Here is a 57,671-nt window from a genome sequence, read left to right on the forward strand (position 1 = left end):
CTGGTCGCCCGGGGAGTGTCGCTCGCCTGAACAAAGAGCTGCAGGGAAAACAGAAGCGCTGATCCGCAGCCAGACGGGATCCCCGTTCCTACCGCAAAGGGAGCCACTATGGCTCCCTCTTTCTATGGCTGACCAGATAGCCACCTCACACCATCATTGCCATCGCGTTGCAGTCTCCCAGAGATACCATTTACTGTGGGTAAACAGCTGGGCAACGCAGCCCTAAATTCGTAAACATTAAATTACACAAAAACCATTAACCCTCCGAAAACCTCTCTGTATTATTCCTGTTCGCGCTATATAGCAGCTCCTTTATCTGACTTTTTAGCGGTAAACCCGCTAGTTTCACTTGATTGTTTGTTTTTCCTTGGTAAGGTGAGGGCGGTTGCGTAACAAAGCAGGTACCAACGTAAACATATCGGTACAATCGCTTTTAGCTTAATACAGTAGAGAGAATGAAATCATGCAAAGAGACCCCCTGAACAACATCCATATCCAGTCCGAACAAGTGATGATCACGCCTGCCCAGCTCAAGGAGAAGTTACCCATCTCCGACAAGGCGCTGGCATTCGTGCAAGGGGCCCGTAATACCATCGCCGATATCATTCACCGCCGCGATCACCGGCTGCTGGTGATCTGTGGTCCCTGCTCCATCCACGATATGGACGCCGCCAAAGAGTACGCAACCAGACTCAAAGCGCTGCATGATGCCTATCAGGACTCTCTCTACATTGTCATGCGGGTCTACTTTGAGAAGCCGCGCACCACGGTCGGCTGGAAAGGCTTTATCAACGACCCCAATCTGGATGGCACCTTCGATGTGGAGCTGGGGCTGCATCGTGCCCGCGAGCTGCTCTGCTGGCTGGCGGAGCTGGAGTTGCCGCTGGCCACCGAAGCGCTCGACCCCATCAGCCCGCAATACCTGGCCGAGCTCTTCTCCTGGTCAGCCATCGGCGCACGCACCACCGAATCCCAGACCCACAGGGAGATGGCATCCGGCCTCTCCATGCCGGTCGGCTTCGAGAACGGCACCGACGGCAACCTGGGGACTGCCATCAATGCGTTGCAGGCGGCTTCCTCCCCTCACGCCTTTATGGGGATCAACCAGCAGGGCCAGGTTGCGCTGCTGCAGACCCAGGGCAACCCGGATGGCCACGTGATCCTGCGCGGCGGCAAACATCCCAACTATGACTCGGTCAACGTGTCGCTGGCGGAAGAGGCGCTGGAGAAAGCGGGCCTGCTGCCGAGCCTGGTGGTGGATTGCAGCCACGGCAACTCCAGCAAGGATCACCGTTTGCAGCCCAAGGTGGCCGACAACGTCATCCACCAGATCCAGGAGGGCAACCGCTCCATCATCGGGGTGATGCTCGAATCCAACCTGTTTGAGGGTAACCAGTCCAGCGAGCAGCCCAAGCAGCAGATGCGCTACGGGGTCTCCATCACAGATGCCTGCATCGACTGGGACACCACCGCCACCCTGCTGGCCCGCTGCCACAACCAGCTGGCTGACCCCCTCAAGGGCAGAACTGCGCGGTAACCCGTGGTATCTTGTCGTAACCTATTGAACAATCGAGGTATCACTAGTGGTGGCATCAAACCGCTCATGCCGTGATACCTTGTTGCATCTTGATTTTCAGGGCGCCGCTGCGGCGCCAGCAGGGACTGGATATGGCTGAAGAGTTGAATGTACTCAGGGACAAGATAGATGCGGTGGACAAGCAGCTGATCGATCTGCTGGCCGCCCGTCTGGCCCTGGTGGGAGAAGTGGGTGAAGTAAAGAGCCGCCACGGCCTGCCCATCTATGCACCGGATCGGGAAGCGAGCATGCTGGCCCGCCGCCGCGCCGAGGCCGAGCAGTTGGGGGTGCCCGGCGATCTCATCGAAGACGTGCTGCGCCGGGTGATGCGTGAATCTTATGCCAGCGAGAAAGATACCGGCTTCAAATGCATAAAGCCGGATCTTGGCAAGGTGGTCATCATCGGCGGTCAGGGCCAGCTTGGCCGCTTGTTCGGCCATATGTTCAGCCTCTCAGGCTATCGCGTCGAGACGCTGGAACAAGCCGACTGGCCGCGCGCTGACGAGATCCTCGCCGGAGCCGGTCTGGTGATGGTGGCGGTGCCCATCGATATCACCTGCCAGATCATCGACCGCCTCGGCAACCTGTCCGCCCACTGCCTGCTGGTCGATGTCACCAGCGTGAAAGCGGTGCCGCTCGAACATATGCTGGCGGCGCACCAAGGGCCGGTACTGGGACTGCACCCCATGTTCGGGCCTGATGTGGCGAGTCTCGCCAAGCAGGTGATCGTCTGCTGCCAGGGTCGTGACCCCGCCGCCAGCCAATGGCTGCTGGATCAGATGACCATCTGGGGCGCCCGCTTGCAACAGGTGGAAGCCAAGGCCCACGATGAGGCGATGACCCTCATTCAGGCACTGCGTCACTTCGCCACCTTTGCCTATGGCTGGCACCTCTCCCGGGAGCAGGCCAATCTGGATCGCCTGCTGAGTTTGAGCTCCCCCATCTACCGGCTGGAGCTCGCCATGGTGGGGCGGCTGTTCGCCCAGGATCCCCACCTCTATGCCGACATCATTTTGTCGTCACCGCAGAATCTGGCGATGATCCGTCGCTACTACCAAAACTTCGGCGAAGCGCTGGGGCTGCTGGAGCGGGGGGACAGAGCCGGATTTATCGACGCCTTCTCGCAGGTCTCCGGTTTCTTCGGCGAACATGCCGACCAGTTCCTGCGTGAAAGCCGCATGCTACTGGCCCAGGCCAACGACCGCCGCCAACACGGCTGATCCTGCAAAAGCCGCTAACTCATATCGCCAGAATGGGAAGATGCCTGGGCATCTTCCCATTTTATTTGTTACCGATTTAAACACTGACGTCAGTCACGTTCGGCCTTACGTCGCCCCCCCTGACTGGCCTCAATATCCTACTCTGGCGCGGCCTCACATCCAGCAAGTATGCCTCCTCAATATCCACGCAATCCGCGCAAATAGCACCGACCCTTGCAAGGGCTGCCAGATACTCACGGTCAAACCAAGCTGCTGCGAGCAAGGCTGTACGAGGCAAAAGAAAACAAGTGCCTCCCATCAAAGAGATAAGCAGGAAGCAGGAAGCAGGAAGCAGGAAGCAGGAAGCAGGAAGCAGGAAGCAGGAAGCAGGAAGCAGGAGAGATTAATCGAGACAGATGGTTTGCCAAATATCACGTAACACAGCAATCCGGCGATTCATCATGGCGCCAGTACGTAGTCGCCAAAAAAGAAAATGGCCGAGATATCATCTCGGCCATTCGTAGCTTGGTCAAAGACTCAAGCCTGGATATTACTCATGTGCAACTTATTAGAAGTTGTACTGCAGAGCAACAGTCCACTCGTCGTCTTGCTTGTCGATGCCCTGGATCTTGTACTCGGTGTAAGCTTTCAGCTTCGGAGTGAAGGCATACTGAACACCCAGCAGGGTCTCGTCAACCAGATCCTTGTAAGTAGAACCGGCAGCTTGAGCGTTAGCCTTGCCTTCTTTGAAGTTGTAGCCAGCCAGGAAGGTCCAAGCGTCTACGTTGTAAGAAGCAGCCAGCTCGTAACCACGGCCGTCATCTTTCATGCCCAAGCTCTTGTTCTTCACTTCGCCTTCAGTGTAAACACCAGCGAAGTAGAAACCATTGATAGCGTAGTGCGCGCCCACAGCCCACTCGTCTTTCTTACCAGTATGGCCATTAACTTTGTTTTGCAGGTCAGAGTAGGCATAACCGGCATTGAAGCCCAGACCGAAGTCAAAGTCATAACCAGCAGCTACGCCGTAAGCTTTCTTACGCTTAACGTCGGAACCAAAGATGGCATCTTCTTTGACCTTCTGACCAACGTCAGTGATCTTGACCGCTACGTCATCGTTGGTTTGGTAGGAAACTTTACCTTTGAAACCACCGAAGGTGTTGGAGTAGATGATTTGACCTTCTTGACGACCGTCATAGAAGTTACCGGCATCGCCCCACTCGTTGAAAATATCGGTCGGCTCGAGTACGTCGTAGAAAGCGGTGTCGGTCTGACCGAAGATGATTTTACCGTACTGGGAACCATCAAAACCGGCATAGATGTGACGCGGATCGATGTCGCTGGTATTGCTACCAGAGTTTTCAGCAGCTACTTGCCACTCGGTTTTAGCAATGGCAGACCAAGTGTTGTTCAGAGCTACTTTACCAGACCAGCCCAGACGGGTTGCACCAACCAGTTCTGCTGATTTGTCGTTAGCTTCGCCGTAGTAGTTAGCCTGTACACGGCCGTACACGTCGAAAGTGGTACCGTCTTTGTCATAGATCACTGCGGCGTTAGCGGCGGATGCAAACAGAGCCGGAATAGCAATAGCCAGAATTGTCTTTTTCATAGTTTCCAATGCCTACTGTAATTAAACACTAAGTTGTTGTTATTCCCTGTGTTAGCGATGTTCTTTGCATCACTATGCCGCCGAGACTAGCACCGGATTTTTTGAACCGCAATGAAAAAACTTGGAACTTTTTACGCAAACCATAGTCACGGAGGCAAAAATGTGAGCCAAGTCTCACCTGACGGCAAGGCAAAAGGAAAACGTTTACAATGAATCCTGCTGATTATTTGGACTCAAATAGTCTATTTTGCATGCAAATGACGCTAACTACCTGATAAACAACCAAAGTGGTCTGATCAGCGTAAAACTGCCGTGATAATGGCTGTTGCCTCGACCTCACCGAGGGGTTGCGGGTATCCTTGTTTTTCGATTAACCCCTAACTGGCCTTCTCTTCATGCTCTCTACTCGCCTTAAAACCACCATTCGTCAAACCTATCGCCAGATTTCGGATGGATTACCCGGTTTTGTGCCGCGCAAAGAGCAGAACTTTCTGGTGGCTGAGATAGCAAAAACCCTGACCGGCGAGTACGACAAACAGCGCCGTATTCTGGTGGCCGAAGCGGGCACCGGTATCGGCAAATCTCTTTCTTATGCGCAAGGAGCCATCCCGGTGGCGCGGCTCACCCAGAAGAAGCTGGTGATCTCCACCGCCACCGTGGCCCTGCAAGAGCAGCTGATCCACAAAGACCTCCCTTTTTACCATCGCCACAGCGAGCTGCCGTTTCGTTTTATGCTGGTCAAGGGGCGTCAGCGTTACTGCTGCGAACATCTGCTGGAACAGGCAGCCAGTGGCGCCGAGATGGCCAACTTCGAGCTCGACTTTGGCAGTCTGAGCAAAACCAAACCATCTGACAGCGACAAAGCTCGCTACCAGGCCATGTGGCAGGCCTACACCAATGGCAAATGGGACGGGGATCGGGACAACTGGCCGGAGCCCATTCCCGACACTTGCTGGGATCGCATCGCCGCCGACCGTCACACCTGCAACAAGGCGCTGAGCCATCACCAGCACTGCCCCTTTCATCGCGCCCGCAACGATATGGAAAGCGCCGATGTGCTGGTGGTGAACCATGCGCTACTGCTCTCCGATCTCACCATGGGCGGTGGCATCATTCTGCCTCCCCCCGATGAGTGCATCTATGTGCTGGATGAGGCCCATCACCTGCCCACCATCGCCCGGGATCACGGCGCGGCGTCGGCCAGCGTCAAAGGCTCACGTCGCTGGCTGGAGAAGCTGGTACAAAGTGCAGGCAAGCTGGCGCGGACTCTTAATAAGGAGAGCCTGCTCGACCCCCAACTCAAACTGCAGGATGCGCTGGCCTCCATCCAGCCCGACCTGAAGGCGGTCGAGCAGTGGCTCAGCGCCAACGATCGGCTGTTTGGCGCGGAACCCCACTACCGCTTCGCCGAAGGGGTATTGCCTGATCCCCTGCCCATGCTGGCGGAGAATCTCAAGGAGTCGAGCAAGAAGGCGCTGCGAGCGCTGGATCGGATGCAAGGGGCCATAGGTGAAGCGCTGAAAGATGGCGAGATCCGCCGCAAGGAGGCCGAACCCCTGCTGGCAGAGAGCGGTTTTCATCTGCAACGGCTGGAGAGTTTCTGCGCCCTCTGGGAGATGCTGGGGCGCCATGTGCCGACCGGTAAAACCCCGCTCGCCCGCTGGATGGCCAAGAGCGATGACGGCGATATCTGGCTGCACGCCTCACCGATTGAGGTAGGCTATCTGCTGGAGGAGTGGCTCTGGTCGAAATGTCTGGGAGCCGTTCTGGTCTCTGCGACCCTCACCGCCCTCTCTTCCTTTAGTTATTTTCGCCATCAGGTGGGGCTCAAGGAGCACGACGGTACCCGCTATCTGCGCCTGCGCTCCCCCTTTGATTATCAGAAAGCCGAGCTCTATCTGCCCAAGATGGAGCACGAACCCAACTCGCCGGCCTTTACCAACGAACTCATCAGCGTGCTACCACGTATTCTTGCGGGCAAGGAGGCGAGTCTGGTGCTCTTCTCCTCCTACCGCCAGATGAATGAGGTGGCTGTTGGCTTGCGAGCCAAGGGACTGTCACTGCTGGTGCAGGGGGAAGCCTCCCGCAATGCCCTGCTCACCCTGCACAAACAAAAATGCGATGGCGGTCAGGCCAGCATCCTGTTTGGTACCGGCAGCTTCTCGGAGGGGCTGGATCTGCCGGGTCACTACCTTACCAATCTGGTCATCACCAAGCTCCCCTTTGCGGTGCCCAACTCGCCGGTCGAGGAGGCTACTGCCGAGTGGGTGGAGCAACGAGGCGGCAACCCCTTCCTGCAACTGACGGTCCCGGAGGCATCGCGCAAGCTTATCCAGGCCTGTGGCCGCCTCATCCGCAAAGAGGCTGATCGGGGACGGGTCACCATTCTCGACCGCCGCCTGCTGACCAAACGTTATGGCAAGGGGTTGCTCGACGCCCTCCCCCCGTTTACACGGCGGATCGAATAAATAAGTCGGTCGCTATTGATAAACAAACTGACAGCAGCGCGAACATCGACCACCAGAAAGAGCCATTGCCGCAGTAGGCCAAACCTGTAAAAATGAGCCCCTGTTTTCAGTGGGCAATCGCCTGACTGTTCAAGGAGATGAAATGAAACTGACTGTTCTGGTACCGGCGCTGGCTGGTCTGTTGTGGGCCGGTAGCGCTCTGGCTGATGCCCAATTGGAAGTGACCACCCCTTATGTCGTCCAGCTGATCGATGGTCAATCCATCAACCCCAAGCTGCTCGACAAAACCAGCACCTTCCCCCTCTCTGCCGGCAAACACCAGTTGGTCGTCGCCTTTGAAGGCAACTACTCCAGCCGTAACGAAATCAAGCTGGTGACCGCCGAGCCGCTGGTGCTGAACTTCACCGCCGCCGACAATCAGCAGCTGGTGCTGGACTATAAAAAGCCCCGCAACGAAGCCGAAGCCAAGCAGTTTGTCAAAGATCAAAAAGTGGCGCTGAAAGACAAGGTCAGTGGTCAGCAAGTGAGCAGCGAACAGTTCGTGATGCCGAAAGTAGAGGGCTTCCAGCTGACCCGTGACTATCAGCAAGAGCTGATCAACATGGGGAAAGCCTTCAACCAGCCCAAAGCAGTGGCCGTCTCTTCTGCTGCCGTGATGGCTGCCGCCAGCGCACCGGTTCAGGTTGCCCCCAGCAAGGCTCAAAGCAATCCGGAAGCGCTGACCCAGTTGCAAAACTGGTACAACAAGGCCGATGCGGAAACCCGCAAAGCCTTCCAGATCTGGGTTATCCAGCAGCAATAAGCCGGGCTGGGATATTGACTGAAAGGGGAGCCAAGCTCCCCTTTTCCACATCTTGCGGTCTTACTCACGACGCGTCTTGATTTATGCGCTGCCACTTCCCCTTTATATAGGGAGTACATATATGGATTCATCTGCTGATTTCATATATAGAAAGCGCCACCTTGCCAGGGAGAATGGCACCATGTCGTTGCGCATTTTCTATCACCCTCTCTACTCCTCCCTGACGCTACCCGAGCGCCATCGCTTCCCGCTGGCCAAGTATCAGGGGCTGTTTGAGCGCCTGCAGGTGCAGGGTTACCCCCTTGGCGAAGCGCCATCGGCCACCCGGGAGCAAATCTGTCGCATTCACGATGCCGATTATGTCGCGGCGGCCCTGAGCGGCCAGCTTGAAGAGCGCGCCATCCGCAAGATCGGTTTTCCCTGGTCACCCATGCTGATGGAGCGCACCTTGCGCTCAGTCGGAGCCACTATTGCTGCCAGCCGCTATGCACTTGAGCAGGGCTGCGGCTTGCAGATCTCCGGCGGCTATCACCACGCCCATCGCGATCACGGCAGCGGTTTTTGCCTGTTCAACGATCTGGTGATTGCGGCGCAGGCTTGCCTCGACGAAAAGCATTGTGAACAGGTGCTGATCATCGATCTCGATGTGCATCAGGGAGATGGCAGTGCGACCCTGTGCGCCGGACGGCGCGATATCATCACCCTCTCCCTCCATGAGGAGCACAACTTTCCCCATCACAAAGCCGCCTCTCACCTCGACTTTCCACTGCCAAGCGGCATGACGGACGATGCCTATCTCACCACACTGCAACAGGCACTATCGCTGGCGCTGCGGCTCTATTCGCCAGATCTCATCCTCTATCAGGCGGGGGTCGATGTGCATCATGCCGACGAGCTTGGCTATCTCTCCCTGAGCGATGAAGGGGTTCGCCTGCGCGATGCCATGGTATTTGACTGTGCAATCAAGCATGGGTTACCCATCGCGGCGGTGCCCGGTGGCGGCTATCGCCGCGACTGGCGACAGCTGATCCCGCTTCATATGTCGCTGTTTGAGACGGCGCGCCACCGTTTTGGCTGATGGCATGGCTTTATATGGCGCGGACACGCCATCAGAGTGGGAGGAGATTTCTCTAGATAAAACAGAAGAGGCGACCCCTGGGGCCGCCTCTTCATGTTTCGTCATCTGGGTCACACAAGCTCGCTCGTTGTCAGGCAAGCTCGGGACGCCTGAGGATAACTATTTCTGACGCTTGCGGGCGTACTTGCGACGGGCGCGGGCCTGACGCTCCTCTTCCCGCTCGGCCTTCTCTTTGGCTTTTTGCTCGGCTTCTGCGGCGGCTTCGACAATCTCGACGCTCACCATCTCCGGCGTCTCCAGCGAGATGCGGCCAAGCAAACCGGAGCGGAACTCGTTAATCAGGATCTCGGACGCCTTGTGCAAGTCGGCCAGCCCCCCTTTGCGCATAAACGCTCGCTGGCGGGCGATCATCTCCAGCAGCTCGATCTCGGTCTCGGGCAGCTCGTCAATCTGGTAGCGCGCCTTGATCCGCTCCGGATAGGCCTTGATGAAGTAGTCAGCGGCAAACATGGCGATATCGGCATAGTCGAACACAGTGTCTTTAATGGCTGCTGTGATGGCCAGACGATAACCACAGGAGGGCGGGTTGAGCTTGGGCCAGAGAAAACCCGGGGTATCGGTCAGGATAACGTTGTTATCCAGCTTGATCCGCTGCTGGGACTTGGTCACCCCCGCCTCGTTGCCGGTACGGGCGATGATGCGCCCCGCCAGAGTATTGATCAGAGTGGACTTGCCCACGTTGGGGATCCCCATGATCATGGCGCGCACGCCGCGCAGCTCCAGATTGCGCTCCGGCAGCATCTCGTGGCAGAGGGTCAGCAGTTGCTTGATCTTCTCGGGCTCCTGCTGGGTCAGGGGCAGCGCCTTGATCCCCTTCTCTTTTTCCATGTGCGCCACCCACAGATCGGTGATCGCCGGATCGGCCAGGTCCGCCTTGTTCAGCACCTTGATCACCGGGGTATCACCACGCAGCTCGGGCACCAGCGGGTTTTCGCTGGAGAAGGGGATGCGGGCATCGAGCATCTCGATGATCACATCGACCTGGGGCATGACCTCGGCAATCTCTTTGCGGGCCTTGTGCATGTGACCGGGGAACCAGTTGATGGACATATCCGTTACTCTCTGTGGGGGCTGCGGGCGCGCGCATGGAACAACAGGCGCTCTGCCGCGGGCATCGAACGAAGGGGGCGCATTTTACCTGCTGCGGGCCTCTTTTGACAGGTCATTCTAACCATCACCTCATCAAATCAGCAAACCGCCGAGGCGGAGCAACCTTGCCGGAAGCGACCGGACCAACTGGCTCAATTGATAGATAACATATTGATATAGTGTAACATTTTTATCACTTTTTCACACAACCGTCACCGATAGTCAGTAAAAGTGTCATCTGCCCCCTCTAGGCTGCGCTCAGGTTTTACAAGGAGCGAACCCCAATGAGAAAAATGGCAGGACTTGCAGTGATGATCGGCGCCGCCCTGGCTGCTGGCTGCAAATCAGACAATGACACGGTGGCGACCAAGCCCGCAGCCCAACCCACCAACGTCATCTTCTTCCTCGGTGACGGCATGGGCCTCAACACCCTGACGGCCGCCCGCATCTACGGTGTCGGCGAAGAGGGTGATCTCACCATCGATACCCTGCCAGAGACGGCCTTTATCAAGACCTTCTCCCACGATGCCCAGGTCACTGACTCGGCCCCCTCCATGGCGGCCTACATGACCGGGGTCAAGAGCAACAACGGCGTCATCAGCATGGACGGCGACGCCACCTATGAGAGCGACTGCAGCAAGAGCGCCGGCAAGCCGGTGACTACCCTGCTGGAGCTGGCCAAAGCCGATGGCCGCGGTACCGGCGTGGTAACCAGTACCCGGGTGACCCACGCCACCCCGGCGGCTACCTATGCCCATATCTGCAACCGGGATCTGGAAGCGGATATCGCCGTCCAGCTGGTACCGGACGGCAAAGGCTACAACAGCGCCCTCAAGGAGGGACTGGATGTGGTGCTCGGTGGCGGCAGCAGCTTCTTCCTGCCCAAAGCCGACAAGGGCAAGCGGGAGGATGGCCGCAACCTCATCAGCGAAATGCAGGCCAAGGGCTACCAGTTTGCCAGCAATCTGGATGAGCTGAACAAGGCCGATGCGGGCAAGCCGCTGCTGGGTCTGTTTGGTTCCAGCCATATGAAATATGACCTGGACCGCCCCGCCAGCGAGCCGTCACTGGCCCAGATGACCCTGGCCGCCATCAAGCAGCTCAAGGGCAAGGAGAAGGGTTACTTCCTGATGGTGGAAGGGGGCCGCATCGACCACGCACTGCACGACACCAACGCCAAGCGTGCGCTGCAAGACACCATCGCCTTCGACAACGCCATCAAGGCCGCCATCGACGAGGTGAAAAAGAGCGACCCCGAGCTGAAAAACACCCTGATCGTGGTCACCGCCGACCACGACCACACGCTCGTGCTCAACGGCTATGCCAAGCGCACCGGCAAGACCACTGCCGACAACCCCGGCGTACTCGGGCTGGTGAAGAACTACGAGACTGGCGAGCCAAGCAAGGATAGCGAGGGCATGCCCTACACCATCATAGGTTTTGGCAACGGCTACAACCGGGTGGATGGCCCGCGCAGCAGCGTCGCCCCGCTCGACGATGCCACCGTCTCCGCCAATGACTACCACCAGGAAGTAGTGGTCAAGGTAGGCGAGATCGGCAACGAGACCCACGGCGGCACCGATGTCTTCCTCGGCGCCATCGGCAAGGGGGCTGACAGCTTCCATGGCTCACTCGATAACACCGCCGTGTTCGGCAAGATCAAGGCTGCGGCCAAGCTGTAAGGAGCACTTTCATGAGCAAACAGATGAACACATCCATCAAGCACACGCTGGTCTGCGCAGCCCTGTTCAGTGCGCTGGGCGCAACCTCCCAGGCACAGGCCGCTGATGCCAAAAACGTCATTCTCTTTATCGGTGATGGCATGGGGCCCACCGTGCTCACCGCCACCCGCCTGTTCAAGGTGGGAGAAGAGGGCAATCTGGAGATGATGAAACTGCCGCGCAGTGCCCGCATCAAGACCTTCTCCAACGATGCCCAGACCACCGACTCGGCCCCCTCCATGGCGGCCTACACCACCGGGGTCAAGATGAACAACGAGGTGATCGCAATGAGCAGTGACACCAAAGCCGTCGCCCCCGGCAAAGACGTCAATGGCAACAAAACCGTCAACAATTGCAGCAGCGATAACGGCAAGCCGGTGCCCACCATCCTGGAGCTGGCCAAGGCGGCAGGCAAATCGGTCGGAGCCGTCACCACCACCGAGCTGACCCACGCCACCCCGGCGGCCACCTACGCCCACATCTGCCATCGGGATGCTGCCTATGACATCGCCGCACAGGCCGTCCCGGGGGGCGCTGGTTTCAACCAGGCGCTGGGGGATGGGGTCGATGTGCTGATGGGCGGTGGTGCCAACCACTGGACCCCCTACAGCGCCAGCAACAAGGGCGGTCGCAATGACAACCGCGACCTGACCGCCGAGATGAAGGCGCAGGGATACAGCTATGTCACCACCCAAAGTGAACTGGCCAAGGTCACCAGCGGCAAGGTGCTCGGTCTGTTCAGCAGCAAATCCCACCTGGACTACGAGCTGGATCGGGTCGCCAAGGGGGCTGCCAATACCCAGCCGTCCCTCTCCGAAATGACCGCCAAGGCGATCGACCTGCTGAGCAAGAACAGTCAGGGTTACTTCCTGATGGTAGAGGGTGGCCGTATCGATCACGCCCTGCACGGCACCAATGCCAAGCGCTCGCTCACCGACGCAGTGGCTCTGGATGAGGCGGTCAAGACGGCGCTGGGTAAAGTGGATCTCAACAATACCCTGATCGTGGTCACCGCCGACCATGACCACACCATGACCATTAACGGCTACTCCGCCAAGGGCAATCCGGTGCTGGATCTGGTGAAAAATGGCGATGGCTCGACCCAGAACGACGTGGATGGCAAGCCCTTCACCACCCTGGTGTTCGGTAACGGCCCCAACCGCCCCGATGTGCGTCCCGTCCTCACCAGCGATCAGGTGATGGCCAATGACTATCTGCAGGAGACCGGCGTCAAACTGACATCGGAAACCCACGGCGGCGGCGATGTGATGCTGTTTGCCGATGGCGCCGGCAGCAACCGCTTCAAAGGCACGCTGGATAACACCAAGGTGTTTGGCAAACTGCGGGAGGCGCTCGGCCTGTAAGCAGCAGGGGCCCGGGTGCATCTGAGCAATGGACTCAGCGGCCCGGGCCCCGGCTCTTTCGAGCGACAGATGATGATGCGACTTTTGCTTTCGTTATGGCTGCTTGGCAGCACCCTCGCCTTCCCCCTGCATGCTGACGACACGCCCCCGGATCTCGCCGCCCGGATCAGCTATCACGACCGGAACACCGGCAGCGATGGCATCGCCAGAGAGAGTGTCTGGCAAGAGAAGTGGCTGCGGGTGGGCAATCAGGTGTGGAGCCAGCGGCTCATTCCCCTCCCCCTTGCCCGTGCCTATCACGCCACTCACGATGCCACCCCCGGCCACAAGCACTTTACCCACCAGATGGCAGCCCGCTGGGTCAGTCGCAGTGATGAAGGTGAGTTGCAACTGCGTTATGCCGACAGCTGGCACAACCAGCTGGTTGAGGTGCCGGTGGAAGAGTATGGCCAGGTGGCCTTCAAACCCGACTGGCCACGGATCCGCCATCTCGTCAACCCGGCGCTGATCGAGGGGATGACCCCGCTGGATGAGGCCGCCCCCGAGCAGGCCCGCTGGTATGAGAAGCGCGAAGGGCAGCAACGAACCCGCATTCTCTGGTCGAGTCAGTGGCAGCTCCCGCTGGTGGTCGAATCGGCCAGTCTCGACGGCTATCGCAGCTACCGGATGGAGGTGACCCTGCGCAAGCTGCCTGCTCAGCTCCCCTGGCAGCAACTCGCTGATTACGAAGTGCGCGATCTGCGCGATTTCTTCGACTGAGATCCCAACCCCTCAGCGAGCCCAACGACAACGCAGGCAGGAATGTTACACTCTGCATATTCGACTCTGGCTCACGACCTTGATGCGCGCTCTCTGCCTGCCCTTTTTTGCACTGCTGTTGTTGCTGGTACACACCGGTGCCCAGGCTATTGTGCTGGTGGCGGCCGAGCTGCCCCCTTACGTCATTCGCTCCTCTCACGGCAAACCAAGCGGTGTCGCCATCGAGATCATGGAAGAGGCCGCGCGACGCCTTAAAGAACCGCTCACCATCGAGTTGATGCCGCTGGCCCGAGCCCTCACCCAAACCGCCCATCGCAAGGATGTACTGCTGATACCGCCAGTACGCAGCTCTCAACGGGAGCATCTCTACTACTGGGTTTCCCCCATCCTTGATGAAGAGTTCCTCATTGTCAGCAATCGCCACAAGCATACCACCCCGCTCATGATAAACGCGCTTCCTTCACTCAAGGTGGGCACCTTGCGTCACTCCTTCGGCCAGTATCTGCTCAAGCAGAGGCTGAATCTCGCCAGCCAAACCGTCGCCACCGAAGACCTCAATGCCCTCAAACTGCAACGAGGACGCATCGATGCCTGGGTCGCAGCCTGGAACGTCATCCTCTACAACCAGCAGACGGGCGGATTTTCCATCGATGAGATAGTAAAAGGCGAATCCTTGATGCGTACCCAGTTATTTATCGCGGCCAGCAAGGATTTTCCCTTCACCGAAGGGCGTCGCTGGCAAGCCGTGATTGACGAGATGCGCCATGATGGCACACTGGCGCGGATCATCCGTCAGTACAACTATCAGGTTCCTGAGTAGTCACTCAATCACGGTTGCCAAGGCCGGCCAGAATGGTTATGGTAGCCCCATGAAAATACTCGCTATTTCCTCGCATTTGCTCACACCCTGCTGAGCCCCCGCCTCGCTCCTTCGGCCGCGAGTCGCTTGGGGGCATGGCATTTTCAATCGATTGAACCTGTTGAATCCATTTTTGTAACACTTTGCGTGATGGCCAACCTGCACCCGCCGGTATGGGCCTATCCGCTATTGATAAGGAATATCTTATGAAACAACCTCATCTGGTTATCTCCAGCCTTGATCTGGACCGTATCGAACAACTGCTCGGCAACCATCCGCAGCATCTGGCCCTGCAAGAGGAGCTGGACCGCGCCGAGATCCGCGAACCGGCCGACATGCCGCCGGACGTGGTCACCATGAACAGCAAGGTACGCTTCAAGATGCAGAGCAGCGGCAACGAGTTCTGCCTCACCCTGGTCTACCCGCGCGATGCCAAGGGCGACGAGAGCAACATCTCTGTACTGGCGCCGGTAGGCAGCGCCCTGCTCGGCCTGAAAGTGGGCGACAGCATCGCCTGGCCGGGCCCGGCCGGTCGCACCATCGAGGTAGAAATTCTGGAAGTGGTCTATCAGCCGGAGCGCGCCGGCGAACTGCACCGCTGAGTCCCCCGGGCTGGTCATCTCCCTGTTGATCAGCCCGCTTGCTCGCTCTTGCCAGCTGATCCCGATCAAGCTTTGCGCACCTTGCCCCCCGGTTTTTAGCCCCTTTTCCTGCTGCTGCTTGAGCCTGACTCGGGGGGCAGGTATCTTGTTGGCCGCGTCATGGTCATGACGCACCGAATTTCAGGCTGACATCATGATAAAAATTGCCCTTATCGACGATCACCAGATCGTCCGATCCGGTTTTGCCCAACTGCTCAATCTGGAGCCCGACCTGCAGGTGGTCGCCGAATTCGGCTCCGCCAGCGATGCCCTTGCCGGCCTGCCCGGCAGCGGGGCGCGGGTCTGCGTCTGCGACATCTCGATGCCCGACCAATCGGGGCTGGATCTGCTCAAGCAGCTCCCCTCCGGTCTCGCGGTGGTGATGCTCTCGGTACACGACAGCCCCGCCCTCATCGAGCAGGCACTGCAGACCGGTGCCAAGGGATTTCTCTCCAAGCGCTGCAGTCCGGACGAGCTGATCGCCGCCGTGCGCACCGCCGCACAGGGGGGGTGTTATCTGACGCCGGACATCGCCCAGAAACTGGCCAGCAGCAGCCGGGATCCCCTCACCAATCGGGAGCGGGAGATTGCCCAGTTGCTGGCACAGGGGCTGGAGGTGAAAGCCATCGCCGAGCAGCTTGGACTCTCCCCCAAGACGGTTCACGTCCATCGCGCCAACCTGATGGACAAGCTCAAGGTCAGCAACAACGTCGAGCTGGCCCACCGCATGCTGGATAGCTGGTGATCTCCCGTCTTGCCAGCTATGTCGCCATCGCGCTGGCGGCCTGCTTCATCTTTGCCGCCGGCTGGTTTTGCCTCTGGAGCATCAGCCTGCATCTGGCGGGTGGCCCAGCGCTGGCGGTGCTGCTGTTCCCCTTCGGCCTGCGCCTCGGGTTGCTGCTGCAAAGTCCCGGCCACTACTGGCCGCCGCTGTTGCTGTGCGAAGGGCTGCTGCTCTACTGGCTCAATCTGGAAGTGGGGCTGCCCCACTGGCCTTGGCTGGTCGCGGGCAGTCTGCTGACCCTGCTACCGCTGCTGATTGCCCGTCACCGGCAGGTGCGCAACGACTGGCAGCAACTGTTGCTGCTGCTCGCCACCGTCACGGCGGCGGCGCTGCTGCAAGCCCTGCTCTGGCATCTGGCCGGGGAAGATGGCCTCTCGGCCCTGCTGCTCAGCCTGACCGGCGGGCTGACGCTGACCTCCACCTGTATGCTGATCTGGCACTACCTCACCCGCGCCACCTGGGTGCCGCTGGGGCCTGCGCTGGTGGATCAACCGGTGGAGTGGCGCTTTCGCCATCTGGTCTGGTATCTGCTGCTGTTCGTATTGAGCCTCTGGCTGCAACTGGGATTGCCCAACTCGCTGGTACGCTTCACCCCGTTTTGTCTGGCCATCCCCATCATCGCCATGGCGTGGCGCTACGGCTGGCAAGGGGCGCTGCTCGCCACCCTGATGAACACCATCGCCCTGCTGGCCAGTCAGGCCTGGCATGATCACCCGCTGGATCTGCTGCTCTCCCTGCTGGCCCAGAGCCTCACCGGCCTGCTGCTGGGTGCCGGGATCCAGCGCCAGCGGGAACTCAATCAGGCGCTGACCCGCCAGCTCGCCCACAATCGCCAGCTCACCGAGCGGCTGCTGGAGACCGAGGAGAGCATCCGCAAGGAGGTGGCGCGCGAGCTGCACGACGACATCGGCCAGACCATCACAGCAATTCGAACCCAGGCAGGGATCGTGCGCCGCCTCGCCCCCGATAATGCCGGGGTGGGCCAGAGCAGTGCCCTGATCGACACGCTATCGCTCGGGATCTATGACGCGGTGCGCGGTCTGCTCGGGCGGCTGCGCCCGCGCCAGCTCGACGACATGACTCTTGAACAGGCGGTACGGGCACTGCTGCGGGAGCTGGAGCTGGAGCGTCACGGCATCGTCACCCGTCTGGAATGGCAACTGGCAGATGGCGATCTCTCCGATGCCCAGCGGGTCACCCTGTTTCGGGTCTGTCAGGAGGGGCTCAACAACGTGGTCAAACATGCCAACGCCCACTCGGTCACCATTCGCGCCCGGGCCAGCGGCGAGCAGTTGCAACTGGTGCTGGAAGATGATGGCCGCGGTCTGCCGGAAAGCCGCCCGCAGCAGGGCTATGGCCTGCTCGGCATTCGCGAGCGGGTACAGGCCCTAGGGGGCAGTCTGCAACTCTCCTGCATCCACGGCACCCAGCTGACGGTCAATCTGCCCAGTCGCAGACGGGAAGAGAGTCATGGCTAATCACCACCAGAGGGCCTGCCTGTGCTGAGTTTTATGAGAAGCGCGCCGCCCCGGCCCCTTATCCGGGATCAGGCCGAGATCGATGCCACCTATCGCCACTGGCGGCTGCACCTGCTGCTGACCATGTATCTGGGCTATGCGGTCTTCTACTTCACCCGCAAGAGCTTCAACTTCGCCATGCCGGACATGCTGGCGAGCGGCATGCTGGACAAGTCCGATATCGGCATGCTCTGGACCCTGTTCTACATCACCTACGGCTGCTCCAAGTTCTTCTCCGGCATCATCAGTGACCGCGCCAACCCGCGCTACTTTATGGGTGTCGGACTGATAGCCACCGGCGTTATCAACATACTGTTCGGCCTCTCGTCGGCACTCTGGATGTTTGCCGCCCTCTGGGTCGCCAACGCCTTCTTCCAGGGCTGGGGCTGGCCCCCCTGCTCCAAGCTGCTCACCAGCTGGTATTCGCGCACCGAACGCGGGGTCTGGTGGTCGGCCTGGAACACCGCCCACAACGTCGGCGGCGCGCTCATCCCTCTTATCGTCAGCACCATCGCCCTGCAGCATGGCTGGCGCTACGGCATGATAGTGCCCGGCCTTATCGCCATCATCGCGGGATTGTTCCTCTGCTGGCGACTGCGGGATACCCCGAGCGCCATGGGATTGCCAACGGTGGGCGAGTGGCGCAAGGATGCCATGGAGCTGGCCCAGCAGACCCAGGATGCGGGGCTCTCCCACCGCCAGATCCTGCGCAAATATGTGCTGGGCAACCCCTATATCTGGCTGCTCGCCTGCTGTTACGTACTGGTCTATGTGGTGCGCACCGCCATCAATGACTGGGGCAATCTCTATATGACCGAGCAGCGCGGCTTCAATCTGATGAGCGCCAACTCGGCCATCTCCATGTTCGAGGTGGGGGGCTTTATCGGTGCGCTGGTGGCGGGCTGGGGATCGGACAAGCTGTTCAACGGCAACCGTGGCCCGATGAACCTCATCTTTGCGGTGGGGATCCTGCTGGCGGTGGGGTCGCTCTGGCTGATGCCCTTCTTCAGCTATGTGATGCAGGCGGCCTGCTTCTTTACCATCGGCTTTTTCGTGTTTGGCCCGCAGATGCTGATCGGCATGGCAGCGGCGGAGTGCTCCCACAAAAACTCGGCGGGGGCGGCCACCGGCTTTGTTGGTCTCTTTGCCTACATGGGGGCGGCGCTGTCAGGCTATCCGCTGGCCAAGGTGATGGAGATCTGGCACTGGAACGGCTTCTTCGTGGTGATCTCGGTGGCGGCAGGCGTCTCGGCCCTGCTGCTGCTCCCCTTCCTCAAGGCGCAGGCACCGAGAACAGCTCAAGCTCCGTCAGAGTAATGGACGGCAGCTGACGAGCTATATCCGGCAAGCAGAAACAAACAGGGCGCGGATCACCGCGCCCTGCTGTTATTCCTGAACCTATTCCGGCATCAGGCAGCCTGACAGACCCGGTTCTTTCCTTCCCGCTTAGCCCGATAGAGAGCGTCATCCGCACGGCTGAACAGGCTGTCAAAGTGCCACTCCCCCTGCCAGTGAGCAACACCCATGCTGACGGTGATATGGATCCCCTCCACCTCGCTGGCCGCAAGCTGAACCCGCAGTGACTGGCACCGGGCGATCGCCTCTTCTGCGGTGGCATGGCGAAATAGCAGCACAAACTCCTCGCCCCCAAAGCGACTGGCCAATACTCCTTCCAGCTCGCGCAGTGCCAACCCGACCCGCTCCAGCACCCGATCCCCCACCTCATGACCATGCCGATCGTTGATCTGCTTGAAGTCATCCAGATCGAGCACCGCCAGCGCCCCCTGCTGTGCAGGGCGTCCCCGGGCCAGACGCTCCATAAAACCACGGCGATTGAACAAGCCGGTCAACGGATCATGACTGGCCTGATAGCGCAGCTCCAGCGCCCGGTGCTGGTTGCAGAGCAGCAGCACCCCGAAGGTGAGCATGGAGCTACCCACCAGCATGGAGACATAGGGCAACACGTTGAACAGCTGACGCTGGAACGGGCTTTCGATCACCTCGCCCCACACGGTAAAAATCCGCATCAGGGTCATGGCAATCAGCACCAGATTGAGGCCAATCAGCACCCATACCGCCACCTGATAATCGGGTCGACCATGACGCCAGAGCTGCCAGATGATGAGCGTACTGAGCACGATGAAGGTGGCGCTGCTTATCATCACCCGTACCGCAATCCGGCCATCGATGGCGACCGACCAGGTCATGACGGCGGCAAACAGCAGGATGAATCCCCAGCAGGCAGGCCAGCCCGGCGATTGACGGAAGAAACAGCGTTGGGCGACCAGCAATAACGACACATGAAAAATCAGGAAGACATTGCCCACCCAGGAGCCATAGGGGGTGGGTGTCAGCAGCAGACTGGCAAATCCCGCCTGACCCAGCATGGCAAACAGACTGGACCACCACCAGACCCCGACGCCGGGAATATCGTTGTGGGTAACGCGAATGATGGTGAGAGTGAGGAAACCGAGACAATAGCCGCACAAGGCCATGATCATCAAGGTAAAAATATCCAGCTTAAGCAGTAGTGAGGCGTCCATACCAAAGCCATGCAGAGAGGGTAACTGAGTATATGAGAAGCGTTTGCCAAGACCCAGTGCGACTTGATGGTTTTCACAATAAAGCCCGTTCGTTTGCTGACAAACAGAGCAATGCGTGTGATATCCCACCAATGCGTATTCGTATCAGCCCCACAAAAAGCCTCTTACGGAGCCCAATAACTCAATAAGAGTCGCAAGCGGCGCCCTGAGTTTGTAACAAAATGTCTTGGGGATAATTTGGGCTTGAACCCACCCCATTAGATAGATATGTTGTTTTCGTGTGATTTTATGAATGAAGCCATGAGCAATAAATGTCTCTAACCTGTTGAGTCTTCTGACACAATCTGTTTTTGGTACATTTTTCACTCAACCACTATTCATAGCATCTCATATGGGGCTTTTGTCCCGCTCAAGACATTCATCCTGTCTTGCCTGTTGCCGGATGCAGCAGTCTCTTGTGCCACGGAGTCGCACGGGATCAGGTTCAAGGCCGAACACACCACCGACAGAGACGTCACTTATGATCAAAAAACTGATTCTTTCTACCCTGCTGTTTTGCGGGATCGCCACGGCGGCCCCGACCCCAGCCCCTACCTCCACCCTGGATGCCGTGCTCGAACGCGGCGTGCTGCGAGTCGGTTTCGATGCCGGCTATCAACCCTTCGAGATGACCAACAAGCAGGGCCAATACATCGGCTTTGACGTGGATCTCGCCAAGATGGTCGCCAAAGAGATGGGCGTGAAGGTCGAGTTCGTCAACACCGCCTGGGATGGCATCATTCCGGCGCTGCTGACCAACAAGTTCGACGTCATCATGGGCGGCATGACCGTCACTCCCCAGCGCAACCTGCGGGTCAACTTCGCCGATCCCTACATCGTGGTCGGCCAGACCATAGTCCTGCGCAAAGAGAAGGCGGGCGAAATCAAATCCTTCACCGACCTCAACGACCCGAAATACAAGATCGCGGTCAAGCTCGGTACCACCGGCGAGCAGGCAGTCAAGCGCCTGATCCCCAAAGCTACCCTGCTGCAGTTTGAAACCCAGGATGACGCCAAGCTGGAAGTGATCAACGGCAAGGTCGATGCGTTCGTCTATGACCTGCCCTACAACGCTATTTTTGCCTCCCAGAATCAGGGCGCCGTAGTACACCTCGACAAGCCGTTCACCTTCGAGCCGCTGGCCTGGGCCATCCGCAAAGGGGATCAGGACACCCTCAACTGGTTCAACAACTACCTGCGCCAGATCAAGGGCGATGGCAGCTACGACCGTCTCTACAAGAAGTGGTTCGAATCCAACGCCTGGCTGAATCAGCTCAAATAACCTCCGGGGGGCGGCACATGCCGCCCCTGCACCACGCAGCTCCCCACACAATAACGAGAAGAGGTTGTGACTGTGCACACACCCAAACCGACAAGACAGATGGAAAAACAGCCCAATCAGCTGCTCTGGCATGGGGTTTTCCTGCTGATGCTGCTGGTTGCCGTATTCGGCATCTACAAGGCTGTCCAGTCAGTGGATTACACCTGGCGCTGGGAACGCATTCCCCAATACATCGCCTATCAGGCGGAGCAGAAGAATGTCGCCGAATTTGACGGCACCGTGATGGCGGGCACCAGCGAGGCCGAGAAGGGCAAGCTGTTCCTGCAAGACGATCTCGACCCCAATGTGCGGCAAGCCATCGCCAGCACCGGCGTACAAGTCGCCGAAGGGGATACCGTTTTTCGTGGCGATACCCTCGACACCCAACTAAGCTGGACCGCAGGCCCCATCGCATGGGGCGTCTGGGTCACCGTCAAGCTCTCGCTGGTAGCAGGCATCTTCGCCATCCTGCTCGGCACCCTGGCCGGACTGGCCCGCCTCTCCCCCAATCCGGCCCTGCGCAATCTGGCGGTCACCTACGTTGAGCTCATCCGCGGCACGCCGCTGCTGGTGCAGATCTTCATCGTCTACTTCTTTATCGGCACCGTGCTGAACCTCGACCGCTTCACCGCCGGGGTCGCCGCGCTGGCCGTCTTTACCGGGGCCTATGTGGCGGAGATCGTCCGCGCCGGTATCAGCTCCATCCACAAGGGGCAGATGGAGGCTGGCCGCAGCCTGGGTATGACCTCCGCCCAGACCATGCGCTATGTCATTCTGCCGCAGGCGTTCAAGCGGGTACTGCCACCGCTGGCAGGCCAATTCATCAACCTGATCAAGGACTCCTCGCTGGTCTCGGTCATCTCCATCACCGACCTGACCAAGGCGGGTCGCGAGGTGGTGAGCTCCACCTTCAGTCCCTTCGAGGTGTGGTTTACCGTCGCCCTGCTCTATCTGGTGCTGACCGGCACCCTCTCCTTCCTGGTACGCCGTCTCGAGGTGAAATATGCGAAAAGCAACTGATCCCATCATCAAAGCGACCGGCGTAGAGAAGTTCTACGGTAGCGAAGTGCACGCCCTGAAAAATGTCAGCACCGAGGTGGCCGAAGGGGAAGTGGTGGTGATCGTCGGCCCCAGCGGCTCGGGCAAATCCACCTTCCTGCGCACCCTCAACCAGCTGGAGACCATCAACGACGGCAATATCGTGGTCGACGGCATCTGCCTGACCGAGCCGGGCGATGTCAACAAGCTGCGGGAAGAGGTAGGTATGGTGTTCCAGTCCTTCAACCTCTTTCCCCACCTGACGGTGCTGGATAATATCTGCCTCGCCCCTCAGAAGGTGCGTGGCCTGTCGCGCCGTGAGGCCGAAGACAGAGCCAAGGCGCTGCTGCTGAAAGTGGGGCTGTCGGTGAAAGCGGCCAGCTATCCCTCCCAACTCTCCGGCGGTCAGCAACAGCGGGTGGCCATCGCCCGGGCGCTCGCCATGCAGCCACGCATCATGCTGTTTGACGAGCCCACCAGTGCGCTCGACCCCGAGATGGTGGGGGAAGTGCTGGATGTGATGAAGGGGCTGGCTCGTGAGGGGATGACCATGGTGGTGGTGACCCACGAGATGGGCTTTGCCCGTGAGGTAGCGGATCGGGTGCTTTTTATGGAGAGTGGCGAACTGCTGGTGGATGAAAAACCGGCCGATTTCTTCGACAATCCCCCCTCCCCACGCCTGCGCCAGTTCCTGAGTCAGGTACTGTAGCCAACACGCTCTGCTGGATAAACGAAGAGGGACCGCAAGGTCCCTCTTCTTGTGCGTCACGCTGAGCAGGCTTAACCCAGCTGAACCCGAGTGCCCCTCTCATCGGCTCAGCGCGGGGACTTTCCCAGATAGCGCTCCACGATCACTTTCACTCCGTCACGTTTTTTGAGCTGATAGAGCTCCTTGTCAAACTGGTCGATAAAGGCCTGTTTGTAGGGATACTCTCCCTTGCGGCTGTAGCCGAGAAACCCCTGCTCCTTGCTGAGCACCGGCCCCTGTTTGAGCAGGGACATATCGGCCACCGCCAGCTGATCGGCCTTTATCATGTTGAGCAACTCATAGAGCAGGGAGAGGCGATCATTGATGGTGCAATCGACCCGGCCGCGAACAATCTTGAGCAGGTTCTCCCGATTGCTTTTCACCTCCTCCACGTCGATCTGCTTCTCTTTTACCGCCAGCCAAAAGGCATCGCCGCCGACGGCAAAACCGGCGTTCATGCCAAAGCGTAAACCATGATAGTCGAGCGGAAATCTGGCCTGCGGGGTATTGGCCGCCACACTGGCGCCGCACATCACCACCAGCTCTTCATCCAGCATCGGCTGGGAGTAGGGCCACATATAAGGGCGGGTATCGGGCATGTAGTAGGGTGGAAAGATGGCGAAGGCGGCCCCCTGTTCCACCATGCTCAGACCGCGCCGCCACGGCATGGGCTTGAGCACCACCTCATAGTCAGGCATGGCAGAGGTCACCTCGCGGATGATGTCAGCATAGATCCCCCTGACCTCCTCCCCTTCCTGCCAGGAGTAGGGGGGATAGGCGGCATCCGCCAGGATCTCGACCCGGGTCTTGGCGTGCGCCATCATGCACAACCCCAACAACAAGCAACACCAGACGCGCATAAGCCAGCACCTCCTGAAAAAGCCTGCATCAAGCATAGCCATCCACTGCGCCTTCCTCTGCTGGCGCGCCATATTTCATGCCATCTCTTCGTTGGCTGAAAAATGTTAATGAAATATTAAAACCATCCTTTATGCTGGAGAGCAATTGCTCTGAATGGATGGCCGCATATGGATGTGCAACTGCTTTTGCTCTACCTCTCCCCGATTTTTCTGGCCTTTATCGGCTGGGAGATGCTCTACCTGCGCAAACATGGCTCGGCCTTTCCCACCGCCACCTACCAGTGGCGGGATCTGTTCGCCAACGCCACGCTGGCCCTGATGCACCAAGGGGGCGATGCCCTGGCGGCCATCGCCATTGCTTATCTGTATGACACCCTCTGGGGCTGGCGACTGTTCGATATCGAGCTGAATCTCTGGAGTGTGCTACTGCTGTTCCTGTTGCAGGATCTCTGCTACTGGCTGTTCCACTTCACCAGCCACCATGTGCGCTGGCTGTGGGCTTCCCACGTGGTACATCACAGTTCGGAGCGGCTCAATCTCTCCACCGCTTTTCGCCAGAGCCTGATGTATCCAATCTCCGGCATGTGGCTGTTCTGGATCCCGATGATTGTCATCGGCTTCCCGCCCGAGGCGGTGGTCGCCACCGTGCTGCTGAGTCTGGGTTTCCAGTTCTTCGTCCACACTCAGGTGGTGGGCAAGCTCGGCTGGCTTGAGTGGATCTTCAACACCCCCTCCCACCACAGGGTGCACCACGCCAGCAACGCCAAGTACATAGACCGCAACTTTGCCGGCGTGCTGATTATCTGGGATCGACTGTTCGGCACCTTTGTCGAGGAGGATCCTGCCGAGCCATGCCGCTTCGGCATCACCAAGCCGATCCACAGCTTTAACCCCCTCACTCTCACCTTCCATGAGTGGCGCGACATGCTGCGTGACGCCCGTGGCCTGCCATGGCGACAAAAACTCGCGGTGCTGTTTGGCAAACCGGCCGGACCTGCCAGCAGCTGAGCCTTCGCCCCGGATAGCAAGCCACTGATAACCAGTCCCTGATAATAAGAGAGCGCCACAGTGGCGCTCTCTTTTATGGTCAGTCATATCTTCGATATCAGAGATGGGCGAACGACCAGACGGCGGGGATCAGGCTCAGCAAGGTCACGCCGGCCAATAGCCGTTCGCGACCACTCAGGCAAAGACCTGCGCCCAGCTGGCGGCGGCTGTAGAGAAACAGCAGCAGACCCGGCCCGTAGAGCAGCAAGGAGAGCAGCAGATACTCCACCCCGGCAGCATAGAGCAGCCAGAAGCCGTAACCGCTCGACACCAGCGCCACTGCCCGCATCAGACCGCTGCCCTGCCCACTCTCCCCCTCCTTGCTGAACGAAAGCTTGAGCAAAAACAGCCCGATCAACAGGTAAGGCACCAAAATCATCGAGGTCGATATAAGCAGCAGACTGGTGTAGCCCTTGCCGAGCAGCCACACCAGCAGCAGGCATGTTTGCACCGTCAGGCTGGTGAGCCAGAGCGAGGCGATAGGCGTCCCGTTGCGGTTCTGGCGCCGGAAGATGGCGGGAAACGCACCGTGGCGGGCCGCGCTGAACGGCACCTCGGCCGAGAAGAGGGTCCAGCTCACATAGGAGGCGAGCACCGAGACGATAAGACCGAGGCTGATGAGCAGCTTGCCCCAGGAGCCGGTCATCTGGGCCATCAGCCCTGCCATGGAGGGGTTGGGTAGCGCCGCCAGCTCGGGCCGACTCAATATCCCCAGCGCCAGCACCGAGATAAGCACATAGAGCAGCAGCGCCAGCACCACCCCAAGCACGGTGGCAGTGCCCACATCCTGCCGGTTTCGAGCGCGGGCCGACAGCACCGCTGCCCCCTCGATACCGGTGAAGACCCAGAGGGTGATGAGCATGGTGTTGCGCACCTGCTCGGAGACCGGCACCGCCAGGGTGCTGCCCTGCTGATCCGCCACGAAGGTGACCGGATCGAACCAGTAGCAGGCAAACAGAATAAACAGCAGCAGCGGCAGGCTCTTGGCCAGGGTCGCCACCAGATTGAACAACGCCGCCTGCTGCACGCCGCGGGCCACCAGCAGGTGCACAGCCCAGAGGATGCAGGACTCGCCGACAAACGCCGCCAGGGTATTGCCGTCACCAAACCAGATCTGCTCCGGCGTATCGACGAAGCTGCCCAGCGCCGCAAAGGCAATGACCAGATAACCCACCACGCCGATGGTGGCGCAGAGCCAGTACCCCCAGGCGGAGAAGAAGCCCACCAGATCGCCAAAACCGGCGCGGGCGTAGCTGTAGATGCCGCCGTCGAGATCCGGTCTGAGTCGCGACAGATAGAGAAAACTCATGGCGAGCGCCAGGATGCCCACACCCGTCACACCCCAGCCGATCAGCACGGCGCGGGCGCCTGCCACCTCGGCCATATTCTGGGGCAGGCTGAAAATCCCCGCCCCCACCATGGAGCTGAACACCAGCGCGGTGAGAGACCAGAGCCCAATCTTGTTCTCTTTCATGAAAGCTCCTTAGCGCAACCGGCTGCTCAGCGCCTGAATATGCTCGGGGCCGATACCGCAGCAACCGCCGATCAAGTTCGCACCGGCCGCGCGCCAGCGCTCGGCCCAGCCGAGATAATCCAGCGGCCCCAGATCGGCGCGGATCTCGTCCAGCCCATCGTTGGCGGTGGCCTCTTTGGGTTGCGGCGGGAAGGCGTTGGCGTAAGCACCGAGGCGAATGTCTGCGCGGCCCAGCGCCTGCAATCGGGCGCGAGCAACCTCGAGGGCACCCTCGATCACCTCGGGCTGACAGCAGTTGAACAGGATGGCATCGACCTCGGCCGCCACTAACGTGGTCACCGCATCAGCCACCTGCTCGCCGGAACGCAGTCGCGGTTCGTTGCCCGGCGCCTCATCTTCCAGCGTGAAGGAGACCCAGAACGGCTTGCCGTCATCAGGCAGCAGCGCTTTCAGGGCCAGTGGCTCGGCAATCAGGCTCATGGTCTCGGCCAGCCAGATATCCACATAAGGGGATAGCGCCCGAATAAGCGGCATCGCCAGCTCGCTCACCCGGTCCGCCTTGAACAGGTCGGCACGGTAGGAGCCAAACAGCGGTGGCAGAGAACCCGCCACCTGCACGGCGCCCTTCTGCGCGTCAGCCACCTCACGGGCCAGTTGTCCGGCCAGCGCTGCCAGCCCCTCCCCGTCGGCAAAGAAACGCTCATCGCCGATATGAAACGGCACCAGCGCATAGCTATTGGTAGTAATGACCCGGGCTCCGCTCGCCACATAGGCCTGATGCACGTCGCGCACCGTCTCTGGCGCCTCCATCAGGGCCAGCGCCGACCACTCCGGCTGACGAAACGGTGCACCCCGCCGTGCCAGCTCGCGCCCCATACCCCCATCCAGCACCCACAATTCCCTGGTTTCCATCTGTCGTGTCTCTTAGTTATGTGCGTTGTTTATTTGCGTATTTATCTGTTTGTTTTGTTGATCTGCGGTTTCGCATCGAATCGCTGCAGATCGTCCCGCTTCATCCTGGGAAGCCCTTTTATTATGCAGCCATAAAAACATATAGATGTTTAGATGGCCAAAGCAAGATAAAACAAAGTGCCACGGGCGGCAATCAGTATCAGCAGAAATCAGCGTGCAAACGGCGAGGCAAACGCAGAAATGCAAGAGGCCACCCTAAGGTGGCCTCATCACAATCTTGATCCGCTGGCAGCTTAACGCCCGGCCAGCACGCGCTTGATCTGTTTGACCCAGTCGGAGACCCGACCCTGCTGCGGCAAACCGCGCCAGATCTGCTCCCACTGGGCAGGGCTGAGCGGACGACCGAGGCGACGTTGCACACCCGCATAGAGGTAGTCATGGGCCGTGGTGGCCGCATGCTCGGAGGTGAGGAATTTGGAGACCGGATCGGTCAACCGCACATCCCGCATGCCGAGCAGCGGATAGTCGTTGTGCACCGCCGCCAGCATGGTCTCGCGCATGGCGGACTCGATGTAACCTCGGGCAAACAGGGCGGTCACCGACTCCAGCGACCCCTGATCCGGGCCGTGGTACTGCTCATCAAAGACCGGGCTCGGCTCTGCCATGCCGCTTTGTACCACCGCATCGGGATCCGGCTGCGGCACCACCACAGCAGGCTTGGGGGCAACCGGCTTGGCTGCCACTGTGGCTTTGCGCGGCGCACTCTGGCTACAGGCACCCAGTGCCAGGGCGAGCGCGACACAGGCCAGCGCACGGGAATGAGACTGCATCTTCATGACTCTTATGTCGCTCCTTTTACGATTCCTGAGCTGGCTTCTCGGCCACAGCCGGTTCGACCCGGGTAACCAGCAGCTGATCAATCTTGTAACTGTCGATATCCACCACTTCGAACTTGTAACCGGCATATTTGACCGAGTCAGTACGCTTGGGGATCTTGCGCAGCATATACATGATAAAGCCGGCGATGGTCTCGTAGTTCTGGTTCTCGGGGAACTCTTCGATATCGAAGGCGCGCATCACGTCGGAGATGGGGGTGACCCCGTCTACCAGCCAGGAGTTCTCGTCGCGCTGGACGATCTGCTCTTCCACCACGTGGGTCGCCCACTCGCCCATGACTGTGCTCATCAGGTCGTTCATGGTGACAATCCCCACCACCAGCGCGTACTCGTTCATCACCACGGCAAAGTCACCACGATGATTCTTGAAGTACTCCATCGCCTCATAGAGGTTCAGGGTATCGGGGATGATGATGACGTTCTGTACCAGGTTGCCACCGATCAGGTCGATGCTCTGGCCACCGATAACGCGGATCAGCAGCTCTTTGGCATCGACAAAGCCCTTGATGCTGTCGAGGTTGTGGTCACAGACCAGAAACTTGTTGTGGGGATGTTCGGCGATCTTCGCCTTGATGCTCTCTTCACTCTCTTGCAGGGTGAAATAGATCAGGCTCTCGCGGGCCGTCATGGCAGAGGTGACACCAAGGGACTGCAACTCGAACACGTTCTCGATGAGCTGATGCTCCTCGCGCTGGATAACCCCCGCCTCGGCACCGGCATCCATCACCGCATAGATATCGTCGGAGGTGATCTCGTCGTTACGCACCGTGGAGACGCGCATCAGACGGAACAGGGAGTTCGCCAATCCGTTGAAGACCCACACCAGCGGCATCAACACGGTGACGAAGAAGAGCATGGGGCGCACCACCACCACGGCAATCTGCTCGGGCATGGTCATGGCCAGACGCTTGGGCATCAGATCGGCGATCAGGATAAACATGCCGGTGACGAACACGAAGGAGGCACCGGAGCTGATCTCGCCAAGCCAGGGCCCTTGGTAGAACTGGGAGACAATCCCCTTGATGGCGGGGTTGAGGGCAGACTCACCCAGGATACCGCCCAGAATGGCGACGGTATTGAGGCCAATCTGCACCACAGTGAAAAAGTTGCCCGGCTGGGCCTGCAGGGCCAGCACCTTTTCGGCCTGGCGATTACCTTCATCCGCCATTACCTGCAATTTGATTTTGCGAGACGCGGCGAGAGAGATCTCGGAGAGGGAGAAGAACACACTGCCGCCAACCAGCAGCATTAAAAAGAACAAACTATCGGCAAAACTCATGATTAACCTATTGCTACACCCGCCTTAGCACAAGACGGCAAACTGGGCCCGGGAGACCGGACCGTGAGCCCATCCGGGACTCACACAGGGGGAGTATTCTATCAGAAAACAGCCAGTTGGGGGCTTTATCTTACTCCGACCAGTTATGCAACAAAAAAGGCGCTTCACGCGCCTTTTTATTCACTTCCGGTTAGCCCTTGCCCAGCAAGGTGCCCAGATCGTCCGCCTTGGTGTGGCGCACATCCTTGCCTTTCACGTAGTAGACGATGTACTCGCAGATGTGCTGGCAACGATCGCCGACCCGCTCGATGGCCCGCGCCGCCCACAGCACGTTGAGCACCTGGGGGATGGTGCGGGGATCTTCCATCATATAGGTCATCAGCTCGCGGATGATGGACTCATACTCGCGGTCTACCTTGTCATCTTCCTTGTAGACCGCCAGCGCTGCATCCAGATCCATGCGGGCGAAGGCGTCGAGCACATCGTGCAGCATCTTGATGGTGCGACGGCCCATGTTCTCCAGCGACACCAACGGCGGCTGCGGCTTGTTGGCGTTGTCGGTCAGCATGCGGGCGATCTTGTCGGCCACATCGCCAATGCGCTCCAGATCGGTGATGGTCTTGATAATGGCCATCACCAGTCGCAGGTCGGAGGCAGTCGGCTGACGCTTGGCGATGATGCGGGTGCACTCCTCGTCGATCGCCACTTCCATGGCGTTGACCTTGTGGTCGTTGGCCACGATCTTGCGCGCCGCATCGAGATCCTGATCGTGGATCGCCGCAATGGCGTCGGTGAGCTGCTGCTCTACCAGACCGCCCATCACCAGCACCTGGTTGCGCACGCTCTCTAGCTCGGCATTGAACTGACCGGAGATGTGTTTATTGAGGTTCATATTGTCCATACAAATAATCCTTGATTGCTCCGATTATGCCTTAGCCGTTGAACCGACTGCCAATCTGTTTGCTGAGATTCATCCTCTCCTCTCCTTAGCCGTAACGACCGGTAATGTAATCTTCGGTCTTTTTCTTGGCCGGGGTGGTGAAAATGGTGTTGGTATCCGAGTACTCGATAAGCTCGCCCATATACATGAAGGCGGTCTGATCCGACACTCGCGCAGCCTGTTGCATGTTGTGGGTCACGATCACCACGGTGAACTGGCTCTTGAGCTCGTTGATCAGCTCCTCGATGGTGAGGGTGGAGATGGGGTCGAGCGCCGAGGTCGGTTCATCGAGCAGCAACACTTCCGGCTCGATGGCGATGGCACGGGCGATCACCAGACGCTGCTGCTGACCACCGGAGAGACCGAAGGCGTTGTCATGCAGACGATCCTTCACCTCGTCCCACAAGGCCGCACCGCGCAGGGAGCGCTCGGCGGCCTCATCCAGAGTGCGACGATCGTTGATCCCCTGCAGGCGCAGACCATAGACCACGTTCTCGTAGATGGACTTGGGGAACGGGTTCGGACGCTGGAACACCATGCCCACCTGACGGCGCAGGGCGGAAACATCGACGTTCTTGTCATAGATGTTGTGGCCGTGCAGCTGGATTTCCCCCTCGATGCGGCAGATCTCCACCAGATCGTTCATCCGGTTGATGCAGCGCAGCAGGGTCGATTTGCCACAGCCTGACGGGCCGATAAAGGCGGTCACCTGCCCTTTGGGGATCTTCATGTTGACGTTGAACAACGCCTGCTTGCTGCCGTAGTACAGGTTGAGATCCTTCACCTCCAGCGCGGTCTGCTCCGGGCTCAGGTTAAGCAGGTCCAGCGCGGTGTGCTGGGTAGACGTGGTCGTTACGTTGATCATCTGTTACCTCAAAATCTGTCGGTGGCGGCGGGCAATCTCATCGCCCGCGGCCGGAACGCTTGGCTGGCAGGGAACCCTGTCCCCTGCCCGTCTCTGTGGTGGCTGGCCTATCAATGTTCCAGCGACCGGAATTTCTCGCGCAAGTGGTTACGAATACCGATAGCGGTCAGGTTCAGACCCACGATCACCGTCACCAGCAGGAAGGAGGTGGCATAGACCAGCGGGCGGGCCGCCTCGACGTTGGGGCTCTGGAAGCCGACGTCATAGATGTGGAAGCCCAGGTGCATGAACTTGCGCTCCACATGCAGATACGGGAAGTTGCCATCCATCGGCAGGGTCGGTGCCAGTTTCACCACCCCCACCAGCATCAGTGGCGCCACTTCACCGGCTGCACGGGCAATCGCCAGAATAAGGCCGGTCATGATGGCCGGGCTCGCCATCGGCAGCACGATGCGCCACAGGGTCTCGGCCTGGGTGGCGCCCAGTGCCAACGAGCCCTGACGGATGGTGCTCGGGATCCGCGCCAGCCCCTCTTCGGTGGAGACGATCACCACCGGCAGGGTCAGGATGGCCAGGGTCAGCGCCGACCAGATCACGCCGGGTGAACCAAAAGTCGGGCTCGGCAGCGCTTCCGGGTAGAACAGCTGGTCTAACGAACCGCCGAGTGTGTAGACGAAGAAGCCCAAACCAAACACGCCATAGACGATGGAGGGTACACCCGCCAGGTTGATCACCGCGATGCGGATGATCTTGGTCAAGCTGTTTTTGCCCGCATACTCGTGCAGGTAGACCGCTGCCACCACCCCCAGCGGGGTGACGATGATCGCCATCAGGAACACCATGAAGACGGTGCCGAAGATAGCCGGGAACACCCCGCCCTCGGTATTGGCCTCACGGGGATCGTCGGAGACAAACTTGCCGATCTGGTGGAACCAGTGACCCACCTTGGCCAGCAGGCTCATGTCGTTGGGCCATACCACATCCAGTACCCTGGACATGGGCATGGTCACCAGCTCGCCACGCATATCCTTGACGGTGATGCTGTCCCGGTCAGCCTGACTGCGCAGGGAGAAGAGCTCTTTTTCCAGCACCAGATAACGATCGTTGAGGGCCTGACGTTCACGCTCCAGCTGAGCTTTCAGCTGATCGGTCAGCTTCTCTTCCAGCTCGGCTTTGCGCTCTTTCAGGCGCAGCCGCTCCAGCTGATAGTTGATGCTGCCGATGTCCCCTTTTTGCAGATCGTTGGCCTGTTCGGAGAGGGCATTGGCTCGCGCCAGCACCCGCTGCAGGGCAGGATGCAGATCCGAAGTCAGCTCGCGGCCATCCTCTTTTACCCCGACGATGTAACCGTAGAAGTTACCGTTGGTGGCACGCTCAACCATGGCCAGCTCGGCTGGCTGGCTCTGGGACTTGATGTCCGTCTCCAGTACCCAGCGAAAATCGAGGTCGACGAACTCACGGTTGCCGGTCTTGACCAGATAGCGGGTCAGCAGCTCGCGCTCTTCCCCCTCCAGCGGCAGACCTGCGGCGCGCAGCCGCTCCACCGGCACCAGCTCGCGATCGTTGATCTCGCCGATCAACACGCTCTTGTTGCCACTGGCGTCCTCCAGCTGCCACTCATAGATTGGGTGCGGCCAGAAGTAGACCAGACCACGCCAGCCGATCAGCAGCAGCAGACCCAGTACCGCCACCAGACTCAGGCTGACGGCGCCGCCGGTCATCCAGATCCAGGGGGCCCCTGATTTAAACCACTTACCCATTGTCGATTCCTTGTCCATTACAGAGCCGCCCCTTACATCGAGCTGTATTTTTCACGCAACCGCTGACGGACAAACTCGGCCAGGGTGTTGAACATAAAGGTGAACACAAACAGGACGAAGGCCGCGAGGAACAGTACCCGATAGTGGGAGCTGCCCACTTCCGACTCCGGCATCTCCACCGCAATGTTGGCGGCCAGAGTACGCAGCCCCTGGAACATGGAGAAGTCCATGATGGGGGTGTTACCGGTGGCCATCAGTACGATCATGGTTTCGCCCACGGCACGGCCAAGGCCCATCATCACCGCCGAGAAGATGCCCGGGCTGGCAGTGAGGATCACCACCCGGCTCAGGGTCTGCCACGGGGTAGCCCCCAACGCCAGCGAGCCCTGGGTCAGATGCTTGGGCACCGAGAAGACCGCATCTTCGGCGATGGAGAAGATGGTGGGGATGACCGCAAAGCCCATGGCGATACCGACCACCAGCGAATTGCGCTGGTCAAACTTGATACCCATTTCGTGGGTCAGCCAGATGCGCGAATCACCGTGCATAAAGGCATTCTCGATGAGCGGGCTCAGGGCGAAGGCCCCCCAGCCAATCAGCAGCAGCACTGGAATAAGCAGGATGGCGTGCCACCCCTCCGGCAGCCAGGACTTGCCTCGCTCCGGCAGATAGTTCCAGATAAGCGCAGTCAGCAGCATCCCCATCGGCAGCAGCACCAGCAGCAGGATCACCCCGGGCAGCGCCCCCTCTATGATGGGTGCCAGCCACAGACCCGCCAGGAAGCCCAAGATAACGGTCGGCAGCGCCGCCATGATCTCGACCGTCGGCTTGACGTATTTGCGCAGCCCCGCCGACATGAAGTAGGCGGTATAGATGGCACCGGCCACGCCGAGCGGCACAGCAAACACCATGGCGTAGAAAGATGCCTTCAGAGTACCGAATACCAGTGGCACCAGGCTCAGCTTGGCTTCAAAGTCGTTGCTGGCGGAGGTGGATTGCCACACATACTGGGGCTCCGGATACCCTTCATACCATACCTTTTGCCACAGGGCCGACCAGGTCACCTCGGGGCAATCGTTCTCCACCGAGAAAAGCTTGAAGGTCTCCCCTTGCTGCATCAGCAACAGGTTGTGACGGGGGGAGATGGCCAGAGCAGAGAGTTCACCCCCTTCCACCGTCTCGGTCAGCAGCTTGGTCTCGCCAGTGGCGTGGAAGAAGCTGATGATGCCGTCCTTGTCGGCACTGATGAAGGCTTTGCGATAGTGCTCGGGGATCAGAAGATCCACCGCGCCATCGCCCTTGAAGTCACGGATCTGAGTGACCTATCAAAGACCCGAGCTGGCGATCGCCCGCATGGCAACAAGCAGAGGGCGCCCAACTGGCTGCGCAGGCTGGCCCCTGGTGGCGGGAATTTCATGATCCCCGAACTCGACAAATTGGTCGAGGCGGTTCTAGCCGCCAACCCGGACATGCATGTGGCGGCCCTCAAGCTCAAAAGCGCCAGACTGGGCGCCGAGCAGGCCGATACCAACCTCACCCCCTCGGTCAATGGCACTATCGCAGCCAGTGGCAACAAGGATCTGAAAACCGGCAAAGACACCAACAGTCTGGGTCCCTCGCTGAGCCTCAGTTACGAAGTGGATTTGTGGGGCAAGCTTGCCTCGGTGCGGGATCAGGCAAGCTGGGAGGCGGCGGCAAGCGAGCAGGATCTCGCCAGCACCCGACTGCTGCTGATCGGCAATACCCTGGAGCAGTATTGGCAGCTCGGCTATCTCGGCTCTGCCATCACCCTTGGGGAACAGCAGCTGGCCAACCTGACCCGTACCGAGCAGCTGACCCAGACCAAATACCAGGCTGGCGCCATTACCCGACTCGATCTGGCGCAGGCACGCCAGCAACTGGCAGGCAAGCAGGCTGAGCTGGCCTCCCTCAAAGCGCAGCAGGAACAGGCTCGCAATGCCCTGCGTCTGTTGCTGGGCCGCAGCTGCGTATTCCGGCGAAGTTGAACAGCCATTCCGGCCAACGTGAACACCCTGATCCTTAACGCGCTCACGTCATCCCGTTTCTAACTCGACTGTTCAGATTGGGTCAACTCACTTCTCCTCTTTCTCATCGATTCTCCCTTCAGTGACAGCCGGTGAGCGTTGTGCATCAGCCGGTCCAGGATCGCATCTGCCAGGGTGTTGTCACCCAAGCTCGCGTACCACTCTTCAGTTGGCAGCTGACTGACTACTACCGTCGAGTATTTCCCGTACCGATCATCCATGATCTCCAGCAGGGCGTTGCGCTGCTCGGCATTCACCGCTTCCAGTCCCCAGTCATCGAGGACCAGTAGCTCTATCCTGGCCAGTTGACCCAGCAGTCTGGCGTAACTGCCATCTACCTTGGCCTGGCTCAGCTCAAGTAGCAGACGCGGCAGCCGGTAGTAACGAGTGCTATGCCCTTGCTGACAGGCTTGGTAGCCCAGCGCACAAGCCAGGTAGGTTTTTCCACAGCCACAGGGGCCGGTAATGAGCAGGTTCTGGCCTCGGCGCAGCCACTCTCCTTGGGCCAGGTTTGCAACCTGTGACCGCTCCAGGTTGCGTGCAGACTGGTAGTCCACCTCTTGCACCGTGGCTTGGAGTTTGAGCCGCGCCTGCTTGACTAGCCGAGCTTGTTTACGTTGCTCCCGGCTCAGTTGTTCGTGTTCGACCAGCAGGCTTAGACGCTCGATGAAGGGCAGCCCTTCGTAGGTACTGGCCTGTTCCAGTTGTTGTTGCACTGCATCCGCCATGCCGGTCAGTTTCAGGTTTCTCAGGCGGGTCAGGGTTTGTTGGGTCATGGGGCGTATCCTCTTAGTGGAAGCTCTGGGGGCCACGGATGTTCTCGTGCTCTTGCGGTAACTCTGGGTAGCTCAGCGGGCTTTCGGGCAGTTGGTCGCGGCCACTGGTCAGCACCGACTTGAGCTGTTTGAGTCGCACCAGTCCTTCCCGATTAGCCAACTGACAGCAGGCCTCGACCCGTGATGGCGGATACTCCCGGCTAAGACTTAGTAGCCCCAGGCAGAGTCGGTATGCCTGCTCGACATGGGCTTTCTCTTCCAGCCGTTCGCTCACCCAGCACAAGGTGCCCGGTCCGATATCAGCAGCCCACTGCTTGAGACGGCCTGGCGTCCAGCGTTGCTGCTTGCTGTGGCGTTCCGGCATGTGCTCCGGGATCGTGCTCATCCCCGGGATGGTTTTACGCGGATGGCTCGCGACCAGCTGTTGCTGGTGATAGACCTGAAGCAAAGTGTCGCCAGCATGGAGCTCCAGTTGCTGGCCCACATACTGGTGTGGCACCGAGTAGTGGTGCTGCTCATAGCTGACGTGATAGTCGATGTTGACCTTGACCGTTTTGATGGCGACATAGCGATAGGGATGCACCGGCAGTGGTCCCAGCGCCGGGCGGTCCAACTGCTCAAACGCCTCGCGCCGGTTACCGGGCAGTTGCTTGAACGGGCGCTCGTTGAGTTCGTCCAGCAAGGCCCGGATGCACTGGTTGAGCTCGGCCAGCGAGAAAAAGGTCTGGTGGCGCAAGCGGGCGAGGATCCAGCGCTCGACGATCTGCACACCCACCTCAGCCTTGGCTTTATCCTTGGGCTTGTAAGGGCGAGCTGGCATCACTGCCACCTGATAGTGCTCGGCCAACTGCTGGTAGCTGGGGTTGAGCTCGGGATCGTATCGGCAAGCCTTGCTGACACCGCTTTTGAGGTTGTCGGGGATCAGCAGTGCAGGTGTACCGCCGAAAAACTCAAAGGCACGGACATGGCTTTGCAACCAGTCCGGCAGTGACTGTGACCAGGTAGCCTCGGCAAAGGTGTAGTTGGACGCACCAAGCACGGCGACAAAGATCTGGGCCTGACGGACCTCCCCCGTGGAGGGCGAGGCGATGGGCACCGTGGGCCCGCAGTAGTCGATAAAGAGCTTTTCCCCCGCCTTGTGGATCTGGCGCATGGAGCGCTTTTGCAACTGACACCAGGATTTGTAACGGTCGCAGAACTGGGAGTAGCTGTAACAGCTGTTGGGATAGCGCTGGGTGTACTCCTCCCAGAGCAGTTGTTTGGAGACCCCCTTACGCTTGAGCTCCTGATGGACAGAGGGCCAATCCGGTACAACATGGCGGGCCGAGATGGTGGTATCGGCCTGCGGATAGAACAGGGCCGCCAGTTGGCCATCATCAAGCTGGCTAGGTAAGGGCCAGGTCAGGCCGAGCGTCTGGGCACTTTTGAGGAGTTTCTGGATGGAGCCAACGCTGACCTTGGTGCAGCAACTTATCTGGCGAACAGAGAGGTCAGCTTCCAGCCGCAGTCGCAGCACTTCACGAATTTTACGCATTGCAATCCTCTTGGCAGACATAGGCTCTTCCCTGGCAAAAGGGAGAGCGTATCAAAGGTTGTTAAATCAATGCGTTAAGGATGATTCCGGTGAATGTGAACAGTGATTCCGGGATGTTGAACACTGTTTCCGGAAAGGAGGAGCAAAGTGTTCAGGTTGAGCCGGAATGAGCGTTCACATTGGTCCGGAAATGGTGTTCACGTTGAACCGGAATCGGTGTTCATGATCGGCCGGAATATGCAGCAGCAGCGGGCCACTGGAGTATGCACCCGCTTCCCTTGCAAAGCAGACCATTCCTGAACTTGCGGTGGGTATTCCGGCCAATGTGCTGGCACGCCGCCCCGACGTCAAAGCGGCCGAATTGCGGCTGCGCAAGACGCTGGCTAAAGGGGATGAGATCCGCACCAGCTTCTACCCCAGCCTGACCCTGACCGGCAGTGCCAGCACCGCATCCGATAGATTGGCGCAGGTGCTGCAAAATCCGGTTGGTACGCTGGGAGCCAGCCTCGCCCTCCCCTTCCTTGAATACAACCGCACCCAGCTCGCCATCGAAAGCTCAGAGCTGGATTACCAGATTGCTGAAACCGAGTTTCGCAAACAGCTCTACACCGCACTGGTGGAGGTGGAAGACAACCTGGCCGCACGCCACTATGGCCAGCAGCGACTCGATTATCTGCAGGAACAACTGAGTTATGCCCAGGAGGCCGAACGACTGGCCAAGGCTCGCTTCCAGGCGGGTGCAACCGGCGTGCAAGCCTGGCTTGATGAGCAGAACCGGCTGTGGGATGCCCAGCAGAGCCTGCTGGCCCAGCAAAAAGAGCAGCTCACCACCACTGCCAAAATCTATCGCGCCCTAGGTGGCAGCGATAGCGTGACGCCCCGATAACGCCTCCCCCCAATATTCCCCACTCTGCCTGTAGAGTGGGGAATACCATCGCCATCGACCGCACCGAATTCCCTCGCCCACACGGCATACGAACGCCATTGCTCATCATCAGGGGCAGTTACGGCAGCGCAGCCAATTACATGCATCGGCGACCCAGAATATCCCGGCTATACCTTGCGGCTATCTCTATCCCTCACGCACCCTGTGGAGATAACGATTACCGGATATTCCATCAGCAGAGAGCTCGCGGCTCTTGCCGAGCGGCTCCCCGCGAATCATGAGAGACATATCCGAAGCGCATATCTGCACGACGCATACAAATAGCGATATCACGCTGTTAATCCTGCACGACGAAATTAATCGCAAACAAAGAGTGATATTGAGCAAAGTAACAGTGAAGTGAAACGACGCTAAAAAAGGATACAAGCGAGGATGTAGATAACAATGGGGTGAAGGGGCAGATTGGATAACCACGAGTAAAACGGCAAAAATAATGCCGCTCAAAGGCGGCATTATTCAATCTCTGAACCTGACGAATTAGATCAGGAAATCGTTCAGGTCTTTACCCAGTGCTACTTGAGCAGCAATGGCTTTCGGCATACGGCCTTGACCGGTCCAGGTTTTTTCCTGGCCATCTTCTTCGTACTTGTATTTAGCCGGACGCGGAGCACGCTTGCTCTTGGCAGCGCCAGTCGCAGCAGCCGGAGCAGCGGCAGTCGCCAGCAGCTCGCGAGGATCAATACCAGCCTGCTGCAGCATTTCGGTGAATTCATTCAGCTTGCGCTGACGCTCTTCCTGTTCTGCACGCTCCTGTTCAACAGAATCGGCGCGCTCTTGGTAAACCAGGTCAAACTTCTCTTTAGCTTCCAGCAGTTGCTCAAACGGCAGCTCACGAATAGCCGCACGCAGACTGCGAATGTTCAGCAGAACTTTCAGAAACTCGTTCATTATTTCCTCACAAAAAGTCGGTTACAGGGATACCGTTTCAGAATAGCATGGACAATTCGCGAGAACATACAGTTTTTCTATATTAACGTTCTTTTTTTCTTAAATTTCACCATCAAGATCGAATGCTTGCCACTATCAATAACAAACTGGCTGGAATGCAGATCTTCTGGGTAGAGTGGTGATTACCATCTTGTGTTCAAGAAACATCAGTATTTCAAGACTCATTAATTTCCAGTTCAGCATCCAACAAAACTAAGGAAAGTGCGAACAAGTATCCCAAGAACAAAAAATGAAAATTTTAGTCATTTAATATCAATGGGTTACCAGTAAATGCTCTCGTGCCATATGACTTATTCGCACCTTCCCTAACTCTGTAACCTGCTTTATAAGCCTGAGCGAACATTTCTACCATACGTTCAACATCATGTGACAAGACTATGCCTGTCTGTTTAGCAATGAACACGTCTAGAACCTGTCCCTTCACCCGATGATGAAGGGAATACTCCCAATTCACTATCAACCCCTTCAACGCCATCGACAAAATTACATATTAATCAATTGGTTGGAATCGCCACATGACATTTCAAATATGCCTTTCATAGCCCGTTTGACAGACGCATGCGTCCGAAAACAGACTGTTCAGATACTGGTTGTCCAGAAGGGAAAAAATAAAAAAGCCAGCCGTTTTTAAGAGCTGGCTTTCTATGTATCCAAATAGCACTATTTATTTTTAGTTATATTCTTGCCTGATTGGTCAACACCGGTAATCACTGCCTGTGAAGCAGACCCAGTTAAAAGGGGCTCGGTTGGATAGAGCTTAAGTGCTTCAGCTCGCATCGCATTGGCTTCCTCTGTACGACCCAATGCATTAAGCGCGATCACCATATTGGCGTATATGTTGGCACGCGGTGTATGGCGTACGAATGCCTGCCCCCACTCCAGATAAGCTTCCAGTTCGGTCTTGTTATTTGTCTGCAAGCCCACCATCAGACGAACTGAGTTCACATCAAACTCGACTCGGGTCAACCAAGCCATGGGATTGACGATATCAAGTAGCAAGGTCGGCTCTTTATACCCACCCCGTTCATATTTGGTGACTACCCATGCGGTGTGAATTGCTGTGAGCATAAAGGGAACGACCAGCAGCGGGATAGCGATCGCCATAAATCGCAGTAACAGCCATGGGCGGCACTCCATATCCCACCATGATGAGAAACCCTGACTCGCCAGGTTGGTCTCCTCAATTTCGGTATCGATGATATAAATCAGCGTCAGCAACAGCCACCATAACACGATCGCATGGTAGAGAGGGTATTCCGTCTGGGTATGAAGCAATATTGGGGCAACCAAGGCAAGCAGCCCCATGGCATGTACCCAGCGCACACTCGCCAGACGCCATAATAATGCACCTCCCATGATCACCATGCCGACCATGGGTGCAATACCGCCCTCAACAGCCCAATAGAGAAACTCGTTGTGGGGGTGGTCGAGGTTGTAAATTACCATTCCAATATTTGGATCTACATGCCGAGCCTCTGTGTATGCGTGGAAGAATGTGGATTCAAATCCACCATACCCTATTCCCAATAACCAGTTTTGAAAGAGTAAATTCAATGTAAAAGGCCAGATATCTGACCGAGCTCCGCCAGAGAGATATTCGTTCATCCCCCGACTGACACTTGACACCCAATACTGAGAAGCTAATCCAACCACGGCCCCCAGCAAGACCAGACAGAGCATTCGTACCAATAAACGTTGACGATGCAACTGGGGTCCAAGCAGGATAAACGCCAGCAATCCCCCAAGCAGCCCCACCCGAGACTGCAGAACAATCAACAATAGACTGGCGGCGACAATCACCCCATAGCTCACCCTGCGCAACCAAACATGCTCATTGCTGCGTAGCTCCAGCCAAATAGCCAACGCAATCCCGGTGGCCATAAAGGTTGCCATCACATTTGGCTGTTGAAAGATCCCGTATGGACGATTGGCTTTGGCGTCATAGCCAATCCAGTTACCTGGCGTCAACAGATAGAACTGTACCAGACCGAGCACTGCCTCCATAGCGATCGCAATCAGGACGAGATAGAGCAATCGGTCACGCTGCAACCGATTAAATCGCCATTGGTAGAGACCGAACAAAAACAGCAGACCAGCAAACAGCCCCAGCAATCTTGGGATGGCATAATCCTTGAGAGCAAAACCTAGATAGAGCATGGGGAGCAGCATTAAGAGAGCCCCTACCCATAACGCAGCCTGTAATGAAGAAAATACCAGACGCTGGCGTAACGTCACTTGCCACAATCCCAGCCCAATAGTCAACGAGGCAAACACCCATCCCCATGCATTAAAGGGAAGATACAGTCCGGCACCGCCCGGGTTGTGCATAAAAAAGTGCATGCCCAATAGCCAATAAGTGATAAATAGTGCAGAAAAAGCACCATTTATATATTTAATCATCATGCATCCCTAGCGTAATAATTTTAGATCCCAGTATACATTAAGCAGATAATAAAAGAGCGGGCAGTTAACAACTGTCCGCTCTATCTATAGGGAAAACTCTAAGCCCTATGTCTCTGACTTCTATTGCAATTCAGTCAAATCGTAAAGACCATTTCTACGACTCAACATCTGTCCACCGTCACGAGTCAAAGGAACCCATCCAACGGTTCCTTTTGCTGTTGTTGGTTTTAGCAGCATCAAGTCGAAGGGGATCGTTATGTAGATACCTTTGGTAAAGCTACCTTCACCATACTCATCAGCAGAAACATTTGTAAATGTCGCATACCCCCCTAAAATAACGCCCGAATCAAATCGCTTTGAGAAATCGAGAGTAGTGCCTTTATCACCAGCCAAATACTGCCCCACGGCGACTTTGGCGGTGACATTACTCATGAATGGTAACTGCCAATAAGCTGTAACATGACCAGTCATTACATCGTAATCAGCCATTTTCAGAGTATTGTTCCAGTCTCGCTGTTTCACCCAGTTGGCATCAACGCCAATCGCCCAAGTCTTACCATATGGACGATAGAGAACCTCGCTGCCTACACCGGCATACATCATCTCCAAATAACCACCATAAACTTGCCCATACCAATCCCGAGAGAGTGGCTGCATATGAGTTAACTGCAAGTTGTTAAGTAATACATTTGAGGAATCAACATACTCACGAACCCAAGTTCGAACTCGTGGCAATGCCGCCCCATCAGGAGGGGGGGCTTTATAGTTGAACTCATCATAGTTATTAAGCAGATTAAAAAACAACGTCCCTTGCAAGCTGTTGTTTTCACTCATCCGCCAGTCAGCATTGGCATTGATACCGAGCTGGTACATATAGAAAGACTCTGCACCACCAAACGACTGTGTCAGATCAGGATCAAAGGAGTATGAAAAAGATTTACGTCCAGCAGCATAAATGGGTATCCCCTGAACTTCTCTGGCAGCCTGAACAGTCGATTTCTCTTGCTGCTCTTCTCCCAATACTTGCACCACGTTGGCTCGACGAACAGATTGGAGATCAATTTGGGTCTCCTGCAGATGGAAGTTTGCCTTACGCTCAATAATATTCAGGTCACGGATTGTGTTTGGCAAATGATTGGCCGCTAGAAGAGATGTTCGCTTCATCGCCTCACGTTCATCACGATACTTGCTCTGCGTACCAATGATCGTGACTGAGCCTGCCTCAGTATAAAAATCTGTGTCCTGCCACCCTGCATTATCTTTTAGCTCATTCGCCAACGTAGGCCACTTCACGTCAGCAACAGAATCTGGCACCAGGCCTGGTTGATAAACGGGTCTTGGCTGGTCAATCTGGGCAGGTTTCAGCTCGTTAAAGTTGGTCCGCATAGTCACCCCCCACATCAGGGTATTTCCCCTCTGCCAACTCAGATGGCTATCCAAGTTATCAAAAATGCGATATACCGCCCCAACATTCCACGGCGAATCTTGAGAAATATGGCCTGCAAACTCTTTACTATAGTCATTGCCATCATATTCCAGCTTCAACCTAAGTGGCTGCCATGGCGTTTGATACTCAATACCACCGAAGAGTGCTGCAGGCCCATGAAACAGGCTATCAAACTCAAACTTACCGCCATTCCCGGAGTAACTTTCATTCCTTTGACACCAAGCATCTTTGTACTCACAAAACGGGTTTTTAATATTACCGCTTTCGGCCATATTTCCCCAGCCAATACCGATAGTAAAATCAAATGAGCCATACTGTTTACTGGCAGTCAAAAACTCACCGTCAAAAAGACCAGTTCCCATCAGGTCTCTAAAGCCCATAGATACTTGTGGCAGATAGTTAGATTCTTGCCAAAGACGAAACTTAAAATCCATACCCTTATCTTTATGAGATTGACCGCCACTAAAGGTAGGATCATAACTGTATGGCATAGTCCGAGTATCTGTATACCTAAGTGTTGCCTCAAACCAATCAAATGGCTGCGCAGAGATAGACCACCGACGATATTGGTCATTATCAGCATAGTTGGCACTGAATTCGCCAGTCTTAGCCATACGAGCTGTTGGCATCTGCAACAAACCAACACCACCAAAATCACCTTGCGATGGGCCATAAGAATCAAAAATCGACTCTGTAGCGCATACTGCCCCAGAAACAACCCATGAAACAAAAAACGCAATATATTTACATTTAGGAAGCATTATTCAGGCACTCGATTAGCAAGCAAGTTAGCAATGCGAATATTGATATCTCTATATTGTGCGGGCAACACATCGGGGTTAAATCCGACAAACAGCGTCGCCCCAGCCATTGGTTCTCGATGCAGCTGATTCCAGTTAGCCACAGGAACACGACTGATAGAACTATCAGGCTGGATCAGAAATGCTTCACTTGGCTCAGCCCCAGCTAACAAGCTGTAACCCTGCCAATAGTCAGCCAAACCAGCACCAGACTGTAAAGGCTGTTTACTACGACCATTAATCAATCCTACGAAGTAGATAAAATCAGGTCTTGGAGCAACAAAAAGCGTGTAGTTTCCTTTCAGCAGAGGATTACCTTCAGGATCAACTCTACTCTTGGCAGGATCTAAAAAAACTGACAAACGACCACTGACAGGAATTCTATCCAGCTCTTGTAGTAACTGTTGGGTTGACTGGATCAATGCGCCCTGCTCCCCCCCCCTCATCCAAAAAACTTGCAGTAATTTAAGATCTTTGAGTAGGGTCTCTTTAGTTGCCTGGAGCTCTGCCATCTTTCTAGGATTAGCTATCTGTGCACTGCGCCAATAAATATCATTAGGCAGCTTGGTATTAAATAACAGGTCAGCCAGTCTAGCTCCATCATGAACTTCAATCTTGGTTACAGAATGACGTTCATAAATCACGTCTATATCGGCTTGAGCTAAGGCATAAAAAGGCATAAGACCGAGTATCAGATATTTTTTCATAAGGAGTAAGGCTTTAAGATTGTAATTTCAATTACCGGCAAGTCCGGCCCCAACTGCTGCTGGCTCTTCAGTATTCTGCCGGTACTGTGCTCAAACCAATAGTAGTTATGCCAAGATGCACGATTATGCTCAACCGTAATTAATTCATCAATCAACATAACATCATGTGTTCTATCAAGAATTATCAATTTTTCCGGCACTACAGATATAAATTCAGTCCTTATTTTATAGCCACTTAAATAGTCCTTTTCCCACTCTGCATTATATTGCCAATTCATCACGCTTGGATTAATGGTTTTATCAGGTGAGTCTGCAATTTTTTTCAATGGGTCAACCCAAGATGATTTCGTCAAATAGAGATCATTTTCCAAACCCACCGTCTTGTTCAACCGACCTGCATTGGTAACAAACAGCTTATTATCTGCGCTGACCCAACTCAAAGAACCATCGGGATCTGCAAATGCAAGCACCACCAATGCCTGTGGATTATCACCCACGCGCAGATATGCGCTTGCATAAGGCAACTCACGCACTTTCTCTGCAGTTACCACAACATCATCCACCCCCATAAAGGCGTAATGGAGCGTAGCGTAAGTATCAGAACTAGTAGTGGAACAACCACTCAAAAGTAACAATCCCAGATACATAAAAAAACGAGATGAAAACATAGACAGGTCACTCGGTGGAATTGGAAAATGATTGCAAAGTGACAAAAATAAGGCTGCCAATATGGCAGCCTTATTTCAACATCAGAAAACTTACTTCTTGGTAGAAGTTGTGGTGCTAGTACTGGTGGAGTTGTCATTTGCATTAGAAATAACAACTGCTGCCAGTGCTGCTGCACCGACACCAACGGCAACCAGAGTAGTAGTACCCACAGCCGCGGTGCCAGCTACACCAGTGGAACCTGCCGCAGTACCCGTAACTTCTTCAGCCGCAAATGCGTTTGAAGAGAGAACCAATAGAGCAGCCAGAGTCAACGCTGATTTTTTCATTACTAATTTCCTTATTTAAACATGACTTGAAGTATTAACAGGATACCTTGAAACAGACCAATTGACCAGAGTCAGTCGCTCAGATGAGCCCTTTCGTCAGCTCCGAGCCGGACGTGCGATTGCATGGCGTACCAATACAAGTATAACGCCTAGCATGCCGCCAAGCAGCGTCCCCAATACGGTAATCAACGCACGTTTGGGTTTCGCTTTTTCCTCAGCGGCAACAGCAGGATCAAGGGTTTTGAACACGTACTCCTGGTTTACTTCTGTCAACATCAAGGTTTTCGTCTGATCCTCTATCAGTTGATAGAACACCTTCTGCATATCTGCGACCGGGGTTTTCTCGAGCTGAGCTTTGAGATAGGTAATGTTACGTGTCGCATCGCTTTGATCACGCAGCTTCATGGCCTCATTGAGATCGGCGACCAACCAGTCAACCCACTGTTTGGCACGCTCCGGCGAGTAGTAATCCACCGCCACCGTAACCAGCCCCGATTTGGCATCCTGACTGATACTGGCAACATCGCGAAATGCCTTGACCAGCTCCCAGTCCGTTGGTTCAACCGACTTGCCAGGAGGCACTTCGCGCACCCACTTTTTGCTGGCCACATCATAGATCTCTTCATCAATCACCAATTCGCCAGTCGTCTTGTCCGCTTTGACTACGGCCATTAACGGCACTTCCAACTGATGTTGGCGAATAAAATGGCTGAGAAACTGGCGAGATTTCCCAATCTCGACCGCAATAGCCGTCTTGTCCGGCCCCCCACTACTGAGGTTAACCCCCGCTAAGCTGGCAAGCCCGCCAAACTGGGCTGCCATAGCAGCAAGCCCGCCGCCTTGTTGTTCAGCTGAAGGAGCAAGCAGAGCCTCGGAGCGATAAATATTTGGCAGTGAAATAGCAACCAGCACGGCAATGACCGCCCCCACCAGGGTACTGGCGGCAATCCACCACTTACCGCGCCAAAGCGCTGCAAACAATTCACGCAAATCGATCTCATCTTCCCCACCACCGCTCATCGCAACAGGCAAGGGAGGGTGTTCTTTTATCTGTGTCATAACTAGCCAAATCTCAAAAGAGCCAGGTGGCCTTTCCACCTGACTGAATGGACTATCAAATGAGGTGTGGAATTACTTGATGGCACTCCACGCGACACCCAGTTGATAGAGGATCTGGGTAGCAGAAGTCATGATGCTCAGGTTATCCAGATAATCGGAATCAACAGGCACCACGATTGTATCGCCAGGCTCCAGGTGCTTACGACCACCAAACCAGCTATCACCTGGCAACATCACACTGCCATTCGCCTTGATCACATAAATGCGGTCGGTATCTGCCTGCTTCTTGGTGCCACCAGCCCGACTCAGGTAATCGTTGACGCTCAGGCCACCATCGTAGACGTGGGAAGATGGGAACTGCACCATCCCCTGAATTGAGACCACATTTTGCAATGCGGGCACATAGAGCTTGTCGCCATCTTGCAGCATTACATCAGCCTGCTTGTCACCAGACAATATCGCCGGCATGTCGATAGTCATGCGACCGACCGCCTTGCTGTTTTCCAGCTGGTTGACGACCGTCATCGCCTCTGCAGGCGAGCTGGTGTAGTTGGCAATGCTGGATTGACGGCGCAACGTCATCGTGGCGATCTCTTGCTTGAGCTCATCACGCAACAATGCAATACGTTCAGCTTCCTGCTTGCGCAGCGTCTCGCGAGCAAACACTGCACCATTCGGGTTCGCATAAGGGGTTATACCGCCGACTCGCTGGATCAAGTCCTGTAGGCTTTCGCCACGACGAACTGTATAGGTCCCTGGATACTTCACCTCACCAAACACCTGTACGGTTGCTTCTTCACGCCACTGAGGATGAGGCAACACGTTCAAGCTATCTTTTGATTGCACCAAAGGTGAACCGATTACCCGATTTGCAGTTGCCAAATCAAGGCGCTGATTTTCAATCGCAATATCATTCCCTCGTTCGCTAATACGAGACAACTCAATCACATTCGCCTGTTCGTTAAAACCGCCCGCTGCCATGATCAAATCATGGGTACGGCTATAGGGCGTCAAGGGATAGATCCCTGGGTATTTCACCTCGCCGCGCACTTCAGCAATCTGTACCGGCTTGCCTTGTGCAGCTTGCGCTTTCAAACGTTCGAGAACGGGCGCAAGCAGAGTCTGACGAGAAACCCCCACGACTGCCTCTGTTGTGGTTGTGCCAGACACCTCCGCCAACGTCATCTTCTCTTCTTTGGCAAGCTGCGCACGGCTGACCTCAGCCCCCGTAGTGCTATCAATCACATCTACTTGTTGAGCAATACGTTGTTGCGCCTGCCGATTGATACTCGCCGAGGAGGTTCGAGTATTCGCCTGTTGTTTCAATCGGTCGGTTGCATCATTGCTAAAGACAAGTACCTGATCACGCGGTTGCAAGCGAATGTCATCTTCACCACCCGGCATTTGCAGGGCTCGACCCAGATTGAACTGCAACACTTCGATATTGCGCTGGGCATCCACTTCACGGACAACCAGGGCGTAATTCAAATCTGTGACCGAGGTCAGATCACGATCGGCACTTTGTAGAACTCGGCTGATCCGCATTCCAGGTTGGAAGCTGAATACACCTTCACGAACCACGGCACCTTTTACCACAATCGCCTGGCTATATTCGGTACTGCTCGGCTTGACCGTGACCTTATCACCATCGCGCACAACAAACTGGCGATCATGCTGACTTGCCAGATTCAAGTTGAATACCCGCATTCCGGTTTCACCATAACGGGTCACCGAAACCTCTTTGAGCGCAGCAGCCTTCATGCCGCCAGCCAACCCCAGCACATTAACTAGGGCAGCCGGGCCACTCAATTCATAAATAGCTGGGCGTTTAACCAGACCATCGATGCTCACTTCACTCCCTTTGGTAGGGATAAACACGGTGTCACCGGAACGCAAACGAATATCCTGACTGGTGTCGCCCCATACCAGCATCTTGTAGAGGTCGACATCGATCACTTTCTGCCCGGCACGCTTGACCTGGATCTTGCGCAGCGACCCCACGGTGTCGATACCACCTGCGGCTTGCAAAGCCTGGGTCACTGTCGCCATGCCATTGACGTTGTATGCACCGGGGCGATAGGCATCGCCCATCACAAAGACCTGCATGGTGCGCAAAGCACCAAAACTGATAAACGCCTCTACACCAATCTTTTGCTCCTTGATCCGGTTTTCCAGTTCAGTGCGTAGTTGCTGGAAAGTCTGACCACTGGCAGCAATAGGGCCAAGTGATGGGAAGTCGATAAAACCCTCACGACCAATCGCAAGGCTGTAATTCGCATTCTCCTTGCCATAAAGCTGAACCCGGATCTCGTCACCCGGGCCCATCACATAATCATCGGCAACCGGCATATCCACCACAGGCGCATCGGTCAATGGCTCACCAGCAAACACGCTATAGCCAAAAGGTTGTAATGCCCCCTCTTGCGTCGCACCTGCAACCAAGGGCCGCTGAGATGCCTGGCTGTAATCCACTTCGCGTGGAGCCGCCACAGGCGCAGTATTGACCGGTGTGACACTGCTTTGGCTGTTACTCCCTCCCAACTGGGATGGGTCGATACCATACTGAACAGCCAGCGCCTGCTGCTGGGCAGGAGACAGCTGTTTAAATTTGGCCATCATCTCGGGCGTAATTTGTGGCACCGCCATAAGCGGCAAGCCCACCAAAGCCAGAGAAAGAAGCAATCCCTTTTTTTTCATCATGAAAACTCGCAAAGCATCAGAAAATTCAATTATTAGGATTATTCTATCGTATCAAAATAACTCAAAAAGATCCAATAAGAACACCTAAACATTAATATACTCACCACATCAATGTTATATGTATAAGTTTAGACAAGCAAAAATCAATCTAAAAACAAGCGTTCATATTCAGATGCAACATTTATCCACTGATATTTTTTAAAAGCAATATCTTTCATTGCATCACCGAATTCAGCAATATTAAGTTCAGCATTAATCTGGTTTAATAAAGATGCCTCATCGCTAAAATACAACCCTTTATTCTCAGTTGTATATCGATTGAAAATACAATCATACGCATATATTGGCATGCCAAATTGCATAGCTTCGACCAAAGAAGGATTGGTGCCACCAGCAGAATGACCATGCACGTATCCCTTACATTGCCTTCTCATCTTATAGAGCACTGAGATATCATAGACAGGATCAACAATCTCTATATTCGCATAATGCGAAAATCTGCTTTTAAGCGCACGACCATATTCACTCACCTCCCAGTTACCAATAAAGCACAATTTCTCTCTAGATTTAGAAAAAGCAGTCAAAATCAATTCAATATTATTCTCAGGCTCTATCCGACAAAGTGAAAGATAAAAATCATCTTTGACATAATTTTCTTGGTGTTCAACTTGTAGTGCATGATCTCCACCATAAGCAATCACGTCACTGACAACACCATATTCATCCATTACATAATCAGCAATGCCCTGATTATCTGATACGACAATATCTGAAAAGCGAACTGCAAGTTTTTCCGAAAACTTTAAAAATTTTTTCGTCAGCCATCCCCACTTGTCGCGCCGCCATTCCAGCCCATCAATATTCGTAACAATACGTGACGAACTAAGCAACCGATAGATGGGCAAGAATAAACAACCTGACACCCCCAATATTAATGTGACATCAGGTTTTTTCTTAAGGCAAATTATCAGGCTTAATATATCATAAGGTATGCTAGAGACCCCATTTGCCTTGATGGGGAGATATAACAACGACGCATCTTTATAGTTTTCAGACTTTGTTTGATAAGAGTGAGAAGAGCAAAATATATGATATTTTATATTATCTGACTGATAATCGACAAGGTTTTGTACTAAAGATTCAAAACCACCATAGCAAGCAGGTATACCGACAGTACCAATTACAGCAATATTATTCATCAAAGCGAGTCCTGATTATCAATATTTAGCACCGCAAATTATTTATCTGAAAGAGTTAGTAATTTCAGAAATGGGCAATTATATCTTTGTTATGCCAAAATGTTTGTTCTTCGATAGACAGATTGTAATGGGTAGTACACTTATAAAAAGATTACATGTTATCACTGACTGCATAGAGACATGGCTAGGCATTCTGTCATCTATAACAGGACAAATACTCACCCTAGCTATTTCCCGTCCTTAGAGCTCATGTTTAGATTGTTCAAGTCATGTAAAAACATGATATCAGGGGATATCTTGGCCAACAAGAGTATATTTTATAGAGAATGTGCTATTTAAGCTGCTTGGAAGCCCCTAGAGCTTTAAATCTAATCTTTATTTTTTAACCGTAAAGCAAGTTGATATGCTTCTAATGTTTGTTGAGCAGTGTGGTGCCAAGTAAACATAGAAGTAATTCTATTTTTTAAATCAGGATTAAATTCTTTGCTCATAACTGATACAACCCCCTTCCTTATTGACTCAACATCGCCCGGTTCACAATATTCTGCGTAATCCTCAAAATAAAATTTTGTATCCCCTCGATCAGTAACCAGAATATTACAATGCATCATTGCGGCTTCAAGAGAGGATAGACCTGGAGTCTCCATCCAAGAAATTAACGCATGAGCCTTTGCTACATGATACAACTCTGCGAGTTCATCTTGATCTACATGATTAATGAACACCACATTCGTGCCAGCTTCACGAACACATTCATCATAATAGGCTTTACTATTGGGACTTGGCTTACCCACGATCACTAATTGATAGGGTAAATCTTTTACAGCCTTAATAAGGTCTAATTGACACTTTCGGATTTCAACACGAGCAGCACTAAGCAAGCAGCCTTCGAACTTCTTATATTTACCAGAGAATTTTTTTGAATGGTCGAAAACTGATGTATCAACAGCGTTAGCTACCCATAGACCGTTATATACATCAAGCTTCATATCAGAAACAACACGATCGAGCTCAGTAGGACTATTTGGTAAAAGGACATCTATATTTTTTGCAATGAATTGCTGGGAGCGATAATGACCTTTGAATAGGTAACGCAACATCCCAAAATGGAAATTACCATTAAAAATAATTCTTGCAGTAGTTTTTAGATATTCTAGCGAATATTCAGAAACATTATTAGCAATCCATTTCTGAAGGCCTCTCCTAGTTTTTCGATCACATTCATTGTAACTCCCCCAAATGGTTGAAAGTACTGTTGGAATAGAGAGATTTTTTGCTGTTATCACATGATGTAAAATATCTTGTGGATTTCTCAGGTTAAAGAAATGAATTAAATCATAGTCAATGAAATTTGGTTCACTATCATCTGCGATATCAACAATAATTCCTAGCCGCTCTAAATGTTCTTTAGTTTTCAATAACTGTATTGTATCACCACCAGGACCGGAAAAAACTGTCGGCCTTGTAATAAAGAGAACTTTCACTTTCTATAACCTCTTACTGTAGTTATAACGCCCCAAAAAACATATAAACACTAAGGATGTAGAATAAATAATCACATACAGCTTATTGAAGTTATATGTATAAATAAAAGTCAACATAGTAGTAAAAAAGTAAATATAAAAAGGGATTAAAAAAACTTTACCCTTAAAAAAAATCAAATAAAAAGTCAAACCCAACACATAAGATAAAGCTAAAGTAACTATAACACCAAAAAATCCGAAATCAAAAAAAGGAACGCCGAAGCCAGTTGCAGTAAGAACACCATAAAAATCAGATCCTAAAACATCTCTTTGAAAATCAATTAACTCATAAGCATTACCAGTAAAAAGCGAATCAAATGGCAATACAAAGGTAAAATACCCCAAGCCAAAATCAAAATCAGATATTACATACTGATTTAAAATCTCAAAGTTCATCGTAAAAGTAACATATAAATAATAAAGAGGAATCAATATAAAGGTATCACCAAAAAACCAAACTCGCTGAATATCTTCAAAAAGAGTATCACCCAAAAAAATAAAATCCCTATAGAATTTCGCTGCACCAATAAGGTATAGAAAAATGAAAATAATTAGTAAGCACTTTAAAAGTGACAATTTCAGAAAGACACTTCTAACTAGAAAGCATTGTAGAAAAAAAAATGCTATAACACCTCTGTTGCCAACTGCAAAAGATAAAATAATGTGTAATATAGAGAAAAAAACAAATAAATTAAATAAAGACTTAAACTGACCGAAATTAACTTTCCGAGACAAACATTCGAAATATAGATATAATAAAAAAGTGAGGCCTGACATTGCAATCAAATGTACATACCCAGATATAGGAAATGACATTCTTAAAATTTCAAAGTCTTTATTTAAAATAGGAATGGAGCCATATTTCCTGTAAAAAACAAAATGTTCAAACAAAAAAAACATTGTTGAAATAAAAATCAAAAAAATAACTATATATATTGCAATCCTTCTATTACTGGCATTAACCTCACCATCTTGACATACCAAAAAAGTTACAACGCCAATAGGAATTTTTTTCATCCCCCAAAGAATGCCGACAGCCAGTATAAATAGACTTAAGATGAGGTACAGACTAGTACGTTCATCAGGCAATTCTATTTGCGTACTTAATCTGAAAAGATATAATGCTGTTGTGAAACTAACTGCAAAAAAAATAAGAAATGGATTACAGAAATTTGTATGAAGTATTATTTTTTTCATTTCATCTCAACCCTTATAAATTGAAATCTCAATTTAATTTTTTTTATTTTTTAACATTCTAACTCCATAAGTAAGACCCTGAAAGAATGCCATAACACAAGTGAATGATGAATTTTTAAAAGATTTTAAAGTTGAAATTAAAAACATATTTATAAGGTACCTTGAGAGATGAAAGAAATTTATCTCAGAATGCTTCCTATATAATAAAAAAGAATTTCGAGTTGAATAAAATATTGCATTCGGTGTTCTACTTAAGGGATTCGATCTTCTCTCTATAGAGTCGGTTACAACTGAAGTTAGACTATAACCTAATTTTTTTATTCTTAATGATAAATCAACCTCCTCCCAATACATAAAAAAATCATCATCGAAAAGCTTTAATTTTTCTGCTAGGTCTCTTCTTATAATAAAAAAAGCACCAGCCACATAATCCGTAACAACAAATTTTTCACCAGAGTCAGTTAATCTATATTTTTGACTTAATCCGTTTAGTTTTATTGAATCGTAAATCCTTACACCTTCAGAATTAAGTGTTCTTATCATTGACGCACCAACATTTGGATAATTTATCAGTTGCGAGCTTAATGCATTCAATGCCCTCCTACCGACTTTAATATCAGGATTTGCTATTACAATATCACCCAGAAGATTCTTTTCAATTAAATAATTTAATCCTGCATTGTTACCAGCAGCATATCCCAAGTTAGAGTCATTCTCTACAAAATGAATATCTAACTCTCGAGAATATTTATTAGCTAGATTAATTAACTCTAGAGTATCGTCCTTACTGTTTTGTATTAAAATTATTCTAAAAGGGCAGTTCTCTGATAACTTTATTGCATCAAAAAAAAACCTTACATCGTGACAACTATTCCAATTTAAAACGAATACATTTATCACATTCGCCCCTTAATTACACGAAGAAATGAACCAACAAAGACACGTAAATGTTTATATAATGTCGCATACTTTGTAGCTACAATTTTCCTTTGATTTGGCATATTAAAAATAATTAGACCACCTAATTGCTTTGCCATATAACGCACTAATATTGTTGATTTTCTTTCAAATTGTGTAACTTGTACTTTAGAGAGTTGCTCAATATCATAATCAGCAACGGTTATTATATTTTCACGAATCATTTTTGCTACTATAGATTTTCCTATCTCGCTTCTTGCAAGTACAAGACCTTGTCCATCTGACTCAGTAAATAAAGGATATCCCTTGTCGTCACAATTCCAAACGTCAGCACTAACAATATCTGCAACCTCGCCAGTACCATCAGCACAAAGTTTACATCTACTTTGTATTGTTGGTCCGAGAATTTTGCCCCAAGAACGAGAATACTCCATCGTTGTAGAAGTGCTATTCTGCACTAAAGTCGTTTTTCCCGGCCAGCCTTTACCTCTAAAAAAGAAGTTTTCAACAGGCATATCAACATTATAATTTAAAGCTTCAGCGACCCTTCTAACACCTAATCGACTCGGGGTGCCCGCACAGAAGAAACTAACAATTAATTTAACAGCATTTTTTACCTCATTATCTATTGACATTAAGTTACGCAAAGCTACGCAATCACACGGTTTACCAACAAACGCAATCCTCTTGTTAGGATTGTCGCTTAGAGTCTGCAAAAAATACTCTAATGGTGATGCCGGACTATAACGGGATCCTGTAGCTTCAAGTAAATCCTCTCTGGACCTGCTGACTTTAGATATATTCTCTAGTGGATTATGCTTATCTACACCTATCTGAATAACAATATCGACTATATTATAGTCTAATGCATAAAGTAGCGTTTGAGTAACAATGCCACCAGATGAGCCTAAATAGCGTATCTCTTTATCATTTGAATGACCGATATAGGATTGTTCAATTGGCCCCCAGATTGGGTGGCTTGAATTAGTTTTAATACTTGCCTGATTTATGCCTGGGCAAACAGTTTTGAAAATGGCCTGCTCATCTCCGTTTAACTTTTCGCTGCATACAGGGCGATTATATTCCCCCTTATTGACAACAACTTTACTAGGGAATAGAGATGAACACAGACCGCAACCTGTACATAAATCGTTTTTTAAAACTTTCTGAATCACATCCATACTATTATTTCAACACCTCTTCCAAAGCGCTTGTGTATTTTTCAGTCAACTGATTTTTTTTGTCTGTCAAACCTTGAAGCTCTAACTTGATTTGATTTCGATTATTAAAATGGTCAAGATTCATTTTTATAGCATTATTTAATGACAATTCTTTAGCTTCTAAAACATTACCATAGCCTAAAGTTGTATATAATCCCTTAAACTTGCGACTGTAAGCATAAGGCGTAACAGGTACACCACTTGAAAAGGCTGCAATTGTGGCGTGCATTCTTGCTCCAGTGAAATATTCAAAACTGCTTATATAATTTTTCACCTCAATAGGATTCGTAAATCTTGGCGCAACAATACAGCGTGGAAATAACTCAGCCACCTCGATGCATGCAGCATAGTCGTCTTCGATTTTCTGAACGGGTGAGGTAGCTATTACATGAGAAACCAAGTGTATTTCAACATTTTCAATTGATAAGAAACTTTCTATTAGCTCATTAATATAATCTTTATAGTTATGAGCCAAACCAAACTGGTTATCTCTTGTATATCCGCCATTCCAGAGTAATCCAGAAACATTAATTCCAACTTTAATCTTATCACTAACTTCACGAACCGTAGAATAAGGCATGGATAATGCTACATCAGTGCCTAGATGACAAACTCCAAATTCCTTACCAACTTGAAAACTAATATCGTCCCTTGCAAATACTAAACTTGTATTTCTGACAATGAATCTAGATACAACTTCAGCAAACTTAGATTTAAAGGGGCCAATTGTTTGGGGCGACAACACTGATTTTCGAGCAAAAATTGCATTAACTAGCTTAGTAAAGACTTGAATAAGAAAACGACGATTACCATATATATCAGAGAAACTGTCACCGGCTCCAATATCTAATACAAGATCAAAATCTTTTATCATTTTTATATAAGATTTCAACTTTATTGGGTTAGAAATCAATTCTTTGACACTGATTGTTATATGCTCAAATTCACGACCTATTTGAAGCTCTACCAGAGCCTTATTTTTCTCACTGGTGACCTCATTATCACCTATAGTAAAAAACTCAGCATCAATTCCCAAATTTCGACAAACTCGATCAACTAAAATCATATTGCCAATAGAAAGTGCTCCAACCCCCAAATTACCTGAAGATACGTTGTGCCACAAAAAACCTATTTTGACTTTCATTTAATAGCTCTCAAAAACAAAAGAATATAACCCAATAAAACTATCGCGTAATATAAAATAACACCATACACAATTATAGCGATATCTAACCCCAAAGACACCCCCATAATAATCAATGCAAAAAAGGCCAATAAACCAATTATTTGAACGAGGACCCTACTTTTAATCCTTCCTGTCACAACCATATATATCCCCAAACAACTCGATATCCATTTCAAGGATATAGGGACAAACATCAACGGCAATAAATACGAATACGCGATATACTCCTCACCTAAAACAGAAGAAATCAAATATGTATCAAATACACTTAAAAACCAGAATAAAGCTAAACTTATAAAAATAAAAAATGTTGTCCCTATAAATAGGGATTTATGTTTACCTACTTTTACTTCATTTGCTATTTCTCTAAATATAACATTCACAACAACAGCAGATAATGCACTTACCCCATTAGTAATTCGCGTATATGAACTATATATGCCAAATATTGAACTATAATACAGACTAACTAAATACCCATCCAAGACCTGCCAAATATTAGTCAATAAAAAATCGACAGTATAATTAACTTGTTTCAACAGTAATGAGGAATTCCAGGTAAAGTTAAAGCTAAAATAGCTCAACAACTTGAGCCTATAGGTTATAATAATGAAACTTACCATTCTTGAAATAAAAATACAAAACGCAAAAATAATTAAACTGCTTTTACTAAAAACAACAAAGAGACAAAAAAAAGTAAAAACTATATTATTTAATAGCGAAAATTTTAGCTCGCCCGAAAACTCACCTTTTGCCCGTATTTCAGTCAACATAAAATCATAATATCCGTTCACTATGAATGACATACCGACTAGCAACACTA

45 protein-coding genes and 3 pseudogenes (1 of these 48 running past the window's edge) are annotated in these 57,671 nt (G+C 53.6%); 19 read left to right on the plus strand and 29 right to left on the minus strand.

Annotation, left to right across the window (positions count from 1 at the left end):
• Positions 1 to 463: 463 nt before the first annotated feature.
• Both ACTG2G_RS02430 and tyrA read left to right on the plus strand, forming a co-directional pair.
• Complete coding sequence (locus ACTG2G_RS02430) at positions 464 to 1,537, plus strand: 3-deoxy-7-phosphoheptulonate synthase (RefSeq protein ID WP_439985137.1); 1,074 nt, start codon at positions 464 to 466, stop codon at positions 1,535 to 1,537.
• A gap of 131 nt (positions 1,538 to 1,668) precedes the next feature.
• Positions 1,669 to 2,796 (plus strand): bifunctional chorismate mutase/prephenate dehydrogenase, encoded by a 1,128-nt coding sequence (tyrA, locus tag ACTG2G_RS02435; protein WP_421386000.1) that lies wholly within the window; start codon positions 1,669 to 1,671, stop codon positions 2,794 to 2,796.
• A 547-nt stretch (positions 2,797 to 3,343) separates the two neighbouring features.
• Here the strand turns inward: tyrA and ACTG2G_RS02440 are convergent.
• The gene (locus ACTG2G_RS02440) at positions 3,344 to 4,381 is read right to left on the minus strand and encodes a porin (protein WP_421386001.1); all 1,038 of its coding nucleotides are present in this window, start codon (positions 4,379 to 4,381) and stop codon (positions 3,344 to 3,346) included.
• Between the two features lie 395 nt (positions 4,382 to 4,776).
• Between ACTG2G_RS02440 and dinG the strand changes: the two genes are divergently transcribed.
• From dinG to ACTG2G_RS02455, 3 genes are all read left to right on the plus strand, one after another.
• Positions 4,777 to 6,849: an ATP-dependent DNA helicase DinG gene (dinG, locus tag ACTG2G_RS02445; protein WP_421386002.1), complete on the plus strand. Its 2,073-nt coding sequence runs from the start codon at positions 4,777 to 4,779 to the stop codon at positions 6,847 to 6,849.
• 142 nt (positions 6,850 to 6,991) lie between these two features.
• A complete protein-coding gene (locus tag ACTG2G_RS02450) occupies positions 6,992 to 7,651 on the plus strand; it encodes a YccT family protein (RefSeq protein WP_042655856.1) in 660 nt (219 codons plus the stop codon).
• A 181-nt stretch (positions 7,652 to 7,832) separates the two neighbouring features.
• A complete protein-coding gene (locus ACTG2G_RS02455; RefSeq protein ID WP_421386003.1) occupies positions 7,833 to 8,729 on the plus strand; it encodes a histone deacetylase family protein in 897 nt (298 codons plus the stop codon).
• A gap of 159 nt (positions 8,730 to 8,888) precedes the next feature.
• Here the strand turns inward: ACTG2G_RS02455 and ylqF are convergent, their stop codons facing one another.
• Positions 8,889 to 9,839, minus strand: a complete 951-nt coding sequence (gene ylqF, locus ACTG2G_RS02460) for a ribosome biogenesis GTPase YlqF (RefSeq protein ID WP_199428690.1) — start codon at positions 9,837 to 9,839, stop codon at positions 8,889 to 8,891.
• A gap of 323 nt (positions 9,840 to 10,162) precedes the next feature.
• On the opposite strand from ylqF, the gene ACTG2G_RS02465 reads away from it, so the two are divergent.
• The 8 genes from ACTG2G_RS02465 to ACTG2G_RS02500 all read left to right on the plus strand — a co-directional run bounded on the left by ACTG2G_RS02465 (position 10,163) and on the right by ACTG2G_RS02500 (position 18,840).
• Complete coding sequence (locus ACTG2G_RS02465) at positions 10,163 to 11,560, plus strand: alkaline phosphatase (RefSeq protein WP_421386004.1); 1,398 nt, start codon at positions 10,163 to 10,165, stop codon at positions 11,558 to 11,560.
• 11 nt (positions 11,561 to 11,571) lie between these two features.
• Positions 11,572 to 12,963, plus strand: a complete 1,392-nt coding sequence (locus ACTG2G_RS02470; protein WP_421386005.1) for an alkaline phosphatase — start codon at positions 11,572 to 11,574, stop codon at positions 12,961 to 12,963.
• A 72-nt stretch (positions 12,964 to 13,035) separates the two neighbouring features.
• A complete protein-coding gene (locus ACTG2G_RS02475) occupies positions 13,036 to 13,722 on the plus strand; it encodes a hypothetical protein (protein ID WP_107685200.1) in 687 nt (228 codons plus the stop codon).
• An 82-nt stretch (positions 13,723 to 13,804) separates the two neighbouring features.
• Positions 13,805 to 14,542 (plus strand): substrate-binding periplasmic protein, encoded by a 738-nt coding sequence (locus tag ACTG2G_RS02480; RefSeq protein WP_421386006.1) that lies wholly within the window; start codon positions 13,805 to 13,807, stop codon positions 14,540 to 14,542.
• Positions 14,543 to 14,787: 245 nt separating this feature from the next.
• The gene (gene rnk / locus ACTG2G_RS02485) at positions 14,788 to 15,183 is read left to right on the plus strand and encodes a nucleoside diphosphate kinase regulator (RefSeq protein WP_005334070.1); all 396 of its coding nucleotides are present in this window, start codon (positions 14,788 to 14,790) and stop codon (positions 15,181 to 15,183) included.
• A 193-nt stretch (positions 15,184 to 15,376) separates the two neighbouring features.
• Entirely contained in the window at positions 15,377 to 15,967 is a 591-nt protein-coding gene (uhpA, locus tag ACTG2G_RS02490; RefSeq protein WP_005334071.1) for a transcriptional regulator UhpA, read from the plus strand.
• Complete coding sequence (gene uhpB / locus ACTG2G_RS02495; protein ID WP_421386007.1) at positions 15,964 to 17,484, plus strand: signal transduction histidine-protein kinase/phosphatase UhpB; 1,521 nt, start codon at positions 15,964 to 15,966, stop codon at positions 17,482 to 17,484. The genes uhpA and uhpB overlap by 4 nt, the downstream gene beginning before the upstream one ends.
• Before the next feature lie 21 nt (positions 17,485 to 17,505).
• Positions 17,506 to 18,840, plus strand: coding sequence for an MFS transporter (locus ACTG2G_RS02500; protein ID WP_204382968.1), 1,335 nt, complete (start codon positions 17,506 to 17,508; stop codon positions 18,838 to 18,840).
• 92 nt (positions 18,841 to 18,932) lie between these two features.
• Here the strand turns inward: ACTG2G_RS02500 and ACTG2G_RS02505 are convergent, their stop codons facing one another.
• Entirely contained in the window at positions 18,933 to 20,066 is a 1,134-nt protein-coding gene (locus ACTG2G_RS02505) for a GGDEF domain-containing protein (RefSeq protein ID WP_204382967.1), read from the minus strand.
• A gap of 520 nt (positions 20,067 to 20,586) precedes the next feature.
• Between ACTG2G_RS02505 and ACTG2G_RS02510 the strand changes: the two genes are divergently transcribed.
• The 3 genes from ACTG2G_RS02510 to ACTG2G_RS02520 all read left to right on the plus strand — a co-directional run bounded on the left by ACTG2G_RS02510 (position 20,587) and on the right by ACTG2G_RS02520 (position 23,173).
• Positions 20,587 to 21,387, plus strand: a complete 801-nt coding sequence (locus ACTG2G_RS02510) for a transporter substrate-binding domain-containing protein (protein WP_005334079.1) — start codon at positions 20,587 to 20,589, stop codon at positions 21,385 to 21,387.
• A gap of 99 nt (positions 21,388 to 21,486) precedes the next feature.
• Positions 21,487 to 22,446 (plus strand): amino acid ABC transporter permease, encoded by a 960-nt coding sequence (locus ACTG2G_RS02515; RefSeq protein ID WP_041235028.1) that lies wholly within the window; start codon positions 21,487 to 21,489, stop codon positions 22,444 to 22,446.
• A complete protein-coding gene (locus tag ACTG2G_RS02520; RefSeq protein WP_158113263.1) occupies positions 22,430 to 23,173 on the plus strand; it encodes an amino acid ABC transporter ATP-binding protein in 744 nt (247 codons plus the stop codon). Before ACTG2G_RS02515 ends, ACTG2G_RS02520 begins: the two co-directional genes overlap by 17 nt.
• A 107-nt stretch (positions 23,174 to 23,280) precedes the next feature.
• Here ACTG2G_RS02520 and ACTG2G_RS02525 read toward each other — a convergent pair whose 3' ends face one another.
• A complete protein-coding gene (locus ACTG2G_RS02525) occupies positions 23,281 to 24,072 on the minus strand; it encodes a substrate-binding periplasmic protein (RefSeq protein ID WP_042053220.1) in 792 nt (263 codons plus the stop codon).
• Positions 24,073 to 24,240: 168 nt separating this feature from the next.
• On the opposite strand from ACTG2G_RS02525, the gene ACTG2G_RS02530 reads away from it, so the two are divergent.
• Positions 24,241 to 25,080, plus strand: a complete 840-nt coding sequence (locus ACTG2G_RS02530) for a sterol desaturase family protein (protein WP_252656781.1) — start codon at positions 24,241 to 24,243, stop codon at positions 25,078 to 25,080.
• 97 nt (positions 25,081 to 25,177) lie between these two features.
• Here ACTG2G_RS02530 and ACTG2G_RS02535 read toward each other — a convergent pair whose 3' ends face one another.
• The 8 genes and pseudogenes from ACTG2G_RS02535 to ACTG2G_RS02570 all read right to left on the minus strand — a co-directional run.
• Positions 25,178 to 26,593: a basic amino acid/polyamine antiporter gene (locus tag ACTG2G_RS02535; protein ID WP_201955785.1), complete on the minus strand. Its 1,416-nt coding sequence runs from the start codon at positions 26,591 to 26,593 to the stop codon at positions 25,178 to 25,180.
• Between the two features lie 9 nt (positions 26,594 to 26,602).
• Complete coding sequence (locus tag ACTG2G_RS02540; protein ID WP_421386008.1) at positions 26,603 to 27,505, minus strand: homocysteine S-methyltransferase family protein; 903 nt, start codon at positions 27,503 to 27,505, stop codon at positions 26,603 to 26,605.
• Between the two features lie 293 nt (positions 27,506 to 27,798).
• The gene (locus tag ACTG2G_RS02545; RefSeq protein WP_069555291.1) at positions 27,799 to 28,341 is read right to left on the minus strand and encodes a hypothetical protein; all 543 of its coding nucleotides are present in this window, start codon (positions 28,339 to 28,341) and stop codon (positions 27,799 to 27,801) included.
• 19 nt (positions 28,342 to 28,360) lie between these two features.
• Positions 28,361 to 29,680 carry a hemolysin family protein gene (locus ACTG2G_RS02550; RefSeq protein WP_005334094.1) on the minus strand — a complete coding sequence of 440 codons (1,320 nt, stop codon included), beginning with the start codon at positions 29,678 to 29,680 and terminating at the stop codon, positions 28,361 to 28,363.
• Positions 29,681 to 29,870: 190 nt separating this feature from the next.
• The gene (gene phoU / locus ACTG2G_RS02555; RefSeq protein WP_005334097.1) at positions 29,871 to 30,581 is read right to left on the minus strand and encodes a phosphate signaling complex protein PhoU; all 711 of its coding nucleotides are present in this window, start codon (positions 30,579 to 30,581) and stop codon (positions 29,871 to 29,873) included.
• Positions 30,582 to 30,666: 85 nt separating this feature from the next.
• Positions 30,667 to 31,485, minus strand: coding sequence for a phosphate ABC transporter ATP-binding protein PstB (pstB, locus tag ACTG2G_RS02560; protein ID WP_421386009.1), 819 nt, complete (start codon positions 31,483 to 31,485; stop codon positions 30,667 to 30,669).
• 110 nt (positions 31,486 to 31,595) lie between these two features.
• Positions 31,596 to 33,245: a phosphate ABC transporter permease PstA gene (gene pstA, locus ACTG2G_RS02565; protein WP_421386010.1), complete on the minus strand. Its 1,650-nt coding sequence runs from the start codon at positions 33,243 to 33,245 to the stop codon at positions 31,596 to 31,598.
• 32 nt (positions 33,246 to 33,277) lie between these two features.
• Positions 33,278 to 34,564: pseudogene (locus tag ACTG2G_RS02570) on the minus strand (phosphate ABC transporter permease); the annotation flags it as partial.
• On the opposite strand from ACTG2G_RS02570, the pseudogene ACTG2G_RS02575 reads away from it, so the two are divergent.
• Positions 34,563 to 35,230: pseudogene (locus ACTG2G_RS02575) on the plus strand (TolC family protein); the annotation flags it as partial. The pseudogenes ACTG2G_RS02570 and ACTG2G_RS02575 sit on opposite strands and share 2 nt — an antisense overlap.
• A gap of 80 nt (positions 35,231 to 35,310) precedes the next feature.
• Here the strand turns inward: ACTG2G_RS02575 and istB are convergent.
• Positions 35,311 to 36,066 (minus strand): IS21-like element ISAs29 family helper ATPase IstB, encoded by a 756-nt coding sequence (gene istB / locus ACTG2G_RS02580; RefSeq protein WP_059296348.1) that lies wholly within the window; start codon positions 36,064 to 36,066, stop codon positions 35,311 to 35,313.
• A gap of 13 nt (positions 36,067 to 36,079) precedes the next feature.
• On the minus strand, positions 36,080 to 37,621 hold the full coding sequence (gene istA, locus ACTG2G_RS02585) for an IS21 family transposase (protein ID WP_059296349.1): 1,542 nt from the start codon (positions 37,619 to 37,621) through the stop codon (positions 36,080 to 36,082).
• A 223-nt stretch (positions 37,622 to 37,844) separates the two neighbouring features.
• Here istA and ACTG2G_RS02590 point away from each other — a divergent pair.
• Positions 37,845 to 38,486: pseudogene (locus tag ACTG2G_RS02590) on the plus strand (TolC family protein); the annotation flags it as partial.
• 537 nt (positions 38,487 to 39,023) lie between these two features.
• On the opposite strand, the gene ACTG2G_RS02595 reads toward ACTG2G_RS02590, so the two are convergent.
• The 15 genes from ACTG2G_RS02595 to ACTG2G_RS02665 form a co-directional block, all read right to left on the minus strand.
• A complete protein-coding gene (locus ACTG2G_RS02595) occupies positions 39,024 to 39,434 on the minus strand; it encodes an H-NS family histone-like protein (protein ID WP_005344269.1) in 411 nt (136 codons plus the stop codon).
• A gap of 720 nt (positions 39,435 to 40,154) precedes the next feature.
• Positions 40,155 to 41,894 carry a PglL family O-oligosaccharyltransferase gene (locus ACTG2G_RS02600; RefSeq protein ID WP_335838271.1) on the minus strand — a complete coding sequence of 580 codons (1,740 nt, stop codon included), beginning with the start codon at positions 41,892 to 41,894 and terminating at the stop codon, positions 40,155 to 40,157.
• Between the two features lie 123 nt (positions 41,895 to 42,017).
• Positions 42,018 to 44,105, minus strand: coding sequence for a YjbH domain-containing protein (locus tag ACTG2G_RS02605; protein WP_335838243.1), 2,088 nt, complete (start codon positions 44,103 to 44,105; stop codon positions 42,018 to 42,020).
• Entirely contained in the window at positions 44,105 to 44,851 is a 747-nt protein-coding gene (locus tag ACTG2G_RS02610) for a capsule biosynthesis GfcC family protein (protein ID WP_335838244.1), read from the minus strand. Before ACTG2G_RS02610 ends, ACTG2G_RS02605 begins: the two co-directional genes overlap by 1 nt.
• Complete coding sequence (locus ACTG2G_RS02615) at positions 44,848 to 45,519, minus strand: YjbF family lipoprotein (protein WP_335838245.1); 672 nt, start codon at positions 45,517 to 45,519, stop codon at positions 44,848 to 44,850. Before ACTG2G_RS02615 ends, ACTG2G_RS02610 begins: the two co-directional genes overlap by 4 nt.
• Positions 45,520 to 45,609: 90 nt before the next feature.
• Complete coding sequence (locus ACTG2G_RS02620) at positions 45,610 to 45,846, minus strand: hypothetical protein (RefSeq protein ID WP_439985138.1); 237 nt, start codon at positions 45,844 to 45,846, stop codon at positions 45,610 to 45,612.
• 96 nt (positions 45,847 to 45,942) lie between these two features.
• The gene (locus tag ACTG2G_RS02625) at positions 45,943 to 46,905 is read right to left on the minus strand and encodes a Wzz/FepE/Etk N-terminal domain-containing protein (protein ID WP_439985139.1); all 963 of its coding nucleotides are present in this window, start codon (positions 46,903 to 46,905) and stop codon (positions 45,943 to 45,945) included.
• 72 nt (positions 46,906 to 46,977) lie between these two features.
• Positions 46,978 to 49,605 (minus strand): SLBB domain-containing protein, encoded by a 2,628-nt coding sequence (locus ACTG2G_RS02630; RefSeq protein ID WP_439985140.1) that lies wholly within the window; start codon positions 49,603 to 49,605, stop codon positions 46,978 to 46,980.
• 143 nt (positions 49,606 to 49,748) lie between these two features.
• Positions 49,749 to 50,804: a DUF1972 domain-containing protein gene (locus ACTG2G_RS02635; protein ID WP_439985141.1), complete on the minus strand. Its 1,056-nt coding sequence runs from the start codon at positions 50,802 to 50,804 to the stop codon at positions 49,749 to 49,751.
• A gap of 368 nt (positions 50,805 to 51,172) precedes the next feature.
• Entirely contained in the window at positions 51,173 to 52,288 is a 1,116-nt protein-coding gene (locus ACTG2G_RS02640) for a glycosyltransferase family 4 protein (protein ID WP_439985142.1), read from the minus strand.
• Between the two features lie 3 nt (positions 52,289 to 52,291).
• Positions 52,292 to 53,524 carry an O-antigen polymerase gene (locus ACTG2G_RS02645; RefSeq protein ID WP_439985143.1) on the minus strand — a complete coding sequence of 411 codons (1,233 nt, stop codon included), beginning with the start codon at positions 53,522 to 53,524 and terminating at the stop codon, positions 52,292 to 52,294.
• Positions 53,525 to 53,557: 33 nt separating this feature from the next.
• Positions 53,558 to 54,424 carry a glycosyltransferase gene (locus ACTG2G_RS02650; protein WP_439985144.1) on the minus strand — a complete coding sequence of 289 codons (867 nt, stop codon included), beginning with the start codon at positions 54,422 to 54,424 and terminating at the stop codon, positions 53,558 to 53,560.
• On the minus strand, positions 54,421 to 55,623 hold the full coding sequence (locus ACTG2G_RS02655) for a Coenzyme F420 hydrogenase/dehydrogenase, beta subunit C-terminal domain (RefSeq protein WP_439985145.1): 1,203 nt from the start codon (positions 55,621 to 55,623) through the stop codon (positions 54,421 to 54,423). The genes ACTG2G_RS02650 and ACTG2G_RS02655 overlap by 4 nt, the downstream gene beginning before the upstream one ends.
• 4 nt (positions 55,624 to 55,627) lie before the next feature.
• Positions 55,628 to 56,806 (minus strand): polysaccharide pyruvyl transferase family protein, encoded by a 1,179-nt coding sequence (locus ACTG2G_RS02660; RefSeq protein ID WP_439985146.1) that lies wholly within the window; start codon positions 56,804 to 56,806, stop codon positions 55,628 to 55,630.
• Positions 56,803 to 57,671: the 3' portion of a hypothetical protein gene (locus tag ACTG2G_RS02665; protein WP_439985147.1), read on the minus strand. It continues 301 nt past the right edge of the window; 869 of the gene's 1,170 nt are visible here — the last part of the coding sequence; the start codon falls outside the window, past its right edge; it ends in the stop codon at positions 56,803 to 56,805. The genes ACTG2G_RS02660 and ACTG2G_RS02665 overlap by 4 nt, the downstream gene beginning before the upstream one ends.

The organism is Aeromonas sp. 55A (genome assembly GCF_051919665.1).
GTDB lineage: Bacteria > Pseudomonadota > Gammaproteobacteria > Enterobacterales > Aeromonadaceae > Aeromonas > Aeromonas veronii.

What these genes read in the sequence shown, in the direction of transcription:
- ACTG2G_RS02430 (WP_439985137.1), top strand. Translation starts at nt 464, where the DNA reads ATGCAAAGAGACCCCCTGAACAACATCCATATCCAGTCCGAACAAGTG.
- tyrA (WP_421386000.1), top strand. Translation starts at nt 1,669, where the DNA reads ATGGCTGAAGAGTTGAATGTACTCAGGGACAAGATAGATGCGGTGGAC.
- ACTG2G_RS02440 (WP_421386001.1), bottom strand. Translation starts at nt 4,381, where the DNA reads ATGAAAAAGACAATTCTGGCTATTGCTATTCCGGCTCTGTTTGCATCC.
- dinG (WP_421386002.1), top strand. Translation starts at nt 4,777, where the DNA reads ATGCTCTCTACTCGCCTTAAAACCACCATTCGTCAAACCTATCGCCAG.
- ACTG2G_RS02450 (WP_042655856.1), top strand. Translation starts at nt 6,992, where the DNA reads ATGAAACTGACTGTTCTGGTACCGGCGCTGGCTGGTCTGTTGTGGGCC.
- ACTG2G_RS02455 (WP_421386003.1), top strand. Translation starts at nt 7,833, where the DNA reads ATGTCGTTGCGCATTTTCTATCACCCTCTCTACTCCTCCCTGACGCTA.
- ylqF (WP_199428690.1), bottom strand. Translation starts at nt 9,839, where the DNA reads ATGTCCATCAACTGGTTCCCCGGTCACATGCACAAGGCCCGCAAAGAG.
- ACTG2G_RS02465 (WP_421386004.1), top strand. Translation starts at nt 10,163, where the DNA reads ATGAGAAAAATGGCAGGACTTGCAGTGATGATCGGCGCCGCCCTGGCT.
- ACTG2G_RS02470 (WP_421386005.1), top strand. Translation starts at nt 11,572, where the DNA reads ATGAGCAAACAGATGAACACATCCATCAAGCACACGCTGGTCTGCGCA.
- ACTG2G_RS02475 (WP_107685200.1), top strand. Translation starts at nt 13,036, where the DNA reads ATGATGCGACTTTTGCTTTCGTTATGGCTGCTTGGCAGCACCCTCGCC.
- ACTG2G_RS02480 (WP_421386006.1), top strand. Translation starts at nt 13,805, where the DNA reads ATGCGCGCTCTCTGCCTGCCCTTTTTTGCACTGCTGTTGTTGCTGGTA.
- rnk (WP_005334070.1), top strand. Translation starts at nt 14,788, where the DNA reads ATGAAACAACCTCATCTGGTTATCTCCAGCCTTGATCTGGACCGTATC.
- uhpA (WP_005334071.1), top strand. Translation starts at nt 15,377, where the DNA reads ATGATAAAAATTGCCCTTATCGACGATCACCAGATCGTCCGATCCGGT.
- ACTG2G_RS02505 (WP_204382967.1), bottom strand. Translation starts at nt 20,066, where the DNA reads ATGGACGCCTCACTACTGCTTAAGCTGGATATTTTTACCTTGATGATC.
- ACTG2G_RS02510 (WP_005334079.1), top strand. Translation starts at nt 20,587, where the DNA reads ATGATCAAAAAACTGATTCTTTCTACCCTGCTGTTTTGCGGGATCGCC.
- ACTG2G_RS02515 (WP_041235028.1), top strand. Translation starts at nt 21,487, where the DNA reads ATGGAAAAACAGCCCAATCAGCTGCTCTGGCATGGGGTTTTCCTGCTG.
- ACTG2G_RS02520 (WP_158113263.1), top strand. Translation starts at nt 22,430, where the DNA reads ATGCGAAAAGCAACTGATCCCATCATCAAAGCGACCGGCGTAGAGAAG.
- ACTG2G_RS02525 (WP_042053220.1), bottom strand. Translation starts at nt 24,072, where the DNA reads ATGCGCGTCTGGTGTTGCTTGTTGTTGGGGTTGTGCATGATGGCGCAC.
- ACTG2G_RS02530 (WP_252656781.1), top strand. Translation starts at nt 24,241, where the DNA reads ATGGATGTGCAACTGCTTTTGCTCTACCTCTCCCCGATTTTTCTGGCC.
- ACTG2G_RS02535 (WP_201955785.1), bottom strand. Translation starts at nt 26,593, where the DNA reads ATGAAAGAGAACAAGATTGGGCTCTGGTCTCTCACCGCGCTGGTGTTC.
- ACTG2G_RS02540 (WP_421386008.1), bottom strand. Translation starts at nt 27,505, where the DNA reads ATGGAAACCAGGGAATTGTGGGTGCTGGATGGGGGTATGGGGCGCGAG.
- ACTG2G_RS02545 (WP_069555291.1), bottom strand. Translation starts at nt 28,341, where the DNA reads ATGAAGATGCAGTCTCATTCCCGTGCGCTGGCCTGTGTCGCGCTCGCC.
- ACTG2G_RS02550 (WP_005334094.1), bottom strand. Translation starts at nt 29,680, where the DNA reads ATGAGTTTTGCCGATAGTTTGTTCTTTTTAATGCTGCTGGTTGGCGGC.
- phoU (WP_005334097.1), bottom strand. Translation starts at nt 30,581, where the DNA reads ATGGACAATATGAACCTCAATAAACACATCTCCGGTCAGTTCAATGCC.
- pstB (WP_421386009.1), bottom strand. Translation starts at nt 31,485, where the DNA reads ATGATCAACGTAACGACCACGTCTACCCAGCACACCGCGCTGGACCTG.
- pstA (WP_421386010.1), bottom strand. Translation starts at nt 33,245, where the DNA reads ATGGGTAAGTGGTTTAAATCAGGGGCCCCCTGGATCTGGATGACCGGC.
- istB (WP_059296348.1), bottom strand. Translation starts at nt 36,066, where the DNA reads ATGACCCAACAAACCCTGACCCGCCTGAGAAACCTGAAACTGACCGGC.
- istA (WP_059296349.1), bottom strand. Translation starts at nt 37,621, where the DNA reads ATGTCTGCCAAGAGGATTGCAATGCGTAAAATTCGTGAAGTGCTGCGA.
- ACTG2G_RS02595 (WP_005344269.1), bottom strand. Translation starts at nt 39,434, where the DNA reads ATGAACGAGTTTCTGAAAGTTCTGCTGAACATTCGCAGTCTGCGTGCG.
- ACTG2G_RS02600 (WP_335838271.1), bottom strand. Translation starts at nt 41,894, where the DNA reads ATGATTAAATATATAAATGGTGCTTTTTCTGCACTATTTATCACTTAT.
- ACTG2G_RS02605 (WP_335838243.1), bottom strand. Translation starts at nt 44,105, where the DNA reads ATGCTTCCTAAATGTAAATATATTGCGTTTTTTGTTTCATGGGTTGTT.
- ACTG2G_RS02610 (WP_335838244.1), bottom strand. Translation starts at nt 44,851, where the DNA reads ATGAAAAAATATCTGATACTCGGTCTTATGCCTTTTTATGCCTTAGCT.
- ACTG2G_RS02615 (WP_335838245.1), bottom strand. Translation starts at nt 45,519, where the DNA reads ATGTTTTCATCTCGTTTTTTTATGTATCTGGGATTGTTACTTTTGAGT.
- ACTG2G_RS02620 (WP_439985138.1), bottom strand. Translation starts at nt 45,846, where the DNA reads ATGAAAAAATCAGCGTTGACTCTGGCTGCTCTATTGGTTCTCTCTTCA.
- ACTG2G_RS02625 (WP_439985139.1), bottom strand. Translation starts at nt 46,905, where the DNA reads ATGACACAGATAAAAGAACACCCTCCCTTGCCTGTTGCGATGAGCGGT.
- ACTG2G_RS02630 (WP_439985140.1), bottom strand. Translation starts at nt 49,605, where the DNA reads ATGATGAAAAAAAAGGGATTGCTTCTTTCTCTGGCTTTGGTGGGCTTG.
- ACTG2G_RS02635 (WP_439985141.1), bottom strand. Translation starts at nt 50,804, where the DNA reads ATGAATAATATTGCTGTAATTGGTACTGTCGGTATACCTGCTTGCTAT.
- ACTG2G_RS02645 (WP_439985143.1), bottom strand. Translation starts at nt 53,524, where the DNA reads ATGAAAAAAATAATACTTCATACAAATTTCTGTAATCCATTTCTTATT.
- ACTG2G_RS02655 (WP_439985145.1), bottom strand. Translation starts at nt 55,623, where the DNA reads ATGGATGTGATTCAGAAAGTTTTAAAAAACGATTTATGTACAGGTTGC.
- ACTG2G_RS02660 (WP_439985146.1), bottom strand. Translation starts at nt 56,806, where the DNA reads ATGAAAGTCAAAATAGGTTTTTTGTGGCACAACGTATCTTCAGGTAAT.